General features: G+C 62.4%; 54 protein-coding genes, 1 tRNA gene and 3 pseudogenes (2 of these 58 only partly in view). 36 read left to right on the top strand and 22 right to left on the bottom strand.

The annotated features are described in order from the left end of the window. Positions 1-249, bottom strand: partial view of a transglutaminase family protein gene (locus AC1DOG_RS16880; RefSeq protein WP_477929577.1) — the start only. Its footprint begins 3,072 nt before the window's first position; 249 of the gene's 3,321 nt are visible here — the first part of the coding sequence; it begins with the start codon at positions 247-249; its stop codon lies beyond the left edge, outside the window. Between the two features lie 399 nt (positions 250-648). Here AC1DOG_RS16880 and AC1DOG_RS16885 point away from each other — a divergent pair, with 399 nt between their 5' ends. Beyond that, the gene (locus tag AC1DOG_RS16885) at positions 649-1,029 is read left to right on the top strand and encodes a GNAT family N-acetyltransferase (RefSeq protein WP_477929701.1); all 381 of its coding nucleotides are present in this window, start codon (positions 649-651) and stop codon (positions 1,027-1,029) included. Between the two features lie 34 nt (positions 1,030-1,063). On the opposite strand, the gene AC1DOG_RS16890 is transcribed toward AC1DOG_RS16885, so the two are convergent. The 3 genes from AC1DOG_RS16890 to AC1DOG_RS16900 form a co-directional block, all read right to left on the bottom strand. Further along, a complete protein-coding gene (locus AC1DOG_RS16890; RefSeq protein WP_477929579.1) occupies positions 1,064-2,443 on the bottom strand; it encodes a sensor histidine kinase in 1,380 nt (459 codons plus the stop codon). Further along, on the bottom strand, positions 2,440-3,144 hold the full coding sequence (locus tag AC1DOG_RS16895; protein WP_477929581.1) for a response regulator: 705 nt from the start codon (positions 3,142-3,144) through the stop codon (positions 2,440-2,442). Before AC1DOG_RS16895 ends, AC1DOG_RS16890 begins: the two co-directional genes overlap by 4 nt. Positions 3,145-3,214: 70 nt before the next feature. Continuing rightward, on the bottom strand, positions 3,215-5,065 hold the full coding sequence (locus AC1DOG_RS16900; RefSeq protein ID WP_477929583.1) for a TPR end-of-group domain-containing protein: 1,851 nt from the start codon (positions 5,063-5,065) through the stop codon (positions 3,215-3,217). Positions 5,066-5,246: 181 nt separating this feature from the next. Here AC1DOG_RS16900 and AC1DOG_RS16905 point away from each other — a divergent pair, with 181 nt between their 5' ends. Continuing rightward, positions 5,247-6,314, top strand: a complete 1,068-nt coding sequence (locus AC1DOG_RS16905; protein WP_477929585.1) for an ABC transporter substrate-binding protein — start codon at positions 5,247-5,249, stop codon at positions 6,312-6,314. Between the two features lie 278 nt (positions 6,315-6,592). Beyond that, positions 6,593-6,997: pseudogene (locus AC1DOG_RS16910) on the top strand (response regulator); the annotation flags it as partial. 154 nt (positions 6,998-7,151) lie between these two features. On the opposite strand, the gene AC1DOG_RS16915 reads toward AC1DOG_RS16910, so the two are convergent. Further along, a complete protein-coding gene (locus AC1DOG_RS16915) occupies positions 7,152-7,352 on the bottom strand; it encodes a hypothetical protein (protein ID WP_112942864.1) in 201 nt (66 codons plus the stop codon). A gap of 327 nt (positions 7,353-7,679) precedes the next feature. Here AC1DOG_RS16915 and AC1DOG_RS16920 point away from each other — a divergent pair, with 327 nt between their 5' ends. From AC1DOG_RS16920 to AC1DOG_RS16930, 3 genes are read left to right on the top strand one after another with little or no spacing between them, the layout of a single operon-like run. Then, a complete protein-coding gene (locus AC1DOG_RS16920; protein ID WP_113009768.1) occupies positions 7,680-8,624 on the top strand; it encodes a Bug family tripartite tricarboxylate transporter substrate binding protein in 945 nt (314 codons plus the stop codon). After that, on the top strand, positions 8,621-9,112 hold the full coding sequence (locus AC1DOG_RS16925) for a tripartite tricarboxylate transporter TctB family protein (protein ID WP_477929587.1): 492 nt from the start codon (positions 8,621-8,623) through the stop codon (positions 9,110-9,112). Before AC1DOG_RS16920 ends, AC1DOG_RS16925 begins: the two co-directional genes overlap by 4 nt. 12 nt (positions 9,113-9,124) lie before the next feature. Further along, on the top strand, positions 9,125-10,642 hold the full coding sequence (locus AC1DOG_RS16930; RefSeq protein ID WP_477929589.1) for a tripartite tricarboxylate transporter permease: 1,518 nt from the start codon (positions 9,125-9,127) through the stop codon (positions 10,640-10,642). A gap of 85 nt (positions 10,643-10,727) precedes the next feature. Here AC1DOG_RS16930 and AC1DOG_RS16935 read toward each other — a convergent pair whose 3' ends face one another. Then, the gene (locus AC1DOG_RS16935; RefSeq protein ID WP_477929591.1) at positions 10,728-11,333 is read right to left on the bottom strand and encodes a dienelactone hydrolase family protein; all 606 of its coding nucleotides are present in this window, start codon (positions 11,331-11,333) and stop codon (positions 10,728-10,730) included. Between the two features lie 423 nt (positions 11,334-11,756). Then, positions 11,757-12,419 carry a LysE family translocator gene (locus AC1DOG_RS16940; RefSeq protein ID WP_477929593.1) on the bottom strand — a complete coding sequence of 221 codons (663 nt, stop codon included), beginning with the start codon at positions 12,417-12,419 and terminating at the stop codon, positions 11,757-11,759. Positions 12,420-12,517: 98 nt separating this feature from the next. On the opposite strand from AC1DOG_RS16940, the gene AC1DOG_RS16945 reads away from it, so the two are divergent. After that, on the top strand, positions 12,518-12,988 hold the full coding sequence (locus AC1DOG_RS16945) for a DUF1801 domain-containing protein (protein WP_477929703.1): 471 nt from the start codon (positions 12,518-12,520) through the stop codon (positions 12,986-12,988). Positions 12,989-13,288: 300 nt separating this feature from the next. Beyond that, complete coding sequence (locus tag AC1DOG_RS16950; RefSeq protein WP_477929595.1) at positions 13,289-13,456, top strand: hypothetical protein; 168 nt, start codon at positions 13,289-13,291, stop codon at positions 13,454-13,456. Positions 13,457-13,717: 261 nt separating this feature from the next. Here AC1DOG_RS16950 and AC1DOG_RS16955 read toward each other — a convergent pair whose 3' ends face one another. Further along, entirely contained in the window at positions 13,718-14,833 is a 1,116-nt protein-coding gene (locus AC1DOG_RS16955) for a DUF475 domain-containing protein (RefSeq protein WP_477929597.1), read from the bottom strand. Positions 14,834-15,278: 445 nt separating this feature from the next. Here AC1DOG_RS16955 and AC1DOG_RS16960 point away from each other — a divergent pair, with 445 nt between their 5' ends. Next, positions 15,279-15,536, top strand: a complete 258-nt coding sequence (locus tag AC1DOG_RS16960) for a hypothetical protein (protein WP_477929599.1) — start codon at positions 15,279-15,281, stop codon at positions 15,534-15,536. A 136-nt stretch (positions 15,537-15,672) separates the two neighbouring features. Here AC1DOG_RS16960 and AC1DOG_RS16965 read toward each other — a convergent pair whose 3' ends face one another. Next, on the bottom strand, positions 15,673-16,236 hold the full coding sequence (locus AC1DOG_RS16965; RefSeq protein WP_477929601.1) for a dual specificity protein phosphatase family protein: 564 nt from the start codon (positions 16,234-16,236) through the stop codon (positions 15,673-15,675). 294 nt (positions 16,237-16,530) lie between these two features. Between AC1DOG_RS16965 and AC1DOG_RS16970 the strand changes: the two genes are divergently transcribed. Beyond that, a complete protein-coding gene (locus AC1DOG_RS16970) occupies positions 16,531-17,283 on the top strand; it encodes a hypothetical protein (protein ID WP_477929603.1) in 753 nt (250 codons plus the stop codon). 13 nt (positions 17,284-17,296) lie between these two features. On the opposite strand, the gene AC1DOG_RS16975 is transcribed toward AC1DOG_RS16970, so the two are convergent. Continuing rightward, positions 17,297-17,776, bottom strand: a complete 480-nt coding sequence (locus tag AC1DOG_RS16975) for a hypothetical protein (RefSeq protein WP_018899780.1) — start codon at positions 17,774-17,776, stop codon at positions 17,297-17,299. A gap of 217 nt (positions 17,777-17,993) precedes the next feature. Here AC1DOG_RS16975 and AC1DOG_RS16980 point away from each other — a divergent pair, with 217 nt between their 5' ends. After that, positions 17,994-18,329: a hypothetical protein gene (locus AC1DOG_RS16980; RefSeq protein WP_018899779.1), complete on the top strand. Its 336-nt coding sequence runs from the start codon at positions 17,994-17,996 to the stop codon at positions 18,327-18,329. Between the two features lie 155 nt (positions 18,330-18,484). Here AC1DOG_RS16980 and AC1DOG_RS16985 read toward each other — a convergent pair whose 3' ends face one another. From AC1DOG_RS16985 to cpdR1, 3 genes are all read right to left on the bottom strand, one after another. Beyond that, complete coding sequence (locus AC1DOG_RS16985; protein WP_111563405.1) at positions 18,485-18,850, bottom strand: hypothetical protein; 366 nt, start codon at positions 18,848-18,850, stop codon at positions 18,485-18,487. 231 nt (positions 18,851-19,081) lie between these two features. After that, a tRNA-Val gene (locus AC1DOG_RS16990) sits at positions 19,082-19,156 on the bottom strand. An 83-nt stretch (positions 19,157-19,239) separates the two neighbouring features. After that, the gene (cpdR1, locus tag AC1DOG_RS16995; RefSeq protein ID WP_003542883.1) at positions 19,240-19,602 is read right to left on the bottom strand and encodes a response regulator CpdR1; all 363 of its coding nucleotides are present in this window, start codon (positions 19,600-19,602) and stop codon (positions 19,240-19,242) included. A gap of 187 nt (positions 19,603-19,789) precedes the next feature. On the opposite strand from cpdR1, the gene AC1DOG_RS17000 reads away from it, so the two are divergent. From AC1DOG_RS17000 to AC1DOG_RS17020, 5 genes are all read left to right on the top strand, one after another. Continuing rightward, a complete protein-coding gene (locus AC1DOG_RS17000) occupies positions 19,790-20,671 on the top strand; it encodes an N-formylglutamate amidohydrolase (protein WP_477929606.1) in 882 nt (293 codons plus the stop codon). Between the two features lie 72 nt (positions 20,672-20,743). Then, a complete protein-coding gene (locus AC1DOG_RS17005) occupies positions 20,744-21,004 on the top strand; it encodes a hypothetical protein (RefSeq protein ID WP_477929608.1) in 261 nt (86 codons plus the stop codon). Continuing rightward, on the top strand, positions 21,001-21,660 hold the full coding sequence (locus tag AC1DOG_RS17010; protein WP_477929610.1) for a nucleotidyl transferase AbiEii/AbiGii toxin family protein: 660 nt from the start codon (positions 21,001-21,003) through the stop codon (positions 21,658-21,660). The genes AC1DOG_RS17005 and AC1DOG_RS17010 overlap by 4 nt, the downstream gene beginning before the upstream one ends. 289 nt (positions 21,661-21,949) lie before the next feature. Continuing rightward, the gene (gene hisN / locus AC1DOG_RS17015) at positions 21,950-22,723 is read left to right on the top strand and encodes a histidinol-phosphatase (protein ID WP_477929612.1); all 774 of its coding nucleotides are present in this window, start codon (positions 21,950-21,952) and stop codon (positions 22,721-22,723) included. A 268-nt stretch (positions 22,724-22,991) separates the two neighbouring features. Beyond that, positions 22,992-24,683: a methyl-accepting chemotaxis protein gene (locus tag AC1DOG_RS17020; RefSeq protein ID WP_477929614.1), complete on the top strand. Its 1,692-nt coding sequence runs from the start codon at positions 22,992-22,994 to the stop codon at positions 24,681-24,683. A gap of 406 nt (positions 24,684-25,089) precedes the next feature. Here the strand turns inward: AC1DOG_RS17020 and AC1DOG_RS17025 are convergent. Together AC1DOG_RS17025 and AC1DOG_RS17030 are read right to left on the bottom strand one after the other, a co-directional pair. Continuing rightward, positions 25,090-25,881 (bottom strand): annotated as a pseudogene (locus AC1DOG_RS17025) (cell wall hydrolase); the annotation flags it as partial. A 183-nt stretch (positions 25,882-26,064) separates the two neighbouring features. Beyond that, positions 26,065-27,039 (bottom strand): alpha/beta fold hydrolase, encoded by a 975-nt coding sequence (locus AC1DOG_RS17030; protein ID WP_477929616.1) that lies wholly within the window; start codon positions 27,037-27,039, stop codon positions 26,065-26,067. A 472-nt stretch (positions 27,040-27,511) separates the two neighbouring features. Here AC1DOG_RS17030 and AC1DOG_RS17035 point away from each other — a divergent pair, with 472 nt between their 5' ends. After that, on the top strand, positions 27,512-27,979 hold the full coding sequence (locus AC1DOG_RS17035; protein ID WP_018899772.1) for an Hsp20 family protein: 468 nt from the start codon (positions 27,512-27,514) through the stop codon (positions 27,977-27,979). A gap of 130 nt (positions 27,980-28,109) precedes the next feature. Here the strand turns inward: AC1DOG_RS17035 and AC1DOG_RS17040 are convergent, their stop codons facing one another. Then, positions 28,110-29,114 carry a bile acid:sodium symporter family protein gene (locus AC1DOG_RS17040; protein WP_112945263.1) on the bottom strand — a complete coding sequence of 335 codons (1,005 nt, stop codon included), beginning with the start codon at positions 29,112-29,114 and terminating at the stop codon, positions 28,110-28,112. A gap of 113 nt (positions 29,115-29,227) precedes the next feature. Here AC1DOG_RS17040 and AC1DOG_RS17045 point away from each other — a divergent pair, with 113 nt between their 5' ends. Then, positions 29,228-30,082 carry a LysR family transcriptional regulator gene (locus AC1DOG_RS17045; RefSeq protein WP_018899770.1) on the top strand — a complete coding sequence of 285 codons (855 nt, stop codon included), beginning with the start codon at positions 29,228-29,230 and terminating at the stop codon, positions 30,080-30,082. Between the two features lie 157 nt (positions 30,083-30,239). Beyond that, positions 30,240-30,368, top strand: a complete 129-nt coding sequence (locus tag AC1DOG_RS17050) for a hypothetical protein (protein ID WP_018899769.1) — start codon at positions 30,240-30,242, stop codon at positions 30,366-30,368. 208 nt (positions 30,369-30,576) lie between these two features. Here the strand turns inward: AC1DOG_RS17050 and AC1DOG_RS17055 are convergent, their stop codons facing one another. Then, positions 30,577-31,458, bottom strand: coding sequence for an AraC family transcriptional regulator (locus AC1DOG_RS17055; protein ID WP_477929620.1), 882 nt, complete (start codon positions 31,456-31,458; stop codon positions 30,577-30,579). Positions 31,459-31,594: 136 nt separating this feature from the next. Between AC1DOG_RS17055 and AC1DOG_RS17060 the strand changes: the two genes are divergently transcribed. From AC1DOG_RS17060 to cyoD, 9 genes are all read left to right on the top strand, one after another. After that, positions 31,595-32,338, top strand: a complete 744-nt coding sequence (locus tag AC1DOG_RS17060; protein ID WP_477929622.1) for an SDR family NAD(P)-dependent oxidoreductase — start codon at positions 31,595-31,597, stop codon at positions 32,336-32,338. Between the two features lie 15 nt (positions 32,339-32,353). Beyond that, complete coding sequence (locus AC1DOG_RS17065) at positions 32,354-32,749, top strand: VOC family protein (protein ID WP_477929624.1); 396 nt, start codon at positions 32,354-32,356, stop codon at positions 32,747-32,749. Between the two features lies 1 nt (position 32,750). After that, positions 32,751-33,734, top strand: coding sequence for a saccharopine dehydrogenase family protein (locus AC1DOG_RS17070; protein ID WP_477929626.1), 984 nt, complete (start codon positions 32,751-32,753; stop codon positions 33,732-33,734). Between the two features lie 13 nt (positions 33,735-33,747). Then, positions 33,748-34,074 (top strand): nuclear transport factor 2 family protein, encoded by a 327-nt coding sequence (locus tag AC1DOG_RS17075; RefSeq protein ID WP_477929628.1) that lies wholly within the window; start codon positions 33,748-33,750, stop codon positions 34,072-34,074. Between the two features lie 104 nt (positions 34,075-34,178). Then, a complete protein-coding gene (locus AC1DOG_RS17080; RefSeq protein WP_477929630.1) occupies positions 34,179-34,649 on the top strand; it encodes a nuclear transport factor 2 family protein in 471 nt (156 codons plus the stop codon). Between the two features lie 249 nt (positions 34,650-34,898). Further along, entirely contained in the window at positions 34,899-36,041 is a 1,143-nt protein-coding gene (cyoA, locus tag AC1DOG_RS17085; protein WP_477929632.1) for a ubiquinol oxidase subunit II, read from the top strand. Further along, positions 36,028-38,028 (top strand): cytochrome o ubiquinol oxidase subunit I, encoded by a 2,001-nt coding sequence (cyoB, locus tag AC1DOG_RS17090; protein ID WP_477929634.1) that lies wholly within the window; start codon positions 36,028-36,030, stop codon positions 38,026-38,028. The genes cyoA and cyoB overlap by 14 nt, the downstream gene beginning before the upstream one ends. Before the next feature lies 1 nt (position 38,029). After that, entirely contained in the window at positions 38,030-38,659 is a 630-nt protein-coding gene (cyoC, locus tag AC1DOG_RS17095; protein WP_477929636.1) for a cytochrome o ubiquinol oxidase subunit III, read from the top strand. Then, complete coding sequence (cyoD, locus tag AC1DOG_RS17100) at positions 38,656-39,009, top strand: cytochrome o ubiquinol oxidase subunit IV (protein WP_477929638.1); 354 nt, start codon at positions 38,656-38,658, stop codon at positions 39,007-39,009. Before cyoC ends, cyoD begins: the two co-directional genes overlap by 4 nt. Positions 39,010-39,096: 87 nt before the next feature. Here the strand turns inward: cyoD and AC1DOG_RS17105 are convergent, their stop codons facing one another. After that, positions 39,097-40,146, bottom strand: a complete 1,050-nt coding sequence (locus AC1DOG_RS17105; RefSeq protein WP_477929640.1) for a threonine aldolase family protein — start codon at positions 40,144-40,146, stop codon at positions 39,097-39,099. Between the two features lie 560 nt (positions 40,147-40,706). On the opposite strand from AC1DOG_RS17105, the gene gltB reads away from it, so the two are divergent. The 4 genes from gltB to AC1DOG_RS17125 all read left to right on the top strand — a co-directional run bounded on the left by gltB (position 40,707) and on the right by AC1DOG_RS17125 (position 48,780). Then, positions 40,707-45,431 (top strand): glutamate synthase large subunit, encoded by a 4,725-nt coding sequence (gene gltB, locus AC1DOG_RS17110; protein WP_477929642.1) that lies wholly within the window; start codon positions 40,707-40,709, stop codon positions 45,429-45,431. 222 nt (positions 45,432-45,653) lie between these two features. Continuing rightward, positions 45,654-47,108, top strand: coding sequence for a glutamate synthase subunit beta (locus AC1DOG_RS17115; protein WP_477929705.1), 1,455 nt, complete (start codon positions 45,654-45,656; stop codon positions 47,106-47,108). A 162-nt stretch (positions 47,109-47,270) separates the two neighbouring features. Next, the gene (locus AC1DOG_RS17120) at positions 47,271-48,023 is read left to right on the top strand and encodes a hypothetical protein (RefSeq protein ID WP_477929644.1); all 753 of its coding nucleotides are present in this window, start codon (positions 47,271-47,273) and stop codon (positions 48,021-48,023) included. 124 nt (positions 48,024-48,147) lie between these two features. Beyond that, positions 48,148-48,780, top strand: coding sequence for a LysE family translocator (locus AC1DOG_RS17125; protein ID WP_477929646.1), 633 nt, complete (start codon positions 48,148-48,150; stop codon positions 48,778-48,780). 76 nt (positions 48,781-48,856) lie between these two features. Here the strand turns inward: AC1DOG_RS17125 and AC1DOG_RS17130 are convergent, their stop codons facing one another. After that, positions 48,857-49,609 (bottom strand): SDR family oxidoreductase, encoded by a 753-nt coding sequence (locus AC1DOG_RS17130; RefSeq protein ID WP_477929648.1) that lies wholly within the window; start codon positions 49,607-49,609, stop codon positions 48,857-48,859. A 98-nt stretch (positions 49,610-49,707) separates the two neighbouring features. On the opposite strand from AC1DOG_RS17130, the gene AC1DOG_RS17135 reads away from it, so the two are divergent. Beyond that, positions 49,708-50,619 (top strand): AraC family transcriptional regulator, encoded by a 912-nt coding sequence (locus AC1DOG_RS17135; protein WP_477929650.1) that lies wholly within the window; start codon positions 49,708-49,710, stop codon positions 50,617-50,619. On the opposite strand, the gene AC1DOG_RS17140 is transcribed toward AC1DOG_RS17135, so the two are convergent. Continuing rightward, positions 50,598-51,488 (bottom strand): LysR family transcriptional regulator, encoded by an 891-nt coding sequence (locus AC1DOG_RS17140; RefSeq protein WP_477929652.1) that lies wholly within the window; start codon positions 51,486-51,488, stop codon positions 50,598-50,600. The genes AC1DOG_RS17135 and AC1DOG_RS17140 overlap by 22 nt on opposite strands. 143 nt (positions 51,489-51,631) lie before the next feature. Here AC1DOG_RS17140 and AC1DOG_RS17145 point away from each other — a divergent pair. Next, positions 51,632-51,871 (top strand): annotated as a pseudogene (locus AC1DOG_RS17145) (Atu4866 domain-containing protein); the annotation flags it as partial. 52 nt (positions 51,872-51,923) lie between these two features. Further along, positions 51,924-52,766, top strand: coding sequence for an oxidoreductase (locus AC1DOG_RS17150; RefSeq protein ID WP_477929654.1), 843 nt, complete (start codon positions 51,924-51,926; stop codon positions 52,764-52,766). 47 nt (positions 52,767-52,813) lie between these two features. On the opposite strand, the gene AC1DOG_RS17155 is transcribed toward AC1DOG_RS17150, so the two are convergent. Both AC1DOG_RS17155 and AC1DOG_RS17160 read right to left on the bottom strand, forming a co-directional pair. After that, positions 52,814-54,049, bottom strand: coding sequence for an SGNH/GDSL hydrolase family protein (locus AC1DOG_RS17155; protein WP_477929656.1), 1,236 nt, complete (start codon positions 54,047-54,049; stop codon positions 52,814-52,816). Between the two features lie 97 nt (positions 54,050-54,146). Further along, positions 54,147-55,370 carry a lytic murein transglycosylase gene (locus AC1DOG_RS17160; RefSeq protein ID WP_477929658.1) on the bottom strand — a complete coding sequence of 408 codons (1,224 nt, stop codon included), beginning with the start codon at positions 55,368-55,370 and terminating at the stop codon, positions 54,147-54,149. A 201-nt stretch (positions 55,371-55,571) separates the two neighbouring features. Here AC1DOG_RS17160 and galU point away from each other — a divergent pair, with 201 nt between their 5' ends. Continuing rightward, positions 55,572-56,101 carry the 5' portion of a UTP--glucose-1-phosphate uridylyltransferase GalU gene (gene galU, locus AC1DOG_RS17165; protein WP_018899750.1) on the top strand. 358 nt of this gene lie beyond the right edge of the window, so only the first 530 of its 888 coding nucleotides appear in the window; the start codon lies at positions 55,572-55,574; its stop codon lies off the right edge, out of view.

Raw genomic sequence — 56,101 nt, forward strand, 5'->3', positions numbered from 1 at the left:
GGCGACAAGATCGACCTCGATCTTGAACTCGGTCACCGGGTCGGGGAAGACGTAGCGGGCCAGATAATTGCCGTAGGGATCCTGCTGCAGGTTCACGAAATGGTTCGCCGGCGAGACCTTCAGCGAATGGCTGATCACCCGCGTCTTGGAATGCGACGCGGGCTTGAGGCGGATGATCTGAGGCCCGAGGCGGACCGGCTTGTCGTATTTGTAATGCGTCAGGTGATAGATGCTGGCTTTGATCGACATGGACTGCCTTATCCGCGGCCGTATCGTTGTACGGCATTTGCTGTTCCCGAGTGCAGTGTGTGCAATGCAGCGAGAGAATGCAAGGCGGGAGGGGTGGTTTGGCGGTCGTGCGTTTGTGCCGTATCATCGTGTTGGATGGGAGATCATTTCATGACGACAGTGACGGTAACGGAGCAGGGCAACGCGACTTTGCCGAAAGAGGTGTTGGAGCATCTTGGAATCCGACCCGGCGAGGCGATGAGGATCGATCTGCTGCCAGATGGGCGCGCGGAACTCAAAGCGTCCAAGGGCAACGGTTACTGGCATGAACTCGGCGGCATGCTGAAGGGCAAGACCAACGGCAGGACGCTGTCGATCGAGGAAATCAACGATGCCGTCGCCGAGGCCGGAACGGCCGGAATCGTTATCAAGGTCGATCCATTTCCCTCGAATGATGAACTCAACAGCCTTTGGGTGGAAGCCTGGGGCGATCATGACACCCGGGATTTCGGTAAGGTACTCGCTCGCAGTCTCACCCATCTCGGAGCCTACGAGGGCCCGCGCCTAGTAGGATTTGTCAACGTCGCGACGGATGGTGGTCTGCACGCATTCATTCTGGACACCTGCGTCACGCCTGATATGCGGGGGAAGGGGATTGCCACCATGTTGGTCGAGGAAGCGATACATGTTGCCCGAGACAGAGGCGCAACATGGCTGCATGTCGACTTTGAACCGCATCTGACCTCATTTTATCGTGGTTGCGGTTTCAGATCGACAGAAGCAGGTCTAATTCAGCTGTAGGACGGGCGCGTAGCCCTCCGTATCGATGATCTCCTCATCCTCCGGCAAACGTCACCACTGCCTTCAACCCTCGTCCATCACCACCGGGACCGAGGTCGAGCCTGGCATTGAACAACCCGCAAATCTCCTCGACGATCGGCAAGCCCAATCCAGCACCTGGTGCGCCGGATTGGTCGGCGCGGGAGAAGCGGCGGCGGACGGCGGCGAGTTGATCGGGCGGGATGCCGGGGCCGTTGTCTTCGACTTCGAGCAGCACGGCATCGTCGAGACCACGGATGCGGACGGTGACTTCGGCGCCGTGGCCGGCATAGGCGATGGCGTTGCCTGTGAGGTTGCGCAGGAGTTCGCCGATCAGGAGCGGTTCGGCGCGGATCATTTCTTGCTTGTCGCCCTCGAAGCCGAGATCGATGCCGGCGGCGGACGCTGTCGGGATGAGTTCGCCGGTGATCTCCTGGGCGATGGCGGTGAGGTCGATGGCGGTCGCGGTCAGCGCCTCGCGCGAGGTTGCGGCGTCGATCTTCGCCATCAGGAGCAGTTGGGCGAGCACGCGTTCGGCATGCGCCACGGCCTGGTCGCCCTTCAGCGCCACGGCCTGGGCATCGGCGAGCGAGGTGGCGCGGGCGGAAAGCGCGAGCTGCGTGCGGATGATGGCGAGCGGGGTGCGCAGCTGGTGGCTGGCATTTCCGGTGAAGTTGCGCAGCGCGTCCAGCGCCTGTTCGAGCCGGATCATGAAACCGTTGACGGTATCGACCAGCGGCTGGACTTCGCTCGGGACGGATTGCTCGATCGGGTGCAGGTCGTCGGGACTGCGCTCGCCGATCGCGTCGCGCAGCTTGTAGAGCGGGCGCAGCGCCACGGTGACCGAGATCCAGACGATGATGGCGGCGCCGAGGATCATCACGGAGAGGCGCAGCGCCGAGCGCAGCAGGATGGCACGGGCGAGCTGGCGGCGGGCGATGGTGGTTTCGGCGACGGTGACGGTGAAGGGCACCGAGCGGATGCCTGTCGAGGCCGAGCGGTTGAGGGTGGCGACACGGATCGGCTCGTTGCGGAAGCGATCGTCGGCGAAGGCAGCGCCGTCGCCCTTGGTGTCCTTGATGACTGGCAGAGCCTGGTAGCCGGTGATAAAGTCGCCGGGCGGGCCGTCGACGCGGTAGAAGACGCGGTCCTGTGCGGCCGATGTCAGCATTTCCAGTGCCACATATGGGATGTCGACCTGCAGCGAACCATCCTCGGCAACCACGACGCGCTCGGCGATCGCCAGCGCCGAGCCGGCGAGAACGCGGTCGGAGACGATGTTGGAGGTCTGCACGGCCTCGCGGTAGGTGTCGGCCAGCGCCACGATGCCGATGACGGCGGTCGAGATCAGCAGCCAGAAGAGCAGTCGGCGGCGGAGCGAATAGGCCGACGTCATGAGGCCTCGGGGCTTGCGGCGCCTGGTACAGGCTCGGGCAGCTTGTCGAGATAGTAGCCGATGCCGCGTGCGGTTTTTACCGTCAGGCCGTGTGGGGCGAGACGCTTTCTGAGGCGGCTCACATATTGCTCGATCGCATTGGCGGAGATGTCGTCGTCGAAGGCGGTGAGCGACTGGATGATCGCTTCCTTGGCGACCACCTTGCCGGCGCGCATGAAGAGGATTTCGAGCAGGCCGAGCTCGCGGGCGGGGATGTCGAGCGGCGTGCCGCCGGAGAAGAAGGCGCGGGAGTTCAGATCGAGCGACAGGCCGCCGAAGCTGACGGTCGCCGAATGTAGGCCGGCCTGGCGGCGTAGGAGAACGCGCACGCGAGCCTCGAATTCGGAGATGTCGAAGGGCTTGATCAGGTAGTCGTCGGCACCGAGGTCGAGGCCTTTGACGCGTTCTTCCGGGGTGCCGCGGGCGGTGAGGATCAGGACGGCGGCCTGGTTCTGGCGGGCGCGCATGGCGCGCAGCACGTCGAGGCCGTCCATCTCAGGGAGGTTGAGATCGAGCACCACGAGGTCGAAGCTCTCGGCCGCTGTCACCGCATTGGCGGATGCGCCATCATGGACGACATCGACGGCATGGCCGGTGCCGCGCAGAATGGCCGACAGCCCGTCGGCCAGCGCGATATTGTCCTCCACCAGTAGAATGCGCACGGATGTTCCCTTGATTTTTGCCGGAGACTACAGGGCGGCGCTGGCGATGTCACGATGCGCTTTTATGGCTTCACTGCTGCGCGATGGCCGCCATCAGCTCGATGAAGCGCGGGTCGGAGCGGATGTTGTCGAGGTCTGAATCGTTTTCGAACCAGCCGATCTGGTAGGAGGAGCTGTTGGGCAGCAATTGCTGCATATGCTCGACGGCGCTGTCGGTTTCTCCGAGCAAAGCGTGGACGCAGACGGCGTTATAGCGGGTGATGACGTCGTGCGGGTCCATGGCGAGCGCGCGGTTGATCCAGGAGATGGCGCGCCTGTCGTCGCCGATCTGCGCGTAGGCAAGCGCCGCGCGGTGGACGGGAGCGGAGTTGCCGGGGTTCTGCTCGGCGGCGCGCTCGGCGCGGACAGCCCCTTCGGCCGCCCATTTGCGGCCATCCTCGGGAAGTCCGAGCGAGCGGAAGGCGGCGGCGAGCAGGACCGGGGAGACGTAGTCATCGCCGTAGAGGCTGGCGGAGCGCTCGAAATAGATGATCGCATCCTCGAACTGGCCGCGCTTGAACAGGCGGTGGGCGAAGTGGAAATTGGCCTCGAAGAGATTGGGATCGAGCGCCAGCGCCCGGGCGAAATAGATGTCGGCTTCTGCATCGCGGGCGGCGTGATGGAGCGCGATGGCACGGGCGGCGTGGGCTTCGGCGAGATCGGGGTCGAGCGCCAGCGCCTTGGCGGTCATCTCGAGGATTTCGTCGATCGGCAGCTCGGCGGCGTACCAGATGTAAAGCGCGCTGTCGCAATCGGCGATGCCGGCATAGGCGCGGGCATAGTTCGGATCGAGCTCGACCGCCTTGTAGAACATGCGCCTGGCCATGATCAGATAGGACATGGTCATGGTGCGGGCGAATTTGCGGCCGCGCAGATAGTAGGTGTAGGCCTCGACATTGGTGGTGGGGTCGCTTTCGATGGCGCGCACTTCCTCCGGGCGCATCTTCACCTTCAGCTGGCCGACGATCGCGTGGGCGATCTCGTCCTGGATGGCGAAGATGTCGGTGAGGTCGCGGTCGTAGCGATCGGCCCAGAGGTGGTCCTCGTTGCAGGCATCGATCATCTGGGCGCTGATGCGCACGCGGCCGCCGGATGTGCGTACGCTGCCCTGCAGCACGTAGCGAACCGAGAGCTCGCAGGCGATCTGGCCGATCTTCATGGCCCGGCCCTTGTAGGCGAAGGTGGTGTTGCGCGGGGTGACCAGCAGGCCCGAGATCTTCGACAGGTCGGTAATGATGTCTTCCGTCAGGCCGTCGGAGAAATACTCCTGGTCCGGGTCGCCGCTCATGTTGGTGAAGGGCAGCACGACGATGGAGCGCGTGCCTGCGGTCGGCGTTTCGGACGCCAAGCCCGTGCTCTGATCGGGGAGATCGACGAGAACGGCGTAGACGTGGACCTTCTGCTCGATGTTCTTCAGCGTCTGGCGGCCGCGGTCCTCGAAGCGCAGATCGAGACGGGCGCCGACATGGTCGCGGACCGAGGAGGAGACGGCGATGCCGCCGGGGTCCGCCACGGCCTCGAGACGAGCGGCGACATTGACGCCGTCGCCGAAGATATCGCCACCCTCGACGATGACATCGCCGAGATTGACGCCGATGCGAAAGCGGATGCGGCGTTCCTCGGGCACCTCGGCATTGCCGAGTGCTACGCCGCGCTGGATTTCGACGGCGCAGGCGACGGCGTTGACGACGCTGCCGAATTCCACAAGCAGGCCATCGCCGAGCAGCTTCACCACCCGGCCGCCATATTCGAGGATCGCCGGCTCGATCAGCTCGACGCGGTAACGGTTGAAGGCCTTCAGCGTGCCAGCCTCGTCGATGCCCATCAGCCTGGAATAACCGACGACATCGGCGGCGAGAATGGCTGTCAGTCGTCGCTCCAATGCGGCCTCCGTGTGATAGGGCAACTGGGTCGCGGGAAGTCTAACGTCTTTGGTGCTGCTTGTCGCGCGCGACGGTTACGCCTTTGGGCGGGCATTGAGCATGTGCAGCATGGGGCAGCGGGCGAATGGGCACGGGTGGTGCTCCCTTGTGCCTGATCGCGCAGTCATGCATTCTCATTTCATGAGGAGACTGCCACTACTTGCGTTGATGTTGCTCTGTCCGGGCTTTGCTCTGGCAGAGCCGATTTTCTATCCGGCTGTGTCGGGCAATGCCGGGGCACCCGTGCTCGTCGTCTATTCCTCGCTCGACGAGCCGCTGGCGCAGCCGATGATCCGCGGATTTCAGGAAGCGAACCCCGATGTCGCCGTCACCTACGAGGACATGCTGACCGGGGAGATTTACGATCGCATCGTGCAGGAGACGGACGCGGGGAAGCCGACGGCGGATTTCGCCTTTTCGTCGGCGATGGACCTGCAGGTGAAGCTTTCCAACGACGGCTATGCGCAGCCGAGCAACCTGCCGATGAGCGGGATCTGGCCGAAATGGGCGAACTGGCGCAATACCGCCTATGCGCTGACCTTCGAGCCCGCGGTCTTCGTCTATCACAAGCCGAGCTTCGTCAACGAACAGCCGCCGAGCTCGCGCGCCGAGTTCGTCGATTATCTGAAGCGCAAGGGCGATGCGGTGCACGGGCGGATCGGCACCTATGATATCGAGCGCTCCGGCGTCGGCTTCCTGTTCATGGCGCGCGACCAGGAGCAGTTCGGCGATATCTGGTCTGTCATCGGCGCCATGGGCGCGGCGGGGGTGAAGCTTTATTCGACGAGTTCGGCAATCCTGGAGCGGGTGTCGGACGGGCGCTTCGTGCTTGGCTACAATATTCTCGGCTCCTATGCCGCCGATTGGGCAAAGCGCCATCCAGAGGTCGGCATCGTGCTGCCGAAGGATTATACCGTCGTCATGTCCCGGATCGGGCTGGTGCCGCAGGCGGCGGCCAATCCGGAGCTCGGGCGGCGTTATCTTTCCTTCTTCATGTCGAAGGAGGGGCAGACGATCATGGCGCGCGAGCTGCAGATCCCGGCCGTCAGCCCCGAGGTGACCGGCGAAAACACCGCCAACACCATGCAGGCGCTGCTCGGCGCGCAGCTGAGGCCCGTGCCCGTCAGCCCCGGGCTGATGGTCTATCTCGACCAGGTGAAGCGGGCGCGGCTGATCGCGCATTGGAACGAGGTGCTGCGCACGCAGTAAGTGCTAGATCAGTGTCGGATAAGCGCTGGGCGTGTTGTTTTGGTGCATTTATATCGGAGGGGTTGCATAAGTATATTTTCGCCCGATTTCATCGGTTTTGCCGGGAGATGCGGGATTTGTATTGAACATTTAAAGCCCAAAATTGGTATGGCGCGGCTACTATTCTTTTAACCCTCGGGCTCCATATTAGGAAATTGGAAAGGTCGGGAACCAATCGCGTCGTCAGGCGTTTTCGAGGTTCAGGCTGGCATGCATTCCACAGATATGGCCAAGGATATGGGCACTACCGCATGAATATTCTTATTGTCGAAGACGAATTGTTGATCGCGCTCGATCTCGAATCCATCGTCGAGGATCTCGGTCACACCGTCATCGGCCCGGCCCGAACGCTGGACGAAGCGCTGGAGCTTGCAGAGCAGGCGGAAGTGGCGCTGGTGGATGTTCAGCTTGCCGATGGCGTGACCGGCCCCGCGATCGCCGAGCGTCTCTCCAGCGAGCATGGCGTGACCGTCGTCTTCGTTACCGGCAATCCCGAGATGGTGCGCAACAGCCGCAGCGCCGTGGGCGTCGTTTCCAAGCCGCATTGGCCGGAGAAGGTATCGGAAGCGCTCGATTACGCTGCCGCCATCCGTTTCGGCAAATCGCTGATCTCGCCGCGCTTCCTGATGCCGCTTGCATCGTGAGCCGCAGGGCGGTTCTCTAAAATCTCATTTGTCTGATGTGAAAATAAGTCGGCTTCGGCGTCGTATGATGCCTTATGTGCGGACCGCTCGACAGCGTGCCCGCAGTGTTCACCGGGGATGGGTGGTTTGACCTATTCGCGCGACGCTCCGCTTGTCAGCGGAAGCGGCAGGGGCGCTGGGCGTTCGAGAGCAATTCCTGCTTCGTCGCAAACGAGCCGAACAGCTTGAAAAGGCGCTGCTCCTCTTCCTTTTCCAGCCGGTGACGGCGCGAAAAATCGGCGACGCTCCACACTTCCCGCAAGCGGTCATTCTGGCGGTCGTCGTTGATCTGGTTGATGTCGATGTGCGTGCTCATGGCGCAAATTCCCCTATTACTTTCGTCTAACGTCGAAGGGCGACAAGGGTTCCCGACGTCAATCAGAAATCTGCAGTTTCGCTGCACGAATTCGAATTGCGGCAAAAAAGTGTCCGTCGTGACTGGATAAGCGCAGGGTGTCAGCTAAATGACAGCTTGTTGTGGTCCCTTTTGACGAACTTCAACTCCGTGGAGGCGGATAGGGGAAGTTTCGGGAGGAGTTTAGCCAGATATTTCGGATGCGTTTTCGCGTCCGTGTGCGCTGTCCTTCCCGATCCGATCGAGAACAACGCGCGGTCACCGACCGCGCATTTGGAGGACAGTCTCTTGAAGCATATTTTCCTGACCAGCATTTTCGCGGCTGCCATCGCGCTGCCGGCCTATGCCGCCGATTACACGATCATGGCGCCTGCCGCTCCCGGCGGTGGCTGGGACCAGACGGCGCGCTCGCTGCAGACCGTGATGCAGAAGGAAGGCATCTCGGGCAACGTTCAGGTGATGAACGTTCCGGGCGCCGGCGGCACCATCGGTCTCGCCCAGTTCACCGGCCAGAACAACGGCAACCCGAATGCGCTGATCGTCGGCGGTTATGTCATGGTCGGCGCGATCCTGACCAACCAGTCGCCGGTGACGCTGAAGGACGTGACGCCGATCGCACGCCTGACGGGCGAATACGAGGCGATCGTCGTGCCCACGTCCTCCGACATCAAGACGATGGGCGATCTGGTCACCAAGCTGAAGGCTGATCCGGGTTCGGTTTCCTGGGGTGGCGGCTCTGCCGGCGGCACCGACCATATCGCGGTCGGCCTGATCGCCAAGGCGGCGGGTGTCGATCCGACGAAGATCAACTATGTCGCCTTCTCGGGCGGCGGCGAAGCGCTGGCGGCTATCCTCGGCGGCCAGGTGACGGCGGGTGTCTCCGGCTATGGCGAGTTCGAATCGCAGGTGAAGTCGGGCCAGCTGCGCCTGCTCGCGGTCTCCGGCGACGAGCGCATCGAAGGCGTGGACGCGCCGACGCTGAAGGAGGCCGGCATCGATGTCAGCCTGCAGAACTGGCGCATGGTCGCGGCCGCTCCCGGCCTGACACCGGAGCAGACTGCTGCCGTGACCGCCGATTTCGACAAGCTTTCGAAGTCCGCCAGCTGGCAGGAACTGCTGAAGACCAAGGGCTGGGCCGACACCTATCTCGCCGGCGACGCCTTCAAGGCGCAGCTCGACAAGGATGTCTCGGCGACTGAAACGATCCTCAAAGACATCGGACTTGTTCAATGAGCATGGGTAACCAACCCGTGGCAGAAAAGCGCCGCCCCGATTGGGCGGCGCTGGTCATTGCCATCTGTCTCTTCGCCGTGGCCGCCGTCATGCTGTGGGATGCCTCGCATATGCGCGTCATCGCCCAATATGACCGCATTGGCCCGGCAACCGCCCCCAAGGTCGTCGCCTTCGGGCTGATCGGGCTCGGGATCTGGACCGTCTTCGAAGCCATTCGCGGCGAGTTTCCCGAGCGCGAGCGCCAGGAAATCGCTCCCGTCGTCTGGGTCGTTGCCGGCCTTGCGGCGCAGATGCTGCTTTTGAAGACTGCCGGTTTCTCGATCGCGACCGGGCTCATGTTCGCCTTAACCGCGCGCGGCTTCGGGCAGCGCAAGCTGTGGTACTCGATCCCCTTCGGCATCGTCTTCAGCTTCATCGTCTGGGCGATCTTCTCGCAGCTCCTGAAGCTCACGCTGCCCGCCGGGCCGCTCGAGCGACTGTTCTTCTAGGATCTTGATGCGATGAATACCTTCGAATTCCTGTTCCAGGGCATCCTGGTCGCCATGCAGCCCATCAACCTGCTCTATGCCTTCATCGGCGTGACGCTGGGTACTGCCGTTGGCGTTCTGCCGGGTATCGGGCCGGCACTGACCGTGGCGCTTCTGTTGCCCGTGACTTACCAACTCGATCCCGCGGGATCGCTGATCATGTTTGCCGGTATCTATTACGGCGGCATGTATGGCGGCTCCACCACCTCGATCCTGCTCAACACGCCGGGCGAAAGCGCCTCGATCGTCACCGCGCTCGAGGGCAACAAGATGGCGCGCGCCGGCCGCGGCGGGCCGGCGCTGGCAACGGCCGCGATCGGCTCGTTCGTCGCCGGCCTGATCGCCACGCTCGGCCTTGCCTTCATCGCCCCCTATATCGTCAAGCTGGCGCTGGTGTTCGGCCCGCGCGAATATTTCGCGCTGATGGTGCTTGCCTTCGTTACCGTGTCGTCGGCCTTCGGGGATTCGGCACTACGCGGTCTTACCTCGCTGTTCATCGGCTTCGCGCTCGCCATGGTCGGTATCGACCAGCAGACGGGGCAGGCGCGGCTCTCGTTTGGCGTCCCTGACCTGCTCGATGGCGTCGAGGTGACGACGCTTGCGGTCGCGATGTTTGCAATCGGCGAGACGCTCTATATCGCAGCCCAGGGCAACTCCATCGAGGAGAAGGTCGAGGCGGTGAAAGGCTCGCTGTGGATGACGGCGGAGGACTGGGGCCGCTCGTGGAAGGCGTGGCTGCGCGGCACCGCGATCGGCTTTCCGATCGGCGCGATGCCGGCCGGCGGCGCCGAGATCGGCACTTTCCTGTCCTACGCCACCGAGAAGAAGCTGGCGAAGAACCCGGAGGAATTCGGCCACGGCGCCATCGAGGGCGTCGCCGGACCGGAGGCTGCCAACAATGCATCCGCCGCCGGCACGCTGGTGCCGCTGCTGACACTCGGCCTGCCGACGACGGCGACGGCGGCAATCATGCTGGCCGGCTTCCAGCAATACGGCCTGCAGCCGGGGCCGCTGTTGTTCGCCAACAATCCGCAGCTCGTCTGGGGCCTGATCGCCAGCCTGCTGATCGCCAACGCCATGCTGCTCGTCTTGAACCTGCCGATGATCGGGCTCTGGGTGCGTCTGCTGACCATTCCGAAGCCGTGGCTCTATGCCGGCATCCTGCTGTTTGCGACGCTCGGGACCATCGGCGCCAATCCTTCCGTGTTCGAGCTCGGCATGCTGCTCGGCTTCGGCGTGCTCGGCTATATCATGCGGCTCTTCGGCTATCCGATCGCGCCTGCGGTGGTGGGCCTGATCCTCGGGCCGCTTGCCGAACAGCAGCTGCGCCGGGCGCTTGCCATCAGCCAGGGGGATGTGACGACGCTCGTCATGTCGCCGATCGCGGCGGGGCTTCTGATCGTGGCCGCCGCCGCCTTCATCATCCCGCTGATCCTGCGTCTGCGCGGGCGCGGGCAGGTGCTGTCGCAGCTGGCGGCCAACGAAGACTGAGGCCTCATGCCGAAATAAAGAAAAAGACTGCCCAAACCCCTATCTTTCACGGCCGGCGATGGACACATCCGCCGGCCGTTTCTGTTTACGGCAGGCCGTCGCCGGCGCCGTTGACGTGTCGGAGGAAATCGAGGACGCGGCGGGTGAGCACTTCGGCGGCGTCGGAATCCCAGGAGGGGAGTGAGCTGTCGGCGAAATAGTGCTGGTCGCCGGGGTATAGGAAGAGGCTTGCGTCCTTCACGTGCTCCAGGATCTCCCGGGCGGCATCGATATCGCCCTCGCGCATGAAGATCGGATCGGCATCCATGGCGTGGATTTGCACCGGCACACCCTCCGGCCAAGGCCCGAAGGACCACTCGCCAGAGATCGGCAGGCAGGCGTGGAACAGAAGCGCGCCGCGCGCGCCGGGCCGCGTCTGCGCCAGCTGCTGCGCCGGCACGACGCCAAAGGAGAAGCCGGCATAGACAAGCTCGGCCGGCAGATCATCGGCCAGCCTGACGCCGCGCTCACGCAGTGCATCGAAGCCAGTGGCCTCAATATAGGCCATGCCCTCGTCGATGCTGGCGAAGACGTGGCCGTCGAAGAGATCGGGCGTGTGCACGACATGGCCGGCGTCGCGCAGGTGATCGGCAAAGATGTGCATGCCCGGCGTCAGGCCCTGGGCGTGGTGAAAGAGCAGGACTTCGGCCATGGGTTACCTCCGGGAGGGGTAGGTATGGCGGGGGCGGGGGAAGTCCATGGGGGCGATGTTTCGTCGACGCCAGAGCCAACGGCAAGGTTATCTAGAAATATGCCGGAGCAAAAAACCCGGGTGGCGCGTCAGGTGGATCGACCAACTTGCTTTTGAAGCAAGCGGCATGCGCAAACCAAGCCTGCCAGTTTCCATCGGCGGTTTCAGCGGTCAGGCGGAGTGGGTCGGGAGACGTGGGCTCAATGCCGCTGCCGCAAAGGCAACAGGGACCCCATTCGACCTGCTGTTCGTTTCCCGACATTCGGCTTCCTTATCGGCCCGGCGGAATGGCTCATCACTCGTAGGCTTTGATCGCGACTTAGAGTTTTATGCCATAGTCGTTGTTCTCTTGCTACCAACAGGCGCTAAGGCGGCAGGGTTACCTCACCGCGCTGCCGAGGGCATCGGCGAAGGACTGCCTGACAGGAGAAGGCGGATGCCGAGGCCGACCATGATGATGCCGGTGAAACGTTCCTGCCATGCCAGCAGTTTCGGCCAGCGGTTCAGGAATTGGCCGACCGAGCCCGAGGCAAGGGCGACGCCGCCGAGCGAGAATACGCCGATCAGCTTCTGGATCGAGCCGAGAACGAGGAGCTGCAGCCAGACCGGGCCTGCATTTGGATCGACGAAGAGCGGCAGGAAGGTGAACATGAAGAGCAGCGATTTGGGGTTGGTCAGGCTGTTGATGGCGCCTTCGCGCACGGCTCTCCAGCCGGATACCGGCGTCGCCTTTGGCGCGCCGGTCGCGTGGTTCTTGAAGCTGCCCCGGATCATCCTGACGCCGAGATAAAGAAGATAGATCGCGCCTGCCCATTGCAGGATCTGCAGGGCGGCGGGATAGGCGGCCAAAAGCGACGCCAGCCCCAGAACCAGAAGGGCAACCTGGATCGTGCCCGCCACGAAGATATTGCCGACGACCGTCAGCACCGCCACCTTGCGCCCCTGTCCGACACCGCGCGCGATGATCAGCATCATGTCGGGCCCAGGCGTGATCTCGAGCACCGCGAGGGCGGCGAGGAAGGTGAGGAATGTCGAGGTGTCTGGCATCGGGCGCGATCCATGATTGGGGATGGTCGCTGATAGCATTGCGGTGGGCGTGCGGCTATCGGGATGTCGGCTCGAGGAGCATTGGGCGCGCGGATTTTCTGGCGGGGCGGACATTTCCACTCGCTGTTGCTAATGTCGGGGAAGCAATCATGGAGGGACTGATGAGCGCGCCCAAGCTTTTGTCCGGCGGCAATCCGCAGATACCGAAGGGGGAAGGGGATGCCCCGGTTCAGGCGTACATCGCGGCGATGCCGGGGTGGAAGAGTGCTTTGGGGAAGGAACTCGATGAGCTGATAACCGGGCTCGTTCCCGATCTGCGCAAGGCCGTGAAGTGGAACACGCCGCTCTATGGTGCTGCTGAAGGCGGTTGGTTCCTGGCGTTTCACTGCTTCGATCGGTACATCAAGGTGACGTTTTTCAAGGGCGCATCGCTCAATCCGCTGCCGCCTGTCGGGTCCAAGCAGGAGGGAGTGCGGTATGTGCATCTGCATGAAGATGAGCGGTTCGATGCGGATTTGCTGAAGGGGTGGATTTTGCAGGCGGTGGCGTTGCCGGGGGAGGTGATGTGAGGTTGGTTTGGGAGGTTTTGTTGAGGCAGCCTTTGCGCCCGGAGCCCCCTCATCCGCCCTTCGGGCACCTTCTCCCCGTGGGGGAGAAGGGAAAAGCGGCACCCTCCGCGGTCTCTTCCCCTCWCCCCAGCGGGGAGAGGGTAGGGTGAGGGGGGGCTACGGGCCGGGGCCTGGTTTTTAGCGCCTTTCGCCCCCACCCCGCCTATTCCCGCATGGCTGGGTTGAAATCCCGGCGGTTGTGGTTCCCGCCTCGCGCGCCCATATATGAGCAGTCAATCATATGCTAGAGAAAGAAAGACAATGTCCTTCCGTCAGTCCATTCGTGATGGCTTCCTTGGCCGCGCCTTTGCGATGATCGGTGCCGCGAATGCCGCCAGCGCCGCCGCACAAGCCGGCCGCCGCCCCCGCGAGCGCGATCTCAACAAGCTCGGGATCGATCCGAGCCTGTTCGGCCGTATCAATCACTAGGCCTGGAATTAACAGACGGTCTTTGACCGCCTGACACGAAACAGCCCGCAACCTTTCGGTCGCGGGCTTTATTTTTGTCCGAGACGGCCGCCGCATTCTCTCCCTCATTCTCCCCCTCGTGGCGGGGATCCAGCCAACCCAAGTCCTTGGGTTGGAAAGAGCCTCTTAGCGTCGCGGACGCGACGCTGCTGGATCCCGGCACAAGGCCGGGATGAGGGGTGAGGACGAGGTGGCCGCTGCCAGTCGTCAGGATCGCCCAGCTCAGGTCTGCGCCTGGGCCTGCTGTTCCTTTTGCGCATGCGTCTCGCCATGCGCCTGCTCTTCGGCCTGTTCCTTCCTGTTGTAGCGGATGGAAGACCAGAGCGAGATGCCGATCAGGGTCGCGCCGCCCAGCCCCGTGATGACTTCGGGGATGTGATACAGCGTCTGCACGTACATGATCACCGAGAGGATCAGGATGGCGTAGAAGGCGCCGTGCTCGAGATAGCGGTATTCGGCAAGCGTTCCCTTTTCCACCAGCATGATCGTCATGGAGCGCACATACATGGCGCCGATGCCGAGGCCGATGGCGATGACGAAGAGGTTCTGCGTCAGCGCGAAGGCGCCGATGACGCCGTCGAAGGAGAAGCTGGCATCCAGCACTTCGAGATAGATGAAGGCGCCGAGGCCACCCTTGGCGGCGGCGCTCATCGTCTTTTGCGAGGCATCGAGCAGGCCGCCCACCACCTCGACCGCGAGGAAGGTCAGAAGACCATAGATGGCGCTATGCACGAAGGTGCTGGCTTCTTCTTCCGGCAGGAAGGAGGAGAAGACCAGGATGAGGGCCAGCACGAAGGCGATCTCGATGCCCTTGATGGTGGCCGAGCGGGCCATCATGCGTTCGAGGCCTGCTATCCAGTGCACCTCCTTCTCATGGTTGAAGAAGTAGTTGAGGCCGACCATCATCAGGAAGGTGCCGCCGAAGGCCGCGATCGGCAGATGTGCGTCGTTCATGATGCGGGCATATTCGGCAGGCTCGCGGGCGGCGAGAACCAGCGCTTCCCATGGGCCGATCTGCGCCGCGATGGCGACGATTGCCAGCGGGAAGACGATGCGCATGCCGAAGACGGCGATGACGATGCCCCAGGTCAGAAAGCGATGCTGCCACTCCGGCGTCATCTCCTTCAGCTTGTTGGCGTTGACGATGGCGTTGTCGAAGGAGAGCGAGATTTCGAGCACGGCCAGCACCGTACAAATGAAGAAGACGGTCGCCATGCCGCCGATCGTGCCGGTCGTCTGCCAGCCGAGGGCCGCGCCGAGCGCGAGGCCGACGGCGGTGACGATGAAGGACCAGGTGAAGTAGCTGAGTGTCGATTTCGTCTTGGTGGGGGTGCTCATGAGCGAACCTCCCCACTGATCGCGGTGTTCAAGGGCGTGGATACGCAAAGAGGATGCGACATACCACAACGGGCATGCGCATGAGGCATGGTGTGCTTTTTCATCGAATGAAAATCCGCCGGCTTATCTGCAGGCGGTACCGACATCACGAGAGCGCCGTAAAAACTCTCGCCAGAGGGGCCCGGCACCAGGTTGCCCGTCGGCCGATGTCTGAGGCCGAGGGATGTTCACAGAGATAGTGAAGTTCGCGGCTCAGTCAAGATCGGGCTGGGGCGCGTGATCGCTTTTCTCGGGAACCATCCGGCGCTCCGGTCGTTAGGTCCTCAGTTGCCCGACAGATGTGTCGCCGATGGGCCGCCGACTTCAGTCGCGGCGCGCTCGGTGTGCGGTCGGGAAACGGAGCCAGTGTAAAGCGAAGAGTGCAACGATAAGGGAGAGGACGACCATGCCGACCCATAGCCACGTTCCAGACACCCATATTCCCGACAAGCGCACGCAAGCGGCCGACCGCATGAAGCGAGCAAAGCCGAACCGGATGAAGACAGCCCAGGTGATGCCGCCGCATCAGGTTGATTTGACGCTGACGCCGGGGGTTCACCACGACATCCACGTACCCGCGCATGTGACGGGTGGAGATTTGTCGCGAGAGGGGCCGATCACGAGCGACGACAAGGGCTCCGACAAGGGCGACGCAAATAACTGAATTCCAGCCGATAGCGAGAGAGATAGATGACCGTAAATACCGTGCCCGTTGACCTGACCATGAAGCATGAGAGCGAGTGGCGGGCTATCAGAGTTATTGCCGTACGCGGCGCCGAAGGCGCCACACTCGGTTCGCGTCAAAACCCGATCGTTTCCTCAAACGCGTCCCAGGAGCGGGTGAGTTCGTAGCGGCCGATGCCGGGGAGGGCGAAGTGGCCGAAGTAGGGGCTGAGCTGGAATTCGGCGAAGGTCTCGCTGAGCTTGCCGACGGCGCCGACATAGATCGCGGAGGCGAGGCCCGTGCGATTGGCGCCGTGTTCGCAGTGGATGAGGAGCGGTTTCGGCGCATCCGCCATCAGCTTGGCGAGGCGCTCGGCCTCGGGGATCGGCAATAGCTTCGACGAGGACATCGGGAAATCGATCAGGGTGATGCCGGCCTTTTCAGCGGCGGCCGCCTCATTGCGGTACCAGTCGGTGCGCTCCTCGTCGCGCAGGTTCACGATCGTCTTGATGCCATAGGTGTCGGCATAGGTGGCGATATCGGAGCCGCTCGGCTGGGCGGAACGATAGAGCTCGCCGGGGATGACTTCGTGGAAATTTCCCGTGAGCTGGCCGATGCCGGCATGGCCGAGGACGAGGAGCACCGCGCCGAGCGCGAGGCCTGCCGGCCACTTCAGAAATCTCAGATATCGTCGCGTCATGCGTTTACTTCTTTTAAGCAGCCATCGTGGCTTTCCATCATCGCTGTCGCAGCGATCACGCCTCAGATAGGCAGCTGGATCGAGCCATGCCAGCGTTTTCGAAGACCAGCCCCATCAATCAAATGTGAGCGGAGAACTCTAGCGAGCAAATGGCGCGATGATGTGGCGGCGGGGGCAAAGGTAACGTGCCAGGCGAAATTTGCTGGGCGAAACTTGCCGGGGGCAAATGGCGCTTGCCAACCTTTCGGAAAGGATTGCGCGGCGATAATCGGCCATCACGGGAATCGGGACGCCATGGCCAAGACAGCGACACGCCGCAAGACATCGACACGCTCGCGGGCGGGAGCGAGGAAGAGCGGAGGCGGCAGCCCGCTTCCCTGGGTGGTCGTGGGTGCGCTCGCCTTCGGCGGCATCGCCGTTTACGACAACTGGAAGAGCGTGAAGCCGTTGCTCGCCTCTCATGCGCCTTCGGCCTCGCGGCCGGTCAGCGTGGCGAAGAGCACGCCGCGCGAGCGCGATGCGGTGCGTGAGGCCATCAAGGATACGAGCCGGGATACGGGACCGAGGCAGACGGCGTCGATCGCGCCGGTCTCGAGGATCATTCCGCCGGCGGCCGTGCCGATCCCGTCGTCCAAGGGGCCCGTCGCGGAAAAGGCGGAGCCGGTTTCGATTTCGCCAGCGTCCATTTCACCGGCGCAGACGCAATCCGCCAAGGCTGCCTTCGGCTATTGCGGGCAGGGCGAGCATATCAACTGCGTCGCCGACGGCAGCACCTTCTGGTACAAGGGCGAGAAGATCGTCATCGCCGATATCGTCAGCCCAGGCATCGACAATGCGCGCTGCGACGGCGAGCGCAAGGCCGGCTTCGCGGCCAAGCTCCGGCTGCTCAATCTTCTGAATGCCGGATCGTTCTCGATGAACGCCGCCGGCCAGCCCGACAAGGGGGCCGCCCCCCGGGTCATCTCGCGCGACGGTCGCTCGATCGGCGCGCAGCTGGTTGACGAAGGCCTGGCGCGCAAGCCAGGCAAGGGCGCCTGGTGCGCCTGAGGATCGTCTAGGCTTACTTCTGCTTCGGTGCCTTGCCGTTGGTCTTGAAGACTGCGGAGAAGGCGGTGTCGGTGCTCTTGGCGCTGCATTCGATCGCGACCGGCTTGCCGTCATAGGGGTTGCCGAGCGTGCAGCTTCCCGAGACCTTGACCTGACCGGTCATCTTCTGGCCGGCGCCCGTCACCACCATATCGAGCGGCAGCGTGACGTTGCCCGCTGATGCCGGCTTGATCTTGGTGCCGTCGCCCTGGAAGCCGAGCATCTTGCCTTCTGCGGAAAAGATGAAGGTGACCTGACCGTTGACCAGCGTGACGCTGGCGATCTCGTTCTGGCAGGGCTTGGAGACATCGACCTTGCCGACGACGAGCTTGCTGCATCGGCCGGCCAGCGTCAGCGCGCCAGGGGCGCCTGGGAAGTTCTGCTGTGCGGTGCCCGCTGCCTGCGCGATCGATGCCGACAGAAGTGCGCCGGCGGTCAGGATTACCAGTTTCATTTCAATACCTCGTCATGCCTAATCGTAACGCCACAGCACCGAGGCCATGACATTCTACTGTGTTCGAAATTGGTCAGCACGCTAGACTTTCAATGTCATGGCACACAACTTCGCAGCCCAAGAAAAGCCACCAGAAATGGCTGCCGAAACCACTTTTACATATGCTCATCCGATAATAAGACCGTCGCGCCCCGTGTGGGGCGTTTTGAGGGGAAACATGAGAAACATCACGCTGTCGGCGGTCTCCGCCATCGCATTTCTGGCATTTGCAGGCGTCTCTCACGCGGAAGACCTGGTCTTCACGCTGAAGAACGGCACCAACTCGGTGCTCACCAATTTCTACACCTCGCCCGTTGGCGTCAACGAGTGGGAAGACGACGTCTTCGGCAAGCAGGTGCTGAACCCGGGCGAGAGCATGGACATCACCATCGGCGACGGCCGCGACGTCTGCAAATACGACATGAAGTTCGAGTTCGAGGAAGGCTCCAACCTCGACACGACCACCGACACGCAGAACCTCTGCGAAATGGGCTCCTATACGATCCACGAATAAGCGTTCGCGCAGTTCGCTCGACATGAAGAGGTCCGGCCCAACCGCCGGGCCTCTTTTCGTTTCAGCGCCTGGCTTGCGCGATGCCCGACAGCAAAACGCCCCGGAGACCGGGGCGGTGGTTGCTGCTTTGGTGCCGGGCACAATGCCCGACATCGTTAACGGCAGACGCGGATGCTTTCCATGTGGTAGCCGCCGTCATAGGCGTTCTGCACCTGGCGATCCTCAAACCAGCAACGCGGCGGGGGCGGCGGTGGCGGGTCGATATAGCGCGGGCCGGAATTGCCGTTGGCAATCGCACCGCCGATCAGGCCGCCGATGACGCCGGCCGCAAGACCACCGGCGATGACGGCGCCATCATTGTGATGACGGCGGCGCGGGGGCGGCGGGGGTGGCGGCTGGTCGCGGTAACCATAGCCCGGCGGGCGACGGTCGTAATACTGCGCCATTGCTGGCGCGGTGGTCGCCAGGACGCTGCTGAACGTGGTTGCGGCAACCACAGCGTACAGAGCCATCTTCTTCATTCGCATGCGTCTCCGTTAAGATCGAGAGGCTCGATAGCCACTCAACATGCCCAGAAGATGGCATTGGTTGGCTTAATGGATTCTGAACGAGGTTGGGGTGTGGATGCGGTATTTTAGGGGATCGCTTTTTAGCATTCCTGGCAGGTTCTCCGGCGCTCTGCGCGGATATCCGAAACGAATAAGGGCTCAGCGATTTCTCGCTAAGCCCTTGACTATTCAGTCTAATCTGGATGGTGGGCGTGACAGGGATTGAACCTGTGACCCCTACGATGTCAACGTAGTGCTCTCCCGCTGAGCTACACGCCCATCCGATGTCGGCGCATAGACCACAAACCTATTTGGCCGTCAATAGGCCTTTTTCAGATTTGTGACATGGGCCCACAGAACCCTTAGGCCGCAAGCATTTTATTGACTTCGTCAACGAGGTCGCGGAGGTGGAAAGGCTTGGAAAGGACCTTCGCGTCCTTCGGTGCCTTCGAATCAGGATTGAGTGCCACGGCCGCAAAACCGGTGATGAACATCACCTTGAGGTCGGGATCGAGTTCGGTGGCGCGGCGCGCCAGCTCGATGCCGTCCATTTCGGGCATGACGATGTCGGTGAGAAGAAGGGAAAAGGGTTCTTCGCGAAGGCGGTCGTATGCGCTGGCGCCGTTGTCGTAGGACAGGACCTTGTAGCCTGCCTTTTCGAGCGCCTTCACAAGGAAGCGGCGCATGTCGTTGTCGTCTTCTGCAAGAAGTATCTTCTGAGTCATTATCCAGACCGCTGATCAGTGGAATTTATGCGTGAGTATTGGTCATTTACACTAGATTTCGGCCGGTAAACAACCGGTGAAGCGCCTGTGCAAAGCGTCATCCCCATGAGATAGTATGGACTTGGCGGCCTTCAACTGGCAACATGGGCGATATAGCTGCCTGCCAGCATGGTTAAGAGGGAAACAGGTGGACGAGATTCCCGCGTACGAGCTTTTTGAGATACGGGAACCCGCGTCGCATACCATTCCATTCGTCTACAATTCCCCCCACAGCGGCCRCATCTATCCGCCCGAATTCATCGCGCAATCGAGATTGCAGGGGATTTCGATCCGCCGCTCGGAAGACCATTATGTCGACGAGCTGTTTTCGGCGGCCGGTGCGCTTGGGGCGCCGCTGCTTCTCGCCAATTTTCCGCGCGCCTATCTCGACGTCAACCGCGAGCCATACGAGCTCGACCCGCGCATGTTCGACGGGCTGTTGCCTGCCTACGCCAATATCAACTCGCTGCGGGTGGCCGGCGGGCTCGGGACTATCCCGCGCATCGTTGCCGAGAACATGGAGATCTACGCGCGTCGCCTGCCGGTGCAGGAGGCGCTCGATCGGATCGAGGCGGTCTACAAGCCCTATCACGCCGCACTTCGCCGGCTGATTGCGCGCACGCATGTGCAGTTCGGCTTCGGTGTGTTGATCGACTGCCACTCGATGCCGGGCAATATCCGCGTCGCCGGCGCCACCTCGCGGCCGGATTTCATCATCGGCGATCGCTACGGCACCAGCGCTTCTGCTGAGTTGTCGCGCATGGCCGTCAGCATCTTCGAGGAGATGGGTTTCGCCGCGATCCGCAACAAGCCCTATGCCGGCGGCTTCATCACCGAGCACTACGGCCGCCCCTCGCGCGGCCTGCACGCGCTGCAGATCGAGGTCAACCGCTCGATCTATGTCGACGAAGTGACGCTAGAGCGCCGCGCCGATTTCCCGCTCGTGGCCGCCGCGATCACCTCCTTCATGCGCCAGATGGCCGACTACGTCGCCAAGTTCGCCGGCGATACGGCGCTGGCGGCGGAGTAGGGCGGTTTTCCGAGCGCATTGACGCTTGGTCCGGGCAGCTCTATTTTTGGCTATCGGTCAATGGTGGTGACGATGGATATCGCAGCTACGGTTTTGGGGACTGTCAATGCGCCTTACGGGCGCAAGCTGACGGCCGCCGAGCTGGCGTTTTATCTCTCGCATATGGATGAGGCGAAGACCGTACCCGGCCACATGTCGTCCTTCTTCGCGGAAGTGACCCCGCAGCTTCAGGCGGCGTTCGCGGCCTCTGTCGGTATCCCATTGCCTGAATTGGTGGAGGCCGCCAGGGCGTTTTCCGTCTATTCCGGCGAAACCTACCCGTTGGCAGCGTGACGATCGGCGGTCCTCCGGATTGGAGGCGGCTTTTTCGCATCGCGACAAGCCTGATCGATCAGGTCAATCGCGCCTATCCTATCATCGACGAGTGGTCCTTCGGTGGTGGCACCGCGATGATGCTGCAGATCGAGCATCGTGACAGCCATGACGTCGATATTTTTCTGCCAGATCCTCAAGTGCTGGGCTATCTCGATCCCGTGAAAGCCGAATTGAAATTTGATGTCGTTCCCGACGGGTATGAAGGAGATGGCGTCAAGTTCCAGAAGTTCGCCTTCACTGGGGTCGGGGAGATCGATTTTATCGTTGCTCGTGGGCTGACGTCCGTTCCCTATGCTCGTATGTCCGTCGAGAATGCGACCGTACTTCTGGAGACGGTGCCCGAGATCGTTGCCAAGAAGATCTATTATCGCGGAGCGTCCATTCGACCCCGTGACATTTTTGACATTGCCGCCGCTGCCGAGAGCCATGAGCGCGAGCTCGTTGAGGAACTTCGGCGTTATCGCCCGCATGTCGAGGCAACGTTGTCAGCGATCGCCGGGCTCAATGTCGATTTCGTCTCGGCCGCTATCGCCCAACTGATGATCAGGCCGGCGTTTCAGCATGTCGCGGCGACGGCGATCCAGCGTACTAATACTGTCTTGAAGATGGTGTAGCTTTTCCGCGTCAGAGTTGCGGACTTCAGCCGTTCCTCTTGGTTGCCATTCCAACCCGACAAAAAAAGACCGCCTTGCGGCGGTCCAAGTCTAGGGAGGAAACACCCAAGGAGGGTATTTACAGTCAGAAGACTGTAGGGAGACGCTACTATTGCAGTGCACAATTGTCAATCATTTTATTGCGGTGCGCAAAATATGTGCAGCCGGCTAAAAGTTGCTGCTTCCGTTTGCAAAATGAGGCTTTTCGGCTATGGAAAGCGGCATCGACAGTCTCACACGGATGTCCCTCATGTTTCCTGATCGCACCTTCTTCAATCGCCTCGCGGAAGCCGCCAAGGCCGAGACGCTGCCGCGGTTTCGCTCCGGGACCGGCGTGACGAACAAGCTTGCGTCGGGCTTCGACCCCGTCACCGAGGGCGATCGGGCAGCGGAAGTGGCGATCCGGGCGCTGATCGAACAGCATTTTCCCGAGCACGGCATTCTCGGCGAGGAGTTCGGCAATGTCGGGCTCGACCGCGAGCATGTCTGGGTGATCGACCCGATCGACGGCACGCGGGCGTTCATCTCGGGCGTTCCCGTCTGGGGGACGCTGATCGGTCTCTACAGAGATGGCCGGGCGATCATGGGGATGATCGAGCAGCCGTTTACCGGCGAGCGCTATTTCGCCGACGAGAGCGGCTCCTATTACACCGGTCCCGAGGGCGAGAAGCGGCTTCAGGTGCGTGATTGTGCCGGGCTTTCCGATGCCATCCTGTTCACCACCTCGCCGCATCTCTTCGCGGGCACCGAGATGGAGCGCTATCGCGAGATCGAGAGCCAGGTGCGGCTCTTCCGCTATGGCACCGATTGCTACGCTTATGCGCTTCTGGCGGCCGGGCATATCGATCTCGTCGTCGAAAACGGCCTGAAGCCCTACGACGTCGGCGGCATCATTCCCGTCATCGAGAAGGCCGGCGGCATCATCACCACCTGGGATGGCGGGCGGCCGGAGAATGGCGGCTCGGTCATCGCTGCCGGCAGCCAGGCGGTCTATGATGCTGCGGTGGCGATCCTGCGCCGCTAAAGCAAGGGTTGTACAAAAGCGGACGGCATCAGGTCTGGTTTTGTTAGATGTAGCCCATGTTCAATAGCATCGGTTGCTCGTCGATCGATGCAATCTCCCATTGGTTGTTTGTTTGCGAAAACATGCGGTTACTTGTCTCACAAGATGCCCGCATGGGATGAACATTAATCGAACGGAAAGAATTCGCTGCAAATCTTGCCGCTGAAATGAATGTATTTGGATCTTTGCCTTTCCGGCGGTCCGCATTTCGGTTTTGAGGCAAATTATAATGCAGCTTTTTTCTTTCGGATCCGCGACCGGTGCCAAGGCCGTTCTTGATGCCGTCAGCCGTTCCCAAGCCGTGATCGAATTCGACATGGCAGGCAACATCCTCTTCGCCAACGAGAATTTCTGTCAGGCGATGGGCTACCGCGCCGACGAGATCATCGGCCGGCATCACAGCATTTTCGTGGACCCGGAAGAGGCGAAGAGCGCGGATTATGCCGCGTTCTGGAAGCAATTGAACAAGGGCGAATTCGATCGCCGGCAGTACAAGCGCATCGGCAAGGGCGGGCGCGAAGTGTGGATCGAGGCCTCCTACAATCCGGTCTTCAAGGGGAGCGCGCCCTACAAGGTGGTCAAGTTTGCCACCGTGATTACCGATACGAAGCTGAAGAGCGCGGAAGATGCTGGCAAGCTTGATGCGCTCTCGCGCGCGCAGGCGACGATCGAGTTCACGCCCGACGGCCATATCCTGACGGCCAACGAGAATTTCCTGAAGACGCTCGGCTATACGCTGGAGGAAATTCGCGGGCGGCATCATTCGATGTTCTGCGATCCGGCCTATGCCCAAAGTGCGGAGTATAAAGAATTCTGGCGCAGCCTGGCGGCCGGGCAGTTCGCCGCCGACGAGTTCGCGCGTATCGGCAAGGGAGGCCGCAAGGTGTTCATCCAGGCCTCCTATAACCCGATCTTCGACATGAGCGGCAAGGTGTTCAAGGTCGTCAAGTTCGCGACCGATGTCAGCGAGCGGGTGCGGGCCGTCAAGGAGCTCGCCGTTGGCCTGCAGGCGATGGCGGATGGCGACCTCGACCAGACGATCGAAAAGCCCTTCATCGCCTCGCTGGAGACGCTGCGCACCGATTACAACTCCTCGATTGGCCGGTTGCGGTCGGCGATGCAGGCGATCGCCAGGAACGCGACGCAGATCGCATCGGGAACGCGCGAGATCAGTGCGGCGTCCGACGATCTCGCCCGCCGTTCGGAATCGCAGGCTTCGTCCGTGGAAGAAACCGCAGCGGCGGTGACCGAGATTTCCACGACCGTGTCCGACTCGGCGCGCCGGGCAGCGGATGCGGGGCGTCTTGTCGATGACACGACGAAGAGTGCGCAGGATTCCGCCGATGTCGTCAGGCAGACGGTGGACGCGATGGCGCGCATTGAGCGTTCCTCGACCCAGATCGCCGGCATCGTCAGCGTCATCGACGATATCGCCTTCCAGACCAATCTCTTGGCGCTGAACGCCGGCGTCGAGGCGGCGCGTGCCGGGGAAGCCGGCAAGGGCTTCGCGGTCGTGGCACAAGAGGTGCGACAGCTGGCGCAGCGTTCGGCCGATGCGGCCAAGGAAATCAAGGCGCTGATCCACGATAGCGAAGCCTCGGTTCGCGATGGGGTGGCGCTGGTCGACAAGACCGGTGCGGCGCTGGAAGCGATCGCGTCGCGGGTGCTGCAGGTGCATGACAACGTTTCCGGCATCGTGGTGGCGGCGCGCGAGCAATCGCAGGCGCTGGGCCAGATCAACGAGGCCGTGATGTCGATGGATCAGGATACGCAGCGCAATGCGGCGATGGTCGAGCAGACCGCGTCGGCGAGCCGCAAGCTCGCGGCGGAGGCGAGTGCTCTGTTCGAGCTGATCGGCCAGTTCAAGGTCGGCGACGAGCGAAGCGCGCGCGGCATGGCGCCGCTGGCGAGAGTGGCCTGACGATCGCGATCTGGCGCGTCAGCGATGACGCGCCATAGACCGGACATACAGACAGACAAGCAAAGAAAAAGGGTTCCGCCGGCAGGCTGGAACCCTTTTTTGTTCGATCGTCTCGGTAGGCCTGAGATCAGCCGCCGATGCCGCCGCGCATGCGGGCGGTGTCGAAGGCCGGTGGGCGCGGCGTCGGCACGGCCACGGCGGTCGGGACGGTGTAGGCAACGGCCTCGAAGGCGGCCGGCGCCGGCTCGGACGGGACATAGGCCTGCTGGACCGGAACCTGCAGCACATGCTGCTGCTTGGTCTGGGCCTGCTGCGGCTGAGTCTGCTGGAAACGAGCCTGCTGGAACTGCTGCTGAACCTGGGCCGGCTGCAGCTGGGCGGTCTGGACTTGGCCCTGCGCCTGGCCCTGCTGCACCTGTGCCTGCTGAACCTGCGGCTCTTCCATGCGGACCGCTTCCGCGGTCGTCTGCATGGGGGCGGCCTGTGGCACGGGGACGCTTTCCGGTGCTTCGTAGGCGGTTTCGACGACGCCCTCAGCCATCGGGATCGGCTCGCGGGCCGGCGAAGAAGCTGGTGTCAGCAATTCGAACTGTGCCGCCATCTGGCTGTGAGCGGGCACGAAATTCATCGCGACTTCGTAGGCGGGGAGCGGCGAAGGGGTCTGCAGCTCGCCATCGGCGCCGCGCTTCTCGTAGAAGGCATTGCCGCCGGCAACCGTCACGTAGTGCATGTTGTCGTAGGGGAACTTCATACCGTCGGTATGGAAGAACATGGCTTCCTTGACGGCGGGATTGCGCTCACCCTTCAGGAGTGCGTCGGCGGCGGCGTTGAGATCGGGCTCCGCCTGTGCCTTGACCTCACGGGTCATGACGCCGGGGGCGAACTGCTTGGCCTGCGAAACGACGCCGCAAATGGACTTGGGATAAGCCGGCGATGTCAGTCGGTTCATCACGACGCTGCCGACAGCCATGTAGCCGTCGTGGTCGGAATGCAGCGATTCGAAATACATCGCCCGCTTGAGGCAGGCTCGGTCTTCCGTCGTGTAATTGTAGGTGACCTTACCGGGCGTGCCGGTATGCAGACGCTTGGTCGTCTGAATGCTGCCGGTGGTCTTTGGCGTGCTCGTGCACCCCGTGGCAGCTAAGCCCACAATCATGATCCCGAAGAGAGATCGTCCCAATACGTAATGCGCCCTCAACGCCAGGTGCCCCCTATGTGATTAGTTCAGCCCTTATCGAAAAAGTGAGTAACTATTATCTTACAATCGTAAAAATTCAAACACCGCGTTACATTTTTGTCTCAAAATGTGATCGGGCCGGCCGGAACCATGCGATTTCGGAAGTGCTCGCTGGGGATCGGACCTCAGTAATGGTGCTTCGGCTCAAGTGCCGAAGCCCTCGAATTCTTCGGAAACCTCGGCATCCGCGCCCGGAATGAAGGCGTGGAAGGCGGCGAGCGCCGCTTGCCGGTAGACGTCGCGTTCCTGCAACACTTCGTGACGAGCGCCGTTGATCGGCACCAGCTGGCCTGCGCGGAAATAGCGCGAGAGACGCTCCTGGGCGATGTAAGGCACGATCGTATCGCGCGTCGGGGCTATCACGACGGTCGGGATGGTGATCGAAAAGAGGTGGTTCGGCGCGGTGACGCGCTCGATGGTCTTGAAGGATTCGACCAGCCAGCGCGCGGTGGGTGGGCCGAGCGTCAGATCGGGATTTGCCTCAGCAATCGCGACGTTGCGTTCGAAGCGGACCTCGTCCGATGTCAGCGGATTGTCGCGGAAGGGCTTTTCCCTGAGCTTGCGCGACAGCGGATGCGACCCGAGGCCGAGCGCGCAGGCCGCGGATGCGAGCCAGCGGATGGTGCCCGCCGAGGCGGCCTGGCCGGAGAGGCCGATGAAGGGCGCCGTCAGCACCATGCGCTCGATGCGCGTCGTCAGATAAGGAGCAGCCGACAGCGCGATCAGCGCGCCGGTCGAATGCGCCAATATATAGAAGGGCAGGCGGGTATCGGGCAGCACGACTTTTTCGAGGAAAGTGTCGAGGTCGTGCTCGTAGTCGACGAAGCGGCGGACATGGCCGTAGTGACGCTTCTTCAGCATGCGGTCGGAATTGCCCTGGCCGCGCAGATCGAAGGTGGCGACCCAGAGGCCCTTGTCGGTCAGGTCGCGGATCGTCTCGTAATATTTCTCGATGAATTCGTTGCGCCCGTGCAAAAGCACGACGGTGCCCTTGGCGACGGATGCCTGGGAGCGGAAGACGGCGTAGCGCAGCTTCAGGCCGTCATGCGTCTCGAAGAAGCCTTCCGTGCGATTTTCCGGAACCGGATTGCCGGGTGTCGAAAACAGAACCTGTTCCATAGCCGTCAGCGCGCGCCCTTCGAAAGGATTCGGGATTGAAGTAAAGCGGATAGGCGATCGGCCTGTCAAATCAAAGAAAAAAGCGTTCCCGAGATGCGCGTCGCCCGCGCCCGGTCAAAAAAGTGGCCGGCATGCGGGACCTGAGGGGAGCGCAGTGCCGGCCGGAGATCGGGCTGAAGACGAAGGGACGATACACTCCAGCCATCGAGCCAGTGTAACCCGATGACGCAATCATTAGGTCCGCGCATCTGAACGGATGCCGAACCGGGTGTTCATGCGCGGTTCACTGTGGCTGGCCGTGGATTTTCAGTGGTTGTGGGCGGCTCTTCGAAAGGGTCTTGAAGTCCGAAAAAGCCATCCCCATCTCATGGTAGCGGACGCCAGAACGGGTCCGCGGAACCGTCCCGAAACTGCCGATCAAGGGGTTTTTGGGGCAATTTATCGCAATCAGTCGCTTCCTCAGGAGGACACCATGCGTCACGTAGACTTCTCTCCCCTCTATCGTTCCACCGTCGGTTTCGACCGTCTCTTCACCATGCTCGACAGCTTGGGCCAGCCCGACCAGGGCCAGACCTATCCGCCCTACAATATCGAGCGCACCGGTGAAAACACCTACCGCATCACCATGGCCGTCGCAGGTTTCGACGAAACCGAAATTTCGATCGAAGCGCAGGCCCATGCTCTCACCGTCAAGGGCGAGAAGAATGAAGACAATGCGGAAGGCTCCGAATTCCTCTATCGCGGCATCGCCAAGCGCACTTTCGAGCGTCGCTTCCAGCTTGCCGACCATGTCGAGGTGACGGCTGCTTCGCTGAAGAACGGTCTGCTCCACATCGACCTTCTTCGCAGCATTCCCGAGGCCATGAAGCCCCGCAAGATCGCGATCGCCGCCGAGCCGGTGAGTGCGCCGAAGGCCATCGAGGCCCAGGTCACCAACTAAGTCACCAACTAACCAATCCCTCCCAGGATATGGCAAGGAAGCGGCGTCCCCCACGGGGCGCCGCTTTTTTGTTGTTCGGCACGCCTGGTTGGCGGCGCGTCGGGTCACGCCGCCAATGCGGCGCGACCGATCAAGCCGGGTTGGCGGCCTGTTCCACTTCGGCGGCGGTGATGCGGCGGCGGTGGGCGGCGGCGTATTTTTGGGCGATGACGGCGCAGACCATCAGCTGGATCTGGTGGAAGAGCATGAGCGGCAGGACGATGGCGCCGATTGCCTGGCCGGCGAAGATGACGTTGGCCATGGGGACGCCGCTCGCCAGGCTCTTCTTCGAGCCGCAGAAGGTTATGGTGATCTGGTCGGCTTCGTTGAAGCCCATCAAGCGGCTGCCGAAGGTGGTGGCGCAGAGGACGAGCGCCAGCAAAACCATGTCGGCGACGATGACGACGGCGATGTCTGACAGCGAGAAGGTGTGCCACAGGCCCTCGACGACGGCGGTCGAGAAGGCGAGGTAGACGACCATCAGGATCGAGCCGCGATCAACAGGCATCAGGATCTTCTTCTTGGCGCGGATCCAGTCGCCGATCCAGGGCTGCAGCACCTGGCCGACGATGAAGGGGAGCAGCAGCTGCGTGAAGATCTGCAGCAGCGCATCCCAGGAAAAGCCGCCATGGCCGCCGACCGAAAAGAGCAGGCCGACGAGGAGCGGGGTGAGGAACATGCCGAAGATGTTCGATGCCGAGGCCGAGCAGATCGCGGCCGGCACGTTGCCGCCGGCCATCGAGGTGAAGGCGATCGACGACTGTACCGTTGATGGCARCACGCAGAGGAAGAGAATGCCGAGATAGAGCGAATGCGGCAGGATCGAATCAGGGATGAAGCCGAGACCCATGCCGAGCAGCGGGAAGACGCCGAAGGTGGTGAGCAGGATGACCAGATGCAGCCGCCAGTGCAGCAAGCCCGCAATCACCACGTCGCGCGACAGGCGGGCGCCATGCAGGAAGAAGAGGAGCGCGATCGCGATGGTGGTCGCCGTGCCGAAATAGCCGGCGAAGGCGCCGCTTGCAGGCAGGATCGATGCAAGGATGACCGTGCAGACCAGGAGGATCGTGAAAGTATCGGGCAGGAAACGGCGCATGGGCTTAGTCTCGGCTTATTCGGCATTGTAGCCGGCTTTTGATGGATCAATCCTGTTTCTTCCATTATGATACGCGATGCAAGAAATAACAGTTATCGCGAAGCGGGATAATCATGCTTGATCTTACGCAATTGCGCAGCTTCGTCGCCGTCGAGCAGATGGGGAGCTTCACGCTGGCCGCCGAGCGGTTGGGGCTCGGGCAATCCACCGTCAGCCAGCATATCCAGCGGCTGGAGACGTCGGTCGGGCGGCGGCTGCTCGCGCGCGATACCCACAAGGTGGTGCTGACGACGGATGGCGAGGCGCTGCTGTCGCATGCGCGCGCCATGCTTTCGATCGAGGGGCAGGTGCAATCGCTGTTCGGCGGGCGCAGCCTGCGCGGCAAGCTGAGGCTCGGGGTTTCTGAGGATTTCGTCACCAGCCAGCTGCCCGGCGTGCTTGAGGATTTCGTGCGCTCGCACCCGTCGGTCGACTTGGAGCTGACGGTGGCGCTCTCGGGTGTGCTTTATGAAATGCAGGACAATGGCGAGATCGATCTGGTGCTGGCCAAACGGCGGCTGGGTGACGCGCGGGGGCGGCTGGTCTATCGCGAGCCGCTGGTGTGGCTGGCGCGTGATCCGGATCACATCATGAGCGCCTCGCCTTTGCCGCTGATCGCCTTTCCGCCGCCGAGCGTGACACGGGCTATCTCGCTTGAGGCGCTGGGGCGGCACCAGATTTCCTGGCGGATCGTCTGCACCTGCGGGAGCCTCAGCGGACTGACGGCGGCGGCGCGCGCCGGCATGGGCGTGCTCGTGCAGCCGCGCAGCATGGCGCCATCGGGGCTGAAGGTGATCGGCAAGGGCAAGCTGCCCGTGCTCGAGGATGTCGAGTTCGTGCTGGTGCCGCGCAAGGGGGCGGACCAGGCGCTGGTGTCGGCGCTGTCGGACGATATTCTCTCCAAGGTCCGGAGCCTCAGGTCGAGCTGAGATCGTCTGGCCGCTCGGATGGCACGATATGTGGTTAATCGATTGCCCGGCATTTTAAGTATCCCTCAACCCTGTCGCTTAGGCTTCTGGTTACCTTGGCCTCCTTAGTTTAGCCCTCGCTCAAGGTCGACGTTCGGGGCTACAGGGAGAACGGACGATGGTATATGGAGCGCTCTTCGTCTCCGGGCTGGTCGCCTGCGTGATGCTCATCGTCGTGGCCGGCCACGATAGCAAGACGACGGATAACGGGGCGCCGCCCTCCGCCGTGATGCTGCATCAGAACTAGACGTTTGCGAGAATCAACTCGACGATCTCGATAGTGGTGATCCCGCCCTCGGGCGCGGATCACCATTGTCATTCACGCATCATTGCAATGGCTTTCGCGGTGTTGCCTTCACCGGCTGTGATTTTCCGGATTTATGTAGTCGTTGCCACCAGTGACCGCAGTCGGCCCGAAGGGGACGTTGGATGAATGCATCCCGGCCCAGACGCCGTCACACAGCCTCACCCCGAAGCCGCACGAGATCCTTCGAGGGCGGTAGCCCGAACTGCCTTGCATATTCCCGGCTGAACTGGTTCGGGCTTTCATAACCAACGCCGAAGGCGACCGACGTTGCCGTTCCTTCTCCAGCCATCAAAAGCCTGCGCGCGTGCAGCAGGCGGACCTGCTTCTGGTACTGGATCGGGCTGAGTGCCGTGATGGCCTTGAAGTGTCGATGGAACGCCGAGACACTCAGAGCTGCCATTTCGGCGAGCGCCTCGACCCTGAGCGGCTTGGCGAAATTTTCCCGGATCCATTGGATCGCAATGCCGATCCGCGACAGTGCCGCATCGGGCGCGGCAATGTCGCGCAGCATCCAGCCCAGCGGGCCTTGCAGCACTCTGAAGAGGATCTCACGCTCGTATGCAGGCGCAAGCACGGCGATTTCGTCCGGACGGTCCATCAGCCGGAGCATCCGCACCCAGGCGTCGAGGAACTCGTCGTTGACCGGCGCGACGGAGAAGCCGGAGCCGAAGAGCTTGCTGCAGACCTGCACGGGCAGGTCGCTGATGAGAGCAGCGACTGTCGGCGGGTGGAGTGTCAGGCTGACCGCGAGATAGGGTTCCCCCGCCACAGAAGGATGAACCGATCCCACAGCCGGAAGGTCGACCGACATGACGAAATACGTTGCCGGGTCGTAGGCAAAAGTCCGCTCGCCAACCGTCATCGTCTTCGACCCAATCAGGATCAGGTTGATCATCGGCTCGTAGACGGCCGAAAGCCGATGCTCCGGGATCTCGCCCTGGACTATCGCAACACGGGGAATTCCTGTTTCCGTGCGGCGGTTTTCCGCCGAAGAGGCCAGGTCACGCAGTTCCTCAAGTTGTTTTTCCATGGAGGTGACCGTGACAGGTCAGGATCGCCTCCGCAACTGGAAAGCAGAAATAGGCAAGCTTCGGAGAGGAATAGGTGAGCGGGCGAGACGGTGCAGGCCTAGCTTCGGGGCACAGCAAACAGCCAAGGAAACAGCCATGAAGATCGTCATCGTCACCGGAGGAAGCCGGGGTCTCGGAGCCAGCGCAGCCATCGAATGCGCGGCCAAGGGAATGGGTGTCGTCGTGACCTACAACAGCAATCCTGCAAAGGCGCAGGATGTCGTGAAGACGATCATGAGGAACGGCGGCAAGGCCGTCGCCCTAAAGCTCGACGTCGGCGAGGTCGGCGCGTTCCCGGCATTTCGCGACGCTGTTGCATCGGAACTGCGGTCGGTCTTCGGACGGGAAGACTTCGATTGTCTCGTCAACAATGCGGGATACGGCCTCTTCAATCCGATCGCGACTGTTACGGAAGAACAGTTCGATGGGCTGTTCAACGTCCATCTCAAGGGGCCGTTCTTCCTGACCCAGATCCTGCTGCCGCTGATGGCGGACGGTGGCCAGATCATCAACATCACCAGCGCGACCACGCGCGTGGCGACTGCAGGCGTCGCCCCCTATGCCTCATTCAAGGGTGGTCTGGAAGTCCTGACCCGCTACATGGCCAAGGAGTTCGGCCAGCGACGCATCCGGGCGAACTCGATCGCGCCCGGCGCAATCCGCACCGAACTCGGCGGCGGCCTGAACGACGAGTTCGAGGCGATGCTTGCAGGCCAGACCGCACTCGGCCGCGTCGGCGAGCCTGAAGAGATCGGTGGCGTCGTCGCCAGCCTTCTGTCTTCGGAAAACCGTTGGATCAACGCCCAGAACATCGAGGTCGCGGGCGGCTACATCATCTGAACGAAGGAGAGCAATATGCTCGACCATGTCTTCATTTCCGTCAGCGACATCGATCGCTCAATCGCCTTCTACGAAGCGACGCTGGCCCCGCTCGGCATCGTTCACGCCCACGACTACGAGGGAAAGGACGGCCCTCCCGGCCATCCGGATCTGAAAGGGTTCGGCGCGAACGGCCGGGTGTTCTTCTGGCTCCGCGAAGGCGTGGTCGAAGGCCGCGCGGCCCATGTCGGCTTCGTCGCCGATGGCACCTTTGAGGTCGATGCAGCCTTCGCCGCCGCCATGACGGCAGGCGCCTCGGAAATCCATCCGCCGGGAGCACAGCTCCACTACGACCCCCGCTATTACGCCGCCCAGGTCCGTGATCCGGACGGCTATAGCCTCGAATTCGTCTACAAGGAATGGCAGCACTGACATGACAAAACTGATGATCTACGGCGCGACCGGCTATACCGGCCGCATGGCGGCTAAGCATGCGAAGGAAGCAGGCACGCCGCTTGTTCTCGCCGGCCGCAACGAAGCGAGCCTTTCGACGCTTTCTGCAGAACTCGGCGTCGAATACCGCGTCTTTGGTCTCGAGGAAGCCGCAGCAATCGATACCGGTCTGGCCGGCATCTCCGTCCTCCTGAACTGCGCCGGGCCGTTCATGCGCACTGCCGATGGCCTGATGACGGCGTCGATCCGCAACGGTGTGCACTATCTCGACACCGCCGCCGAACTCGACAGCTATCGTCTGGCCGAGGCTTTGGACGACAAAGCGAAGGCTACAGGTGTCATGCTCATGCCGGGTGGCGGCGGAAGCGTCGCCATGCTCGGAAGCCTCGCGGCACACGCGGTGTCACGTGTGAAGGACCCTCGCAAAATTAGGATCGCGCTGCATGTGGCGGGCGGACTGTCACGCGGATCGGCGATCAGCGCCATGGAGAACGTCACCGTCGAGACCCTGGCGCGGGTGGACGGCGAGCTTGTCGCCATCGCCGCCGACGGCATCCGGAAATTCGATTTCGGCAAGGGCGCGGTCGATTGCTTCCCGGTGACGCTGCCCGATCTTATCACCATCTGGCGGGCGACGGGCGTTCCCGATGTCGAGACCTTTGTGCATGTCACTGGCGACGGTTTCCCACTGGGTGATCTTTCGACACTTCCAGACGGCCCGAGTGAAGAGGAGAGGCTGGCGAACCGCTACCAGGCGTCCGTCGAAGTCACCGGCGCGGATGGCAAGGTCACGCATTCCGTTCTTGATACGGTCAACGGCTACACGTTCACGGCGATGGCGGCAGCCGAGGCCGGCCGGCGCGTTCTGGGGGGCGAAGTCCGTCCCGGTTTCCAGACTCCCGCGACCCTGTTCGGAAGCGGCTTCGCGCAGACCATTGCCGACACATCGATCAGCGATGTCTGAGGAATTCGGCATCATGCGAAAACTCGTCGAATCCTTCATCGCGACCGCCAATGCCTTCGATGTCGAAGGGGCGCTGTCGCTGTTCGCAACCGACGCCGTCATCGACGATGTTTCGGTCGGCTATGCCTTCGTTGGCCACGCTGGTGTCCGCCAATACCTCGAGCGGTTTTTCGTCGGCTACAGCACCAGCAGCAAGCTGTTGTCCATGGAAGAACTGGACGCCTTCCATTTCAGCCTCCGGCTCGATTTCACCGGCGATTTCGGACACGAGATCGGCATCCTGAAGATCGCAATCAATCCCACCGGCCTGATCGAGCGCATCGACGCCGATCTCGAATAACAGACCCCACCAGTCCTATCGAACCAGAAACATTGGCGCGCAACGCGCCGATGCCGGGGAAGTTATGCGTTCCGCAGGCCTCCGGCACAACAAGGAGCACGTTTATGACCCTATCGCCATCGTTCGCACAGGACGCAGCGGACCGTCTCGCTGTCGTCGAGGCTCTCTATCGCTTCGCCGCAGGTATCGATCTCCGCGACAACAATCTCCTCGCCTCATCGCTGGCGGAGAACGCCATCTCCGACTTCCGGCCGGCTGCCGCCAAGGCCGGCTTCGACTATCCTGTTATCGAGGGCCGCGATGTCATCGTGTCGGCGCTGACGACATCGCTTGCCACCCTGGACACCACGCACTCCGTCAGCAATCCGCGGGTGACGATCGATGGCGACACGGCACGCATGGATGTTCTGGTCGAAGCACAGCACGTTCCCCGCAGCGATCCCTCGCGTCACTACCTGATGCAGAACCGCTACGATGTCGAACTCAAGAGAAACGGCGACCTCTGGGTCATCACCCGCAACACGGTCGACAATATCTGGCGCTCCGGCGACATCGGAGTTCTTTCCGGCATCTAGCCTCCCCTATATGTGCCCAGGAGGGCGGCGAGAGACTTTGTCTCCGCCGCCTATTAGCCTATGGCTGCGGGGTAACGCGATGACCGCTTCTGGCAGCAAAGCCACCGCGCGCTGGCTTGGTGGCCTCTGAGACCGAACTCCGCGATTTTCGGCCGGCACACAAAATGTCGCAGCGGAATCCCCCGTCATCGGGACCAAAGTTTGATCTATGTCAAAGCTGCCGCGCGGGGGGCGACATAGCTTCCGGGGATGCGCCAGAAAACATTCATATCACGAAATTTTCGCCGGTTTGTCGCACCTCTTGCGCTGCTTCCTCTCAGTGGTTGCAATATGGTGGTGATGAACCCAACGGGGGATATCGCTCTTCAGGAGCGTAACCTCATCCTCGTCGCGCTCGGCATGATGCTTCTCGTCGTCATTCCGGTGTTGACCCTGATCGTGGTCTTCGCGTTCCGATACCGCAAGGGCCGAGCGCCCGAGAAGTACGATCCGAACTTCACCCATTCGGCACCGATCGAAGTGGTGGTCTGGTCCATCCCGCTCCTGATCATCGCGTGTCTCGGCGTGGTCACCTGGATCACCACGCACAGCCTCGATCCCTTCCGCCCCCTCGACCGTATTTCCGCCGACAAGCCGTTGGCCAAGGACCACAAGCCTCTCGACATCCAGGTCGTCGCCATGGATTGGAAGTGGCTCTTCATCTATCCCGAACAAGGCATCGCGACCGTCAACGAGTTGGCCCTCCCGGTCGATGTCCCCGTACGTTTCTCCATCACCTCGACAAACCAGTTCAACACATTCTCGGCGCCCACGCTGGCGGGCATGATCTATGCGATGCCAGGCATGAAATCGATGCTGCACGCCGTGCTCAACGCGCCGGGCGACAGCTGGGGTTATTCGGGCAACTACACCGGCGCCGGCTATTCCGACATGCGGTTCAAACTGCACGGTGTCGATCAGGCAGGGTTCGACCAATGGGCCGCGGGGATAAAGGCCGCCGGCGAGACGCTGTCGACCGACCGTTACGTCGAACTGGACAAGCCGAGCGAGAAGGTGCCCGTCATGCACTTCTCCACCGTCGCCTCCGGTCTCTTCGATCGCGTTCTCAACCGTTGCGTGGTCGCCGGCACCGAATGCGCCGCCGACATCATGAAGAAGGATCGCGCGCTTGATCGCGACAATGGCGGCATGTTCGCGCCGCCGCGCATGGATCACTCAGCCATGCAGTCAAGCGAGGGGCAGATGAGCCAGGGCATGTCATCCATGAGCCATACCTCGACATCCGGCGACGTTGCCGCCGCCGTTCCGGCCGCTCACGACCACACCAACACCGGCACCAACAATGGCGCGCTCGCCGCGCCTGAACAGCAGGGTTCCAATGCAAGACCATAGCTTCACCACGACAGTCTTCGGGCGGCTTACGCTCGAATCGCTGCCGATCCACGAGCCGATCCTTGTCGGCACTTTCATCGCGGTCGCCGCGCTCGGTCTGATCGTCGTCGCAGCACTCACCTATTTCCGGCTCTGGGGCTATCTCTGGAAGGAGTGGTTCACCTCCGTCGATCACAAAAGGATCGGCATCATGTATATCGTGCTGGCGATCATCATGCTGCTGCGCGGTTTCTCGGATGCCGTGATGATGCGCCTGCAACAGGCCGTTGCTTTCGGTGGCAACGAGGGCTTCCTGCACTCGAGCCACTACGACCAGATCTTCACCGCCCACGGGACGATCATGATCTTCTTCGTGGCGATCCCGCTGGTCGTCGGCATCGTCAACTTCGTCATGCCGCTGCAGATCGGCGCGCGCGACGTCGCCTTCCCCTACTTGAACAACCTCAGCTTCTGGCTGACGGTCGCAGGTTCGGTGCTGGTGATGATCTCGTTGTTCGTCGGCGAATTCGCACGCACCGGCTGGCTGTCCTACGCGCCGCTGGCGGAAAAGGCCTTCAGTCCGGATACCGGGGTCGACTATTATCTGTGGTCGCTCGAAATCGCCGGTATCGGCACCACGCTCTCGGCCGTCAACATGGTCGCAACCGTCATCAAGATGCGCGCGCCCGGCATGAGCCTGATGAAGATGCCCGTCTTCACCTGGACCGCGCTTTGCAGCAACGTTCTCGCCATCGCCATCTTCCCGGCACTGACGGCGGCCTTCTTCCTGCTGCTGCTCGACCGCTATCTCGACACCGCCTTCTTCATCAATGATCTCGGCGGCAACGCGATGCTGTACTGGAACATGGTGTGGATGTGGGGTCACCCCGAGGTTTACGTCCTGATCCTGCCGGCCTTCGGCATCTATTCGGAAATCACCTCGACCTTCACCGGCAAGCGTCTGTTCGGCTACGGCTCGATGGTCTACGCCACCGTGGTCATCACCATTCTCTCGTACCTCGTCTGGCTGCACCACTATTTCACCATGGGATCGGGTGCGAGCGTCAACGCCTTCTTCGGGATCGCCACGATGGTGATCGCCATTCCGACCGGGGCGAAGGTGTTCAACTGGCTGTTCACGATGTTCCGCGGCGAAATCCGCTTCGAACTGCCGATGATGTGGGTCGTCGCCTTCATGCTGACCTTCGTGGTCGGTGGTATGACGGGTGTGCTTCTCGCCGTGCCGGCTGCCGACTTCGTGCTGCACAACTCGCTGTTCCTGGTGGCGCATTTCCACAACACCATCATCGGCGGCGTCGTCTTCGGTCTCTTCGCCGGCATGACCTACTGGTTCCCGAAGGCCTTCGGCTTCAAGATGGACGAGTTCTGGGGCAAGGTTGCCTTCTGGGGCTGGGTCATCGGCTACTGGGTCGCCTGGACGCCGATCTACATCGTCGGCCTGATGGGCACCACACGCCGCGTCAACCACTTCGATGATCCGACGCTGCAGCCTTACTTCGTCATCGCGCTGATCGGCGCCGTCATCATCCTCATCGGTGTGCTCGGCTTCGTCATGGCGATCGTCATGGGCATCGTGAAGCGCAACAAGCTGCGTGATGTCACCGGCGACCCCTGGGGCGGCCGTACGCTGGAATGGTCGACGACTTCGCCTCCGCCTGCCTACAACTTCGCGATCACGCCCGTCGTCTACGAACTCGACGCCTGGCAGGACATGAAGGAGCATGGCTACAAGCATCCGACCGAAGGCTTCCGCCCTGTCCACATGCCGCGCAACACCGCCACCGGCGTCGTCGTTGCGGCACTCGCCACGGCACTGGGCTTCGGCATGATCTGGTACATGTGGTGGCTGGCCGCCATCAGCTTCGCCGGCATCCTCGTCGTCTCGATCGTCCACTCCTTCAACTACAGCCGCGATCACTACATCCCGGCCGATGCGATCGCGCTTACCGAAGGCAAGCGTGCGCAGCAGCCGGCAGCGAGGGCCTGACATGACCATTCAACTCGTCAACAAGGACGCCCAACGCGTCTACCACCAGCCCGAAGCCGAGGAGCATTATCACAGTGGCGGCGCCACGATGCTCGGCTTCTGGATCTACCTGATGAGCGATGCGCTGATCTTCGCCTCGCTGTTCGCCGTCTACGGAACGCTCAGCCGCAATTATGCGGGTGGGCCTCCGCCCCAGCATCTGTTCGAGCTGCCGCTGGTGGCGCTGAACACTGGCTTCCTGCTCGCATCGTCGATCRTGCTTTCGATCGGCATGCAGGCGATGGCGGCCGGACGGACGGCCACAATGTGGCGGCTGCTTGCCGTCACCGGCGTGCTCGGCGCGGCGTTCCTCTGCGTGGAGCTCTACGAGTTCTCGTCGCTGATCGCTGAAGGTGCCACGCCGCAGCGCAGCGCCTTCCTGTCGGCCTTCTTCACGCTGGTTGGCACGCACGGTCTGCACGTCTTGTTCGGCCTGATCTGGCTGGTCACGCTGCTGGTGCAGATCGCCCAGCGCGGACTGAATGAGGACAACAAGCGTCGCCTGATGTGCCTGTCGATGTTCTGGCACTTCCTCGACATCATCTGGATCGGCGTCTTCACCGTCGTCTACCTGTTTGGAGCACTTCGTTGAGCACACATCATCACACCGAACCCGCTCACGGCAGCAAGGGCAGCATCTGGACCGGCTCGATCCTGTCGATCATCCTGACGGTCATTCCGTTCTGGCTGGTCATGTCCGGGGCGCTGGAAAATGCCACGGCAACCACCGTGATCATCTTCGCGCTGGCTATCGCGCAGATCATCGTCCACGTCGTCTGCTTCCTGCATGTCGACAGCCGCGCGGAAAACGGCTGGACGCTGATCGCCTTCGTCTTCACGGCCATCATCGCGGTCATCACCATCGTCGGCACCGTCTGGGTCATGTACAACATGAACGTGAACATGATGCCGATGAGCACGGGCGAAATGAGCAACATGTAATTGAGGAATGCGCGCCGCTCGGCTGGGGACGGCGTCATGAGGATAGGCCCGGTGATTTCGATCACCGGGCCTATCGGCGTTTATGGGTTAGGATGCGAGGCAGCTCAGGAAGCCGTCGACATCCTTTTCCTCGGTGGCGAAGCTGGTGACGAGGCGGATCAGGATCTCGTCTGCGCCGACGAGATCAGGCGTGGCTGAGGGGATCGGCCATTCATAGAATTTCGCGCCCTTGTCTTCGGCGGTCTTTCCGGCACTCTTCTTTATAATGGCGAAGACTTCGTTTGACGTCGTCGACCAAGCAAGGCGGGCCGAGTTGCTGGCGCCGATGCCCGCGCGCAGGCGGTCGGCCATGCCGTTGGCGTGGCCGGCGAGATCGAGCCACAGGCCGTTGTCCAGATAGGCGTCGAACTGGGCGGCGATGAAGCGCGACTTGGAGAAGAGCTGGGCGGCGCGCTTGCGGATGAAGGGCATCTCCTTCGCCTTTTCAGGATCGAAGACGACGATCGCCTCGGCGCACCAGCAGCCGTTCTTGGTGCCGCCGAAGGAGAGGATGTCGACGCCGCGCTTCCAGGTCATCTCGGCCGGGCTTGCACCAAGCGCCACCAGCGCATTGGCGAAGCGGGCGCCATCCATGTGGAGCGGCAGCTTGCGCTCCTTGCAGATGGCGGAAATGGCGTCGATCTCGTCGAGCGAATAGACGGTGCCGATCTCGGTCGCCTGTGTGATGGTGACCGCCGTCGCTCGGCCATGATGAACAGCGTTTTCAGGGTAGGCGGCAATCGCCTTGGAGAGCTTCGCCGGATCGATCTTGCCCAATTCGCCATCGACGGGGGACAGGCGCGCCTGGCTGAAGAAATCGGGGGCGCCGCATTCGTCGGCGATCACATGGGCTTCGGCGTGACAGAAGGTGATGCCGCCGGGGCGCTGGACGCTTGCGAGCGACAACGAGTTGGCGGCCGTTCCCGTTGCAACGAAGAAGACGGAGACGTCACGCTCGAAAATCTCGGCGAAGCGGGCCTCCACGCGGCGATCGAGATCGCTGGTGCCGTATGCGGCGGCGAAACCGGCGGATTCCTGCAGCAGGCGCTCGGCGATGGAACGGTGGGCGCCAGCCCAGTTGTCGGAAGCGAAAATCATGAGAAAAACCTGGAAGATATGGAGGTGGGGGCTGGTTCGCAGCGGAGCTTAATCCAAAGCTTCACTGGATCAAGCAATCGAGGCGGGACCCATCACAAAAATTGAATTCCGCAATCAACATACAATATAGAACGAAACGGCGTAATTTTATGTCGCGCTGCCGATCAATTTGGCAATCTTCCGTCGTTAATTGACGTTTTTTTAATCCATGGCCCTTGCGAAGCTGTCACGTTTCTGGCATAGAACCGATGAATTAGGACAGGGTTGCTGTCCTATTTTGGCCGCTAAGGCCGAAGAGGCGCCAAAAGACCTTACACTCGTTGGGTTTCACGCTATAGTTTCCTGAACGCGGACGAGTTTCCTCGCGCGGGACGCATGGCAGGCGCGGAGCGCAACGGCTGCTTTGTCGGGAAAGGCTTTGCCTTCCCGGGGAAAGCCTGCCGCCGGCGACCGGATCTTCGATAATGCAACAGCGCTGTCATGCGCCGAACCTAAGATCAGGGTCGGTGTGCGACGAAGAGCCGCCCGCACAGTAGCGGGCTCTGACAGGAGGCAAAACGATGACGAAGAACACGCCATCCACGGGTATTGACCAGTTCGCAGCAGCAGACATGCGCGCGGTGGCCAATACGCGCAAACCTGCCACCGGTCTGCCGGCCAAACAGGGGCTTTACGACCCACGCAACGAACATGATGCCTGCGGCGTCGGCTTCGTCGCGCATATGAAGGGTCAGAAGTCGCACCAGATCGTCAAGGACGGTCTCTTCATTCTCGAGAACCTGACGCACCGCGGTGCAGTCGGCGCCGATCCGCTGATGGGTGATGGTGCTGGTATTCTCGTTCAGATTCCCGATCGCTTTTTCCGCGAGGAAATGGCCAAGCAGGGCATCACCCTGCCGAAGGCCGGCGAATATGGCGTCGGCCATATCTTCATGCCGCGCGACGAAAAGCAGATCGCGCATTTCAAGAAGGTGATGCAGGACGTCATCTCCGAAGAGGGCCAGGTTCTCATCGGCTTCCGCGACGTGCCCGTCGACAATTCGTCGCTGTCGAAGGCGCCGGATATCGCCGCGACCGAACCGCATCACTGTCAGATCTTCATCGGTGCGGGCGATAGCGCCGCGACCACCGATGAATTCGAACGCCGCCTGTTCACGCTGCGCAAGGTGATCTCGAACCGTATCTATGACGAGTTCGACGGCGAGGAGAGCCACTTCTATCCGGTGTCGCTGTCGTCCTCGACGATCGTCTACAAGGGCATGTTCCTGGCCTATCAGGTCGGCGCCTATTATACGGACCTGTCGGACCCGCGTTTTGAGTCCGCTGTCGCGCTCGTGCACCAACGCTTTTCCACCAATACCTTCCCGTCCTGGAAGCTGGCGCACCCATACCGCATGGTCGCCCATAACGGCGAAATCAACACGCTGCGCTCCAACGTTAACTGGATGGCGGCGCGCCAGGCGTCGGTGTCTTCGCCGCTCTTCGGCGAGGATATCTCCAAGCTCTGGCCGATCTCCTATGAAGGTCAGTCGGACACGGCCTGTTTCGACAACGCGCTCGAGTTCCTCGTGCGCGGCGGCTATTCCATGGCTCATGCCGTGATGATGCTGATCCCGGAAGCCTGGGCTGGAAACCAGTCGATGTCGAAGGAGCGCAAGGCGTTCTACGAATACCATGCCGCCCTGATGGAGCCGTGGGACGGTCCGGCCGCCGTCTGCTTCACCGATGGCAAGCAGATCGGCGCGACGCTCGACCGTAACGGCCTGCGTCCCGCCCGTTACCTCGTCACCGACGATGATCGGATCATCCTTGCTTCCGAAGCGGGCACGCTGCCGGTGCCGGAAGAAAGCATCGTCAAGAAGTGGCGCCTGCAGCCGGGCAAGATGCTGCTGATCGACATGGAGAAGGGCAAGATCGTCTCCGACGAGGAGCTGAAGACCGAGCTCGCGACCAAGCATCCCTATCGCAGCTGGCTCGATCGCACGCAGCTGATCCTCGAGGAGCTGAAGCCGGTGGAGCCGCGCGCGCTGCGCCGCGACGTGTCGCTGCTCAACCGCCAGCAGGCCTTCGGCTACACCACCGAAGACACCAAGATCCTGATGTCGCCGATGGCGACGACGGGCCAGGAAGCCGTGGGCTCGATGGGCACCGATACGCCGATCTCGGCCATGTCGGAAAAGTCGAAGCTGCTCTACACCTACTTCAAGCAGAACTTCGCGCAGGTTACCAACCCGCCGATCGATCCGATCCGCGAAGAGCTGGTCATGAGCCTGGTGTCCTTCATCGGTCCGCGCCCGAACATTCTCGACCACGAGGGTGCGGCCAACGCCAAGCGCCTGGAAGTACGTCAGCCGATCCTTACCAATGGCGATCTCGAAAAGATCCGTTCGATCGGCCACACGGAAGACCGTTTCGACACCAAGACGCTCGACTTCACCTATGATGTGGAGCGTGGCGCCGAAGGCATGCCCGAAATGCTCGACCGCCTCTGCGAGCGCGCGGAAGCGGCCGTCAAGGGCGGCTACAACATCATCGTGCTCTCCGACCGTCAGATCGGGCCGGATCGCATCGCGATCCCGGCGCTGCTCGCGACGGCCGCCGTGCACCATCACCTGATCCGCAAGGGTCTCAGAACCTCCGTCGGCCTCGTCGTCGAGACAGGCGAGCCGCGCGAAGTGCACCACTTCTGTCTTCTCGCCGGCTACGGCGCGGAAGCGATCAACCCGTACCTGGCCTTCGACACGCTGCTCGACATGCATGCCAAGGGCGAGTTCCCGAAGGAAGTGGACGCGTCCGAAGTCGTCTACCGCTACATCAAGGCGGTCGGCAAGGGTATCCTCAAGGTGATGTCGAAGATGGGCATCTCGACCTATCAGTCCTATTGCGGCGGCCAGATCTTCGATGCGATCGGCCTGCAGCAGGAGCTGGTCGACAAGTACTTCTTCGGCACCGCGACGATGATCGAAGGCGTCGATCTGAAGGCGATCTCGGAAGAGACCGTTGCCCGCCACACGTCGGCCTTCGGCAAGGATCCGCTGCTCGCGACCACGCTCGATATCGGCGGCGAATATGCCTACCGCATGCGTGGCGAAAGCCATGCCTGGACGCCGGATGCGGTGGCCACGCTGCAGCACGCCGTTCGCGGCAACTCCGAGGACCGCTACCGCGAGTTCGCCGAAATGGTGAACACGTCGGCGCTTCGCATGAACACCATCCGCGGCCTGTTCAAGATCAAGACCGCCGAGCAGATAGGGCGCAAGCCGGTCGCTCTCGATGACGTCGAGCCTGCAGTCGAGATCGTCAAGCGCTTCTCGACAGGCGCCATGTCCTTCGGCTCGATCAGTCGCGAGGCGCATACGACGCTGGCGATCGCGATGAACAAGATCGGCGGCAAGTCCAACACCGGCGAGGGCGGCGAAGAGAGCGACCGCTACTTCCCGCTGCCGGATGGTTCGGCGAACCCGGAACGCTCGGCGATCAAGCAGATCGCATCGGGACGCTTCGGTGTGACGACGGAATATCTCGTCAACGCCGACATGCTGCAGATCAAGGTCGCGCAGGGCGCCAAGCCCGGCGAAGGCGGCCAGCTGCCCGGCCACAAGGTCGATGCGACGGTCGCCAAGACCCGTCACTCGACGCCGGGCGTCGGCCTGATCTCGCCGCCGCCGCACCATGACATCTACTCGATCGAAGATCTGGCGCAGCTGATCTACGACCTGAAGAACGTCAACCCGACGTCCGATGTCTCGGTCAAGCTCGTCTCGGAAGTCGGCGTCGGCACGGTTGCCGCCGGTGTCGCCAAGGCGCGCGCCGACCACATTACGGTCTCCGGCTTCGACGGCGGTACCGGCGCATCGCCGCTGACCTCGCTGAAGCATGCGGGTTCTCCGTGGGAAATCGGCCTTGCCGAAACCCAGCAGACGCTGGTGCTGAACGGCCTTCGTTCGCGCATCGCGCTGCAGGTCGACGGTGGCCTGAAGACCGGCCGCGACGTCATCATCGGCGCGCTTCTCGGCGCCGACGAATTCGGCTTCGCGACCGCTCCCGTCATCGCCGCCGGCTGCATCATGATGCGCAAGTGCCACCTGAACACCTGCCCTGTCGGCGTTGCCACCCAGGATCCGGTTCTGCGCAAGCGCTTCAAGGGCACGCCGGAGCATGTCATCAACTACTTCTTCTTCGTTGCCAACGAAGTGCGCGAAATCCTCGCCTCGCTCGGCTTCACCAAGTTCGATGACATCATCGGCGCTTCGGAGCTGCTCGAGAAGGACGAGATGCTGGCGCACTGGAAGTCCAAGGGTCTCGACTTCAGCCGCATCTTCCACAAGGTCGAGGCGCCGAAGGAAGCAACCTACTGGACGACCCGCCAGAAGCACCCGATCGAAGACATCCTCGATCGCAAGCTTATCGCGGAAGCCGAGCCGGCGCTGGCGTCGAAGACGCCTGTGTCGTTCGAAGTCGGGATCAAGAACGTCGACCGTTCGGCGGGCGCGATGCTGTCGGGCGAAGTGGCCAAGCGCTACAACCACCGCGGCCTGAAGGAAGACACGATCAACGTGACGCTTCGCGGCACGGCCGGACAGTCGTTCGGCGCGTTCCTGGCGCGCGGCGTGACCTTCAAGCTGATCGGCGACGGCAACGACTATGTCGGCAAGGGCCTTTCGGGCGGCAAAATCATCGTGCGTCCGCCGGAGAACTCGAAGATCGTCGCTGAGGACTCGATCATCGTCGGCAACACCGTGCTTTACGGCGCGACCGAGGGTGAGTGCTACTTCCGCGGTGTCGCGGGCGAGCGCTTCGCGGTGCGCAACTCCGGCGCCATCGCCATCGTCGAAGGTGTGGGCGACCACGGCTGCGAATACATGACGGGTGGCGTGGTGGTCGTGCTCGGCGAGACGGGCCGCAACTTCGCGGCCGGCATGTCTGGTGGCGTCGCCTATGTTCTCGACGAGAGCGGCGATTTCGCCAAGCGCTGCAACATGGCGATGGTCGAGCTCGAGCCGGTTCCCGAAGAGGACGACCTGATGGAGAAGCTGCATCACCATGGCGGCGATCTCGCGCACAAGGGCCGCGTCGACGTTTCCGGCGACATGACCCGCCACGACGAGGAACGCCTCTACCAGTTGATCTCCAACCACCTGCACTACACGGAATCCACCCGTGCCAAGCAGATCCTGGACAACTGGGCGGAGTATCGTCCGAAGTTCCGCAAGGTCATGCCGGTCGAATACCGCCGCGCGCTCGAGGAAATGGAGCGCAGCCGGATGGGGATCGCCGCGGAATAACAACACCGACATATCCGCCACGTGCCAATCGTGCGTGGCGGATACCGAAATATCTCGATGACCCATGGTGACTGCGCCGACAGCAATTCTGTCCCAGTCTCATGGATGGTTCTCAAGGGGATATGTTCTAATGACGGTTCAGCAACTTGCCCCGGGTAACGGGACTGAAAACAGACAACTGGCTGCGGTGAGGCGGTCATGAGTGTAAGGGAAGACAGCAGCATGGGTAAGGTAACAGGGTTTCTGGAAATCGACCGGCAGGTGGCGAAGTATCAGCCGGCGTCGGACCGTATCCGGCATTTCCGCGAATTCACGATCCCGATGTCGGACCCGGAAGTGCAGAAACAGGCCGCGCGCTGCATGGACTGTGGCATTCCCTATTGTCATGGCCCGACCGGCTGTCCCGTGCACAACCAGATCCCCGACTGGAACGATCTGGTCTACAACAACAACTGGGAAGCAGCGATCCAGAACCTGCATTCGACCAACAACTTCCCTGAATTCACCGGCCGCGTCTGCCCCGCGCCCTGCGAGGAGGCCTGCACGCTGAACCTCGAAGATGCGCCGGTCGCCATCAAGACCGTCGAGCAGGCGATCGCCGACAAGGCGTATGAGCTCGGCTTTATCCGGCCGCAGCCGGCTGCCGTTCGCACCGGCAAGAAGGTCGCGATCATCGGTACTGGCCCTGCCGGCATGGCGGCGGCCCAGCAGCTCGGCCGCGCCGGCCACGAAGTGCATGTCTATGAGCGTGAATCGAAGCCCGGCGGCCTGCTGCGCTACGGCATTCCCGACTTCAAGATGGAGAAGAACTTCATCGATCGTCGCGTCGAGCAGATCTCGGGCGAAGGCGTGACCTTCCATTGCGGCGTCAACGTCGGCGTCGATCTGAAGGTCGAGCAGCTGCTCGCCGATCATGACGCGGTGCTCTATTGCGGCGGTTCGGAAACGCCGCGCGAAGCCGGCATTCCGGGCTTTGATCTCGCCGGCGTCCACGATGCGATGCCGTATCTCGTTCAGCAGAACAAGCGCGTCGGCCGCGAAAACATCGACAGCGTAGGCTGGGCATCGGACCCGATCCTCGCAGGCGCCAAGCATGTCGTCGTCGTCGGCGGCGGTGACACCGCATCGGACTGCGTCGGCACGGCGTTCCGCCAGGGGGCCGTGAAGGTCACCCAGCTCGACATTCGCCCGCAGCCGCCGGAGAAGGAAGACAAGCTCGCCGTCTGGCCGTTCTGGGCCACCAAGATGCGCACCTCCTCCAGCCAGGCCGAAGGTGCTGTGCGCGAATTCCAGGTGGCGACGGTCGAATTTGTCGGCGAAGACGGTGTGCTGACCGGCGTGAAGTGCTGCGAAGTCGATGAAAGCCGCAAGCCGATCGCCGGCACGGAGTTCATCATCAAGGCAGACCTCGCCTTCATCGCCATCGGCTTCAGCGGTCCGTTCACGACGAGTGTGCTCAAGGAACTCGACGGCAAGCTGACGCTCAACACCGACCGCCGCGGCTCGACCAACGTCGTCGCCAACGACAAGGATTACAAGACCTCGGTCGACAAGTTCTGGACGGCGGGCGACGTGCGCCGCGGCCAGTCGCTGGTCGTCTGGGCGATCCGCGAGGGACGCCAGGCGGCGCGCGCCATCGACGAGGCGCTGATGGGCTCGACGGTTCTGCCGCGCTAAGCAGCCGGGACGTTTGGATTGATTTCGGCTCGGGGCTGCGCTTGCGCGGCCCCGAGCTTTTTTGTGCCTTTTGCAGCTACATACCGAGAAAGTCTATCTGGCGGCGGGCGCGTCAGTTCGGCGAGTATGGACGGACTGTTTGTTGTACGGGGGTCAATGAATATGTCTGTTCGATCTGTCATCAGCATTGTCGCGGCTTTCCTATGCGTCGCGGCATCGCCAGCCGGGGCCTGGGAGCGCGCCGGCTACGTCAGTTATCCGGCGACGGCGAAGTGCCTGAGCGAGAACATGTGCCTGCTGGTCAGTTGCCCGGCCGTGGGCGCGCCGAGCTTCGAGATGGTGATCTACGAGCACGGCAAGGCGACCGGCGAGCCGTTCGACATCATCATCGATGGCCGTACATTCACCTTCAATCTGCCAGAGCGCGGCGCCCACGATCTTTATCGCTGGCCGCTTGCCGATGATTTCTCCGATGCCCTTCAGAAGGGGAGCCGGGCGACGCTGGCTTTCGATCCGGTCGGGCTGCCCTATTCGTTTTCGCTGCGGGGAAGTGGCGCTGCCGTGCGGCGGGTGCTTTCCGGCTGCGGATCGTCGTCCGCGCCCGTCGTCACGGCGGCGGCATCGCGCGAGCGTCTCTCCGGCCTCAGCCCGGAGACGGATTGCCAGGTGGCCACGACGACGGGCGAGGTGGTGGACCTGACGATGAGGGCCTCCGGGCAGACGATCGAAGGCTTCCAGTTCAAGGACAAGCGCGGCACCGGCTACATCAACGTCGATCCGCCAGGCAATGCCAAGGTCATTCAGGCGAAGCTGATGACGATCATCGTTCCGGGTGCGAAGCTGAAGATCGAGGTGCATGGATGCGGAGCGGCCGCCAGCGTGGAAGTCTTGTCTGCGGTCGAGGTGATCGAGTAGGGCTCTGACTGGACGTCTCAGTCCCGCCGGCGCGATGGGATTGCGGCATGGTCAACCGCGATGCGGCGATCTATGGTGCGCGGGCCATCGCTTCGCATGGCTATGCGGCAAGGAACAACACCGGATGCCATCGACCGAACTGCTGATCACCTTCTTCGTCACGACCGCGCTCTTTGCCTATATTCCCGGGCCGGCCATGCTTTACGCCGCCGCCCAGACGCTGGCGCGCGGACGGCGGGCGGGGTTCATGGCGACGCTCGGGATCCATGTCGGCTGCTATGTGCATGTGATCGCGGCCGCCGCGGGCCTGTCGATCATCTTTCATGCGGTGCCGGTGCTCTATATGGCGGTCAAGCTCGCCGGTGCGGCCTATCTGGTTTGGCTCGGCATCTCGCTGTTTCGCAGCAAGGCGCAAGGGGAGACGACGCTCGCTGCCATCGATCCGAAGTCCGGCCGGCGGGCCTTTGTCGAGAGCATCTCGATCGAGGTCTTGAACCCGAAGACGGCGATCTTCTTCCTGGCCTTCCTGCCGCAATTCATCGATCCCGCCGCCAGCTTTCCGGTCTGGCTGCAATTCGTGCTGCTGGGCACGATCGTCAATTTCATCTTCTCGTCGGCCGATATCGTCTACGTGATGCTGGCGGGTGCCGTCGTATCGAGGCTGAAGCGCTCGGGTTCGGCACAGCGGCTGGTGCAGCGCGCGGGTGGAGGAATTCTGATCGGCCTCGGTGCGCATCTGGCGCTGCAGCGGGGTTAGTCGCTGCGATTGGTGGGCTCGGGACTGCCTGGCGCGGCCCCGAGCTGCAAGGTCGCTTCTCCGTCGTGGGAAGGGCTTAGAGGCCCGCCTCGGCCATCCAGAGTTCGGCATCGGCACCGCCCGGAATACGCAGCGGCGCGGATGGATCGGTCGCAGCCCGCCACACGGCCTCGGCCACGTCGGCGGCATGGGTCACCGGGCCGGTATCGTCCTGCACACTCTTGATGAACTGCTGGAGCATCGGCGCATAGTCGGCATCATCAAGGCCACGGAAATGGGGGCGCGCGTTTTCGCCGAAGCGGGTGGTTGGCGAGCGGCCCGGCAGAACGATATGCACGCGCACGCCGAACGGCTCCATCTCGACCGCCAAGGATTCCGTCAGCGCGTTCACCGCGGCCTTGCTCGCGCGGTAGACGCCGATGACCGGCAGCGTCTTCACCGTCACCGTCGAGGTGACGTTGATGACGACGCCTTCCCGGCGTTGGCGCATCTGCGGCACGACAGCCTGGACCATCGCCAAGGTGCCGATCGTGTTTGTCTCGAACAGGGACCGCACGGTCTCCGGCGCGGTGAGTTCGATGGGGGAAGGGGCTCCGAAGCCGGCGTTGTTGACAAGCACGTCGATATGACCGGCGGCGGCCACGGCCTCCGCGATGCTTTTGGGGTCGGTGACGTCGAGCGGCAGAACGCGCATGCGTTCGGAGGCCGGCAGCAGGTCGGGATCGGGCTTGCGCATCGTCGCGATCACATCCCAGCCGCGGTCGAGAAAGAGTTTCGCGGTCTCCAGGCCAAAGCCGGACGAGCAACCGGTGATCAGTATCGTGGGCATCTGCGTCTCCAAGTGAAAAGGAATGATTGCAGGGTAGTGACCGCGTGCGAGACTTGATATAGTCTGTAGTCTCCATTTCTTTAGCGATAGTCTTGATTGTGGCCGTTGATCCCCTTGCCGAAATCGTCACGCTGCTGCAGCCCGCAGCACGCTTCTCGAAGCTGGTCGAATGCGCCGGCCTTTGGCGGATTGAACGCGAGGCCACGGGCGAGCCCTTTTACTGTGCGGTCATCGAGGGGCGCTGTCGTGTGACATTCGGGGAGGAGCCGCCGTTCATTCTTGAGGCCGGCGACTTTGTCCTGGTGCCGGCCATGCGTGATCTCGTCAATGAGAGCATAGATGCGCCGCGCGATCTGCCCGCCGTCGTTCCGAAGCAGATGAGCGACGGTCGCTTCCGCGCGGGTCGTCTCGACGGGCCGCCGGATCTGCGCATGCGCATCGGGCATTGCAGCTTCGGTTCACCGGATGCGGCGCTTCTGGTTTCGCTGCTGCCCGATGTCGTTGTCGTTCGCGGCGAACCGCGTCTGGCGACGCTGATGCAGTTGGTCGGCGAGGAAACACGCGAGCGGCGGCCGGGGCGGGAGCTGGTGCTTGAACGGTTGCTGGAGGTGCTGCTGATCGAGGCGCTCCGATCCGGCACGCAGCCGACGGGCGCGCCCGGGCTGAGCCGTGGTCTGGCGGATGAACGGCTGGCGGCTGCACTGCACGCGCTGCATGAACGGCCGGCCCATCCCTGGACCGTGGCGGATCTCGCGACCGAGGCTTCGCTCTCCCGATCGGCCTTCTTCGCCCGTTTCAGCCGCGTCGTCGGCCTCCCGCCGATGGAGTATCTGCTGGCCTGGCGCATGGCGCTCGCCAAGCAGCTGTTGCGCGGTCGTGAGTTGGCGATGGATGAGGTGGCGGAGCGCGTGGGTTACGGCTCGGCGAGCGCGTTCAGCGTCGCCTTTTCGCGATATGCGGGCGTGCCGCCGGCCCGGTATGCCCGCAGTCAGCCTCTGCTTGAGAGGTGATCGACCAGCACGCGCAGCTTCTGCGGCTGGCGATGGCGGCGGGGGTAGTAGATGTAGAAGCCGTCGAAGGGCGGGCAGTAGCTTTCGAGAAGCGGCACGAGCTCGCCGCGCGCGATATAGGGCGCAAAGGTCTCCACCATGCCGAAGGTGATGCCGGCGCCGGAAGAGGCCATGCGCAGCATCATGCCCATGTCGTTGGTGGTCATGTCGGGATCGACCGCGACATCGAAATCTCGGCCGTTCTCGGTGAATTCCCAGCGGTAGGGGGCGGTGTCGGGTCTGGGGCGCCAGCCGATGCAGACGTGATCGACGAGATCGCGGGGGTGTTGCGGCGCGCCGCGACGGGCGATGTAATCGGGCGATGCGACGGCGCATTGGCGCTGGGCTGACGAGACCGACACGGCCACCATGTCCTGCTCGATCACCTCGCCCAGCCGGATCCCCGCATCGAAGCCGGCCTCGACGATATCGAACTCGCCGTCGGTAATGGTGATATCCAGGTGCAGCTCCGGATATTTCGCCATGAAGCCTGCCAGCAGCGGGCCGGAGATGACGCGTTCGGCGATCGATGAAACGGCAATGCGCAGCAGCCCGGATGGCCGCGCGCGAACCTCGCGCACGGCTTCGATCGCCTCCACGACGCGGTCGGCGGGCTCCTTCACCAGGGATTGGAACAACTCGCCGGCTTCGGTCAGCCGCACGCTGCGCGTGGTGCGCTGGACGAGCGTAACAGCAAGCCGGTCTTCCAGCCGCTGCAGCGCCTGGCTGACGGCGGAGCGGGTCACGCCCAGCCGCTCGGCGGCGACGCGGAAATTGCGCGCTTCCGCGACGGCAAGGAAAACGGAGATGCCTTCGAACTGGTCGCTCATTGGTTAGAATTACTAACCACGCTATCTTGGATTGGCAACTCGTTCGATGCCAATGTCGCCCCTATCTCTCATCCCATGGCAAGACGGAAGAGCCGTCGCCTGCAATCGCATCGGCCTCGTTAGGCCGGAAGAGGAGAGAGATGATGAGCGACCATCCCTATGTCGGCATGTGGATCACCGATGACGGCCGGGTTCGGCACGAGCTTCTGGCGAACGGCCGATACGACGAGGCGCGCGGTAACCGCGAGAGCGCCTACCAGGGGCGCTACGAGGTCCATGGCGCCCATATCGATTACTGGGACGACACCGGCTTTACCGCCGACGGCGATTTCGTCGACCGCGACACGCTGCACCATGGCGGCATGATCCTGCGTCGGCGCTAAGCGCCACTGCCCCCAACGAGACAATGGGCCGAGAAGCCCTGAAGGAGACGACATGACTGAGACTTCCACCATCTGGTTCATCACTGGTGCTTCCTCGGGCCTCGGCCTCGCCTTGGCTGAAGCCGTTCTGGCACGCGGCTGGCGGGCGGCTGTCACCGCGCGCAAGCCTAGTGCGCTCGACGATCTGGTCGCGCGCTACGGCGATCATGTGCTGCCAGTTGCGCTCGATGTGCGCTCCAGGGCATCGATCGACGAGGCGGTCGCTGCGGCGGAGACGCATTTCGGCGGCATCGACGTGCTGGTCAACAATGCCGGCTACGGCTATCTCGCGGCGATCGAAGAGGGCGACGACCAGGAAATCCGCGACCAGTTCGAGACCAATGTCTTCGGCCTGATCGCGGTGACCAAGCGGGTGCTTCCCGGCATGCGCGCGCGGCGTCGCGGCCATGTGTTCAACACGTCGTCGCTCGGCGGCCTCGTGGCGTTCGCGGCGACCGGTTATTATCACGCCACCAAGTTCGCGGTGGAGGGCTTGTCGGAATCGCTCTCTCACGAAGTGGCGCCGCTCGGTATCAAGGTCACCATTCTGGAGCCGGGCGCGTTTCGCACCAATTGGGCCGGGAGCTCGATGATCGAATCGGCGACCGTGATTGACGACTACGCCGAGACGGCGGGCAAGCGCCGGGCCGCGACCCGTGCTGTCTCCGGCAACCAGCCGGGTGATCCGGCGCGCGCCGCAGCCGCAGTCATTGCTGCCTACGAGAGTAAGGAGCCGCCGCTGCGGTTGCTGCTGGGCGCGCCGGCGCTGAAGATCGCGCGCGAGCGGCTGGATGCGCTGCGGTCGAATTTCGATGCATGGGCGGATGTCACGCTGAGTGCGGATTTTCCGAGCTGAGCCAGTTGAGCTGAGAAAGAGGGAGGCGGGCGTGCGAGCGCCCGCTTTTACTTGACCGAGACTTCGGCCGTCGATTTGGCGGCGGGGCGGCTGTAGTCGTCGACGCGGCCGGCCGGGGGCTTGGCCATCTCGCCATCCTGCACCAGCTTGTCGCGCGGAGATTTCGTGGCGCTCACGGGAATGGCGGCGCCGCCGAGTAGCGCCGTGCCGCCGTCGAGGTTGGGGTCGGAGAGCGCGATCGGGTCGGTGTGATCGGCCGGGTTCGACGACAGACCGATCGCCGGCGCGCTGCTGTTGTCGAGGCGCACGAGATCGGGGCTTGCCTGGGTGCCGAGGATGCGGCGGGCCGGCTTTTCAACGTAGAAGGCGATCTTGCGGCGGCCGGCGTCGGTCATGTTGATGCCGTCGGAGGTGCGCAGGCGTACCTGCTGGCCGTTGATGTCGGAGCCTGTGACGATGAAGTCGCCGCTCTCGCTGACGAAGCCGTCCCAGATATCGACGAATTCGCCGCCGATCGATTCCACCTGCTTGCGGTAGACCTGGTTCATCTGCGCGGCATCCGCCATCATCGAGGGCGAATCGAAGGCGGGCAGGCCGACCCAGAGCAGCGGGATCTTTCTAGCCGTCACCGCCTTGCCGAAGGCGAGAACGCGGCGCTGGTATTCGGTGTACCAGCCATCGGTGCGGAACTTTTCCTTGCCGACATCGGTCACCATCTGCTGGCGGTCGTTGGCGCCGAGCATGACGACGACCATGGCGGGCTTGGCCTCGTCCATGAATTTCGTCAGCTGCGTCGGCCAGTCGTAATAATCGTCGCGCACGAGGCCGGAGGCGACGTTGCTGTGGGTCTCGATAAGGATGCCCGGCGAATCCTGGAAGGCCGCATCCATGCCGACGCCAAGGCCGCCGGCCAGGAAGTCGCCGACGACAAGGATCTTCTGGGCATTGTCGAGCTTCTCGACGACCTTCTCTTCCGGGGCGATCACGGGTGCCGCGCGTGGCGTGGAGACGGTGGCCTTGGGCGGCGTTGTCTTCTTGCGCTGGGGAACGGCGCGCGGCCGCGTGTATTGGCCGGGCGCCTGGGGGGCCTCGTCGATGTAACGGCGGCCCAAGAAGAAATCCATGAGCGAGCGGCGCTGGTAATAGCGCTGTTCCTGGGCTTCAGCCGAAACGGGCGGCAGAACAGAGGTGGAAAAGACCAGCACCGCCGCGCCCAACGCGCCCCAGCGGAGCATGCCGCGAAGGCCACTCTTGGCTGTTGTCTGATCTACTCGTTTACGCATATCGGCCGCCCTGCATCGACGCTTATTTTCTCATGGAGCGGGACGGGCGTCCACACCCCAAAGCGCGGTGCGCGTGTTTTTGATCGCGACGTGACGGCTACTTGCGAAGCGCGTTCAGGAGCGGCAGCGAGGGTTCGCCATCCGCCTGCATGCCGATACGGCCCTGAACGGCGGCGATCGCGGCCTTGGAGCCACTGCCGAAATTGCCGTCGACTTCGCCGTCATAGTAGCCGAGCGCCTTCAGGCGGGTCTGCAGCTCGAACTTCTCCTTGACGTCGAGCGTGCCATCCGGGCGCGGCCAGCGCTGCTTCATGCCGCCATAGCCGGCGATCTCGTCGGCGAGCAGGCCGACGGCGATGGCGTAGCTGTCAGAGGCATTGTACTTCTTGATGGTGTAGAAGTTGCTGGTCATCAGGAAGCCCGGACCGTCATTGCCGGCGGGCATCTTCAAGACCGCCTTGCCGGAGCCGTCCTTGAAGCCCATGCCGCTCGGGCGCTTCAGGCCAAGGGCCGACCATTGTGCCAGCGTCAACGTCTTGCCGACATTCTTCAGCGCGCTCGATGGAACCTGGACTTCGTAGCCCCAGGTCTTGCCAAAATCCCAGCCGTTCTTCTTCAGGAGATTGGCGGAGGTGGCGAGCGCGTCGGGAACCGAATTCCAGATGTCGCGGTGGCCGTTGCCATCGGCATCGACGGCGTAGAGCAGGTAGCTGGTGGGAATGAACTGGGTGTGGCCCATGGCGCCGGCCCAGGAGCCGGTCATGCCGTCGGGCGAGATGTCGCCGTTCTGCAGGATCTTCAGGGCGGCGATCAGCTGCTTTTGCGCGAATTTCGTGCGTTTGGCGTCGGCATAGGCGAGCGTCGCCAGCGCGCGGGGCACGTAATGCAGTCTGTCGTCCTTCTCAAGAACCGCGCCGTAGTTTGATTCCATCGACCAAATCGCCAGGAGAATCGTCTTGTCGACACCGAAGTTCCGCTCGATCCAATTCAACGTAGAGGCGTGTTTGGCCATCATCTTGCGGCCGATCTGGACGGTATAAGGATTTACGCGAGAATCCACGTAATCCCAGATTTTTGTCGTAAATTCAGGCTGATAAGTAGCCTTTTCCAGCACCGTAGGGTCAGGGTCGCTGACGCCTGAGAAAGCTTTACGATAAGTTGCCTTGCTGATGCCATTTTGAGCGGCAGTTTGATAGAAGTCCGCGATCCACTTCTGGAACCGCTGGTCGGCCATGGCGTTAACAGGCGCCAGACTGGCGGATGCGGTCATGATGAATGCGAATGCAAGACCACGAAGGGAGATTTTGTGATTTTGAGTCATCGGCGGTCATCCGTCCTTTCGTTTCAGGCACACCAGAGCGCAAAAATTCCGCTCAGGCCTGAGACTACCCGAACGGAGTCAACAAATTCTTTACCATGACGCACGAACACAGTCACTATTTGCAAAACCGTAGCAAATCTCATCTAATCCGATCAAAATCGCGTTATATTTCAAGCGTTAGAATCATCCCAGGAGGCCTGTGTGGCAGAGCATAAAAAAGTTCGCAAAGCTGTATTCCCGGTCGCCGGTCTCGGCACGCGCTTCCTTCCGGCCACGAAGGCCGTTCCGAAGGAAATGCTGACTGTCGTAGACAAGCCGATCATTCAGTATGTGGTGGACGAAGCGCTGGAAGCCGGGATCGAGCATTTCGTTTTCGTGACGGGCCGTAACAAGCACATCATCGAAGACTATTTCGACATCCATTTCGAGCTTGAGCAGACGCTGCGCGAGCGCAGCAAGAACGCCGAAATCACCCTGCTCGCAGGCCAGCTTCCCAAGGCTGGTACCGTGAGCTTCACGCGCCAGCAGGAGCCGCTCGGCCTCGGTCACGCCGTATGGTGCGCCCGCGAGATCATCGGCGACGAGCCTTTCGCGCTGCTGCTTCCCGACATGATCATGAAGAGCGAAGCCAAGGGCTGCATGAAGGGCATGATCGACCTTTATGCCCAGAGCGGCGGCAACATCATCGCCGTCGAAGAGTGCGCGCCCGATCAGGCCCACAAGTACGGTAT

This window comes from Rhizobium sp. 01N48 (assembly GCF_056399145.1).

What these genes read in the sequence shown, in the direction of transcription:
- AC1DOG_RS16890 (WP_477929579.1), bottom strand. Translation starts at nt 2,443, where the DNA reads ATGACGTCGGCCTATTCGCTCCGCCGCCGACTGCTCTTCTGGCTGCTG.
- AC1DOG_RS17005 (WP_477929608.1), top strand. Translation starts at nt 20,744, where the DNA reads ATGGATATCGCAGCTACGGTTTTGGGGACTGTCAATGCGCCTTACGGG.
- AC1DOG_RS17140 (WP_477929652.1), bottom strand. Translation starts at nt 51,488, where the DNA reads ATGAGCGACCAGTTCGAAGGCATCTCCGTTTTCCTTGCCGTCGCGGAA.
- AC1DOG_RS17125 (WP_477929646.1), top strand. Translation starts at nt 48,148, where the DNA reads ATGCCATCGACCGAACTGCTGATCACCTTCTTCGTCACGACCGCGCTC.
- AC1DOG_RS16975 (WP_018899780.1), bottom strand. Translation starts at nt 17,776, where the DNA reads ATGAAACTGGTAATCCTGACCGCCGGCGCACTTCTGTCGGCATCGATC.
- AC1DOG_RS17105 (WP_477929640.1), bottom strand. Translation starts at nt 40,146, where the DNA reads ATGATTTTCGCTTCCGACAACTGGGCTGGCGCCCACCGTTCCATCGCC.
- AC1DOG_RS16935 (WP_477929591.1), bottom strand. Translation starts at nt 11,333, where the DNA reads ATGGCCGAAGTCCTGCTCTTTCACCACGCCCAGGGCCTGACGCCGGGC.
- AC1DOG_RS17130 (WP_477929648.1), bottom strand. Translation starts at nt 49,609, where the DNA reads ATGCCCACGATACTGATCACCGGTTGCTCGTCCGGCTTTGGCCTGGAG.
- AC1DOG_RS17065 (WP_477929624.1), top strand. Translation starts at nt 32,354, where the DNA reads ATGCTCGACCATGTCTTCATTTCCGTCAGCGACATCGATCGCTCAATC.
- AC1DOG_RS17150 (WP_477929654.1), top strand. Translation starts at nt 51,924, where the DNA reads ATGACTGAGACTTCCACCATCTGGTTCATCACTGGTGCTTCCTCGGGC.
- gltB (WP_477929642.1), top strand. Translation starts at nt 40,707, where the DNA reads ATGACGAAGAACACGCCATCCACGGGTATTGACCAGTTCGCAGCAGCA.
- cpdR1 (WP_003542883.1), bottom strand. Translation starts at nt 19,602, where the DNA reads ATGACTCAGAAGATACTTCTTGCAGAAGACGACAACGACATGCGCCGC.
- AC1DOG_RS17080 (WP_477929630.1), top strand. Translation starts at nt 34,179, where the DNA reads ATGACCCTATCGCCATCGTTCGCACAGGACGCAGCGGACCGTCTCGCT.
- AC1DOG_RS17060 (WP_477929622.1), top strand. Translation starts at nt 31,595, where the DNA reads ATGAAGATCGTCATCGTCACCGGAGGAAGCCGGGGTCTCGGAGCCAGC.
- AC1DOG_RS16905 (WP_477929585.1), top strand. Translation starts at nt 5,247, where the DNA reads ATGAGGAGACTGCCACTACTTGCGTTGATGTTGCTCTGTCCGGGCTTT.
- AC1DOG_RS17160 (WP_477929658.1), bottom strand. Translation starts at nt 55,370, where the DNA reads ATGACTCAAAATCACAAAATCTCCCTTCGTGGTCTTGCATTCGCATTC.
- AC1DOG_RS17115 (WP_477929705.1), top strand. Translation starts at nt 45,654, where the DNA reads ATGGGTAAGGTAACAGGGTTTCTGGAAATCGACCGGCAGGTGGCGAAG.
- AC1DOG_RS16965 (WP_477929601.1), bottom strand. Translation starts at nt 16,236, where the DNA reads ATGACGCGACGATATCTGAGATTTCTGAAGTGGCCGGCAGGCCTCGCG.
- AC1DOG_RS16930 (WP_477929589.1), top strand. Translation starts at nt 9,125, where the DNA reads ATGAATACCTTCGAATTCCTGTTCCAGGGCATCCTGGTCGCCATGCAG.
- AC1DOG_RS16980 (WP_018899779.1), top strand. Translation starts at nt 17,994, where the DNA reads ATGAGAAACATCACGCTGTCGGCGGTCTCCGCCATCGCATTTCTGGCA.
- AC1DOG_RS16915 (WP_112942864.1), bottom strand. Translation starts at nt 7,352, where the DNA reads ATGAGCACGCACATCGACATCAACCAGATCAACGACGACCGCCAGAAT.
- AC1DOG_RS16970 (WP_477929603.1), top strand. Translation starts at nt 16,531, where the DNA reads ATGGCCAAGACAGCGACACGCCGCAAGACATCGACACGCTCGCGGGCG.
- AC1DOG_RS16960 (WP_477929599.1), top strand. Translation starts at nt 15,279, where the DNA reads ATGCCGACCCATAGCCACGTTCCAGACACCCATATTCCCGACAAGCGC.
- AC1DOG_RS17045 (WP_018899770.1), top strand. Translation starts at nt 29,228, where the DNA reads ATGCTTGATCTTACGCAATTGCGCAGCTTCGTCGCCGTCGAGCAGATG.
- hisN (WP_477929612.1), top strand. Translation starts at nt 21,950, where the DNA reads ATGTTTCCTGATCGCACCTTCTTCAATCGCCTCGCGGAAGCCGCCAAG.
- AC1DOG_RS17120 (WP_477929644.1), top strand. Translation starts at nt 47,271, where the DNA reads ATGTCTGTTCGATCTGTCATCAGCATTGTCGCGGCTTTCCTATGCGTC.
- cyoA (WP_477929632.1), top strand. Translation starts at nt 34,899, where the DNA reads ATGCGCCAGAAAACATTCATATCACGAAATTTTCGCCGGTTTGTCGCA.
- AC1DOG_RS16950 (WP_477929595.1), top strand. Translation starts at nt 13,289, where the DNA reads ATGTCCTTCCGTCAGTCCATTCGTGATGGCTTCCTTGGCCGCGCCTTT.
- AC1DOG_RS17035 (WP_018899772.1), top strand. Translation starts at nt 27,512, where the DNA reads ATGCGTCACGTAGACTTCTCTCCCCTCTATCGTTCCACCGTCGGTTTC.
- AC1DOG_RS17075 (WP_477929628.1), top strand. Translation starts at nt 33,748, where the DNA reads ATGCGAAAACTCGTCGAATCCTTCATCGCGACCGCCAATGCCTTCGAT.
- AC1DOG_RS17155 (WP_477929656.1), bottom strand. Translation starts at nt 54,049, where the DNA reads ATGCGTAAACGAGTAGATCAGACAACAGCCAAGAGTGGCCTTCGCGGC.
- AC1DOG_RS16955 (WP_477929597.1), bottom strand. Translation starts at nt 14,833, where the DNA reads ATGAGCACCCCCACCAAGACGAAATCGACACTCAGCTACTTCACCTGG.
- AC1DOG_RS16940 (WP_477929593.1), bottom strand. Translation starts at nt 12,419, where the DNA reads ATGCCAGACACCTCGACATTCCTCACCTTCCTCGCCGCCCTCGCGGTG.
- cyoB (WP_477929634.1), top strand. Translation starts at nt 36,028, where the DNA reads ATGCAAGACCATAGCTTCACCACGACAGTCTTCGGGCGGCTTACGCTC.
- AC1DOG_RS17055 (WP_477929620.1), bottom strand. Translation starts at nt 31,458, where the DNA reads ATGGAAAAACAACTTGAGGAACTGCGTGACCTGGCCTCTTCGGCGGAA.
- AC1DOG_RS16985 (WP_111563405.1), bottom strand. Translation starts at nt 18,850, where the DNA reads ATGAAGAAGATGGCTCTGTACGCTGTGGTTGCCGCAACCACGTTCAGC.
- AC1DOG_RS17020 (WP_477929614.1), top strand. Translation starts at nt 22,992, where the DNA reads ATGCAGCTTTTTTCTTTCGGATCCGCGACCGGTGCCAAGGCCGTTCTT.
- AC1DOG_RS17070 (WP_477929626.1), top strand. Translation starts at nt 32,751, where the DNA reads ATGACAAAACTGATGATCTACGGCGCGACCGGCTATACCGGCCGCATG.
- AC1DOG_RS17030 (WP_477929616.1), bottom strand. Translation starts at nt 27,039, where the DNA reads ATGGAACAGGTTCTGTTTTCGACACCCGGCAATCCGGTTCCGGAAAAT.
- AC1DOG_RS16925 (WP_477929587.1), top strand. Translation starts at nt 8,621, where the DNA reads ATGAGCATGGGTAACCAACCCGTGGCAGAAAAGCGCCGCCCCGATTGG.
- AC1DOG_RS17050 (WP_018899769.1), top strand. Translation starts at nt 30,240, where the DNA reads ATGGTATATGGAGCGCTCTTCGTCTCCGGGCTGGTCGCCTGCGTGATG.